This is a genomic window from Novosphingobium olei (genome assembly GCF_037076535.1).
Classification (GTDB): domain Bacteria; phylum Pseudomonadota; class Alphaproteobacteria; order Sphingomonadales; family Sphingomonadaceae; genus Novosphingobium; species Novosphingobium olei.
Genome location: NZ_AP029021.1, coordinates 3,222,576 through 3,280,000 on the forward strand (window position 1 = coordinate 3,222,576; position 57,425 = coordinate 3,280,000).

42 protein-coding genes, 1 tRNA gene and 2 rRNA genes (2 of these 45 cut by a window edge) are annotated in these 57,425 nt (G+C 66.9%); 21 read left to right on the forward strand and 24 right to left on the reverse strand.

The genetic code is table 11. From position 1 onward, the window contains the following. The 7 genes from AACH40_RS15215 to AACH40_RS15245 all read right to left on the reverse strand — a co-directional run. On the reverse strand, positions 1 to 550 hold the beginning of the coding sequence (locus AACH40_RS15215; protein WP_338643124.1) for a tryptophan halogenase family protein. It extends 953 nt beyond the left edge of the window; 550 of the gene's 1,503 nt are visible here — the first part of the coding sequence; it begins with the start codon at positions 548 to 550; its stop codon lies off the left edge, out of view. Next, positions 547 to 1,566 carry a cupin-like domain-containing protein gene (locus AACH40_RS15220; protein ID WP_422394911.1) on the reverse strand — a complete coding sequence of 340 codons (1,020 nt, stop codon included), beginning with the start codon at positions 1,564 to 1,566 and terminating at the stop codon, positions 547 to 549. Before AACH40_RS15220 ends, AACH40_RS15215 begins: the two co-directional genes overlap by 4 nt. A gap of 10 nt (positions 1,567 to 1,576) precedes the next feature. Continuing rightward, on the reverse strand, positions 1,577 to 2,296 hold the full coding sequence (locus AACH40_RS15225; protein ID WP_338643126.1) for a SapC family protein: 720 nt from the start codon (positions 2,294 to 2,296) through the stop codon (positions 1,577 to 1,579). Then, positions 2,293 to 3,855, reverse strand: coding sequence for a tryptophan halogenase family protein (locus tag AACH40_RS15230; RefSeq protein ID WP_338643127.1), 1,563 nt, complete (start codon positions 3,853 to 3,855; stop codon positions 2,293 to 2,295). The genes AACH40_RS15225 and AACH40_RS15230 overlap by 4 nt, the downstream gene beginning before the upstream one ends. A gap of 124 nt (positions 3,856 to 3,979) precedes the next feature. Then, positions 3,980 to 6,943, reverse strand: a complete 2,964-nt coding sequence (locus tag AACH40_RS15235; protein ID WP_338643128.1) for a TonB-dependent receptor — start codon at positions 6,941 to 6,943, stop codon at positions 3,980 to 3,982. Between the two features lie 1,224 nt (positions 6,944 to 8,167). Continuing rightward, entirely contained in the window at positions 8,168 to 9,448 is a 1,281-nt protein-coding gene (locus AACH40_RS15240) for a HAMP domain-containing sensor histidine kinase (protein WP_338643129.1), read from the reverse strand. After that, positions 9,445 to 10,176, reverse strand: a complete 732-nt coding sequence (locus AACH40_RS15245; RefSeq protein ID WP_338643130.1) for a response regulator transcription factor — start codon at positions 10,174 to 10,176, stop codon at positions 9,445 to 9,447. Before AACH40_RS15245 ends, AACH40_RS15240 begins: the two co-directional genes overlap by 4 nt. Positions 10,177 to 10,271: 95 nt before the next feature. On the opposite strand from AACH40_RS15245, the gene AACH40_RS15250 reads away from it, so the two are divergent. The 7 genes from AACH40_RS15250 to AACH40_RS15280 all read left to right on the forward strand — a co-directional run bounded on the left by AACH40_RS15250 (position 10,272) and on the right by AACH40_RS15280 (position 18,793). Beyond that, positions 10,272 to 11,468, forward strand: a complete 1,197-nt coding sequence (locus AACH40_RS15250; RefSeq protein WP_338643131.1) for an efflux RND transporter periplasmic adaptor subunit — start codon at positions 10,272 to 10,274, stop codon at positions 11,466 to 11,468. A gap of 8 nt (positions 11,469 to 11,476) precedes the next feature. After that, positions 11,477 to 13,426 carry a MacB family efflux pump subunit gene (locus tag AACH40_RS15255; protein WP_338643132.1) on the forward strand — a complete coding sequence of 650 codons (1,950 nt, stop codon included), beginning with the start codon at positions 11,477 to 11,479 and terminating at the stop codon, positions 13,424 to 13,426. 2 nt (positions 13,427 to 13,428) lie between these two features. Continuing rightward, positions 13,429 to 14,826, forward strand: a complete 1,398-nt coding sequence (locus AACH40_RS15260) for an efflux transporter outer membrane subunit (RefSeq protein WP_338643133.1) — start codon at positions 13,429 to 13,431, stop codon at positions 14,824 to 14,826. Positions 14,827 to 14,968: 142 nt separating this feature from the next. Continuing rightward, a complete protein-coding gene (locus AACH40_RS15265) occupies positions 14,969 to 16,057 on the forward strand; it encodes a VOC family protein (RefSeq protein ID WP_338643134.1) in 1,089 nt (362 codons plus the stop codon). A gap of 104 nt (positions 16,058 to 16,161) precedes the next feature. Next, the gene (locus AACH40_RS15270) at positions 16,162 to 16,974 is read left to right on the forward strand and encodes an SDR family oxidoreductase (RefSeq protein ID WP_338643135.1); all 813 of its coding nucleotides are present in this window, start codon (positions 16,162 to 16,164) and stop codon (positions 16,972 to 16,974) included. Continuing rightward, entirely contained in the window at positions 16,971 to 18,557 is a 1,587-nt protein-coding gene (locus AACH40_RS15275) for an NAD(P)/FAD-dependent oxidoreductase (protein ID WP_338643136.1), read from the forward strand. The genes AACH40_RS15270 and AACH40_RS15275 overlap by 4 nt, the downstream gene beginning before the upstream one ends. Further along, positions 18,557 to 18,793: a hypothetical protein gene (locus AACH40_RS15280; RefSeq protein WP_338643137.1), complete on the forward strand. Its 237-nt coding sequence runs from the start codon at positions 18,557 to 18,559 to the stop codon at positions 18,791 to 18,793. Before AACH40_RS15275 ends, AACH40_RS15280 begins: the two co-directional genes overlap by 1 nt. A 50-nt stretch (positions 18,794 to 18,843) precedes the next feature. Here AACH40_RS15280 and AACH40_RS15285 read toward each other — a convergent pair whose 3' ends face one another. Together AACH40_RS15285 and AACH40_RS15290 are read right to left on the reverse strand one after the other, a co-directional pair. Continuing rightward, positions 18,844 to 19,302 carry a helix-turn-helix domain-containing protein gene (locus AACH40_RS15285; protein WP_338643138.1) on the reverse strand — a complete coding sequence of 153 codons (459 nt, stop codon included), beginning with the start codon at positions 19,300 to 19,302 and terminating at the stop codon, positions 18,844 to 18,846. A gap of 79 nt (positions 19,303 to 19,381) precedes the next feature. Next, positions 19,382 to 20,521, reverse strand: coding sequence for an FAD-dependent monooxygenase (locus AACH40_RS15290; RefSeq protein WP_338643139.1), 1,140 nt, complete (start codon positions 20,519 to 20,521; stop codon positions 19,382 to 19,384). A gap of 218 nt (positions 20,522 to 20,739) precedes the next feature. Between AACH40_RS15290 and AACH40_RS15295 the strand changes: the two genes are divergently transcribed. After that, the gene (locus AACH40_RS15295; protein WP_338643140.1) at positions 20,740 to 21,657 is read left to right on the forward strand and encodes an NAD-dependent epimerase/dehydratase family protein; all 918 of its coding nucleotides are present in this window, start codon (positions 20,740 to 20,742) and stop codon (positions 21,655 to 21,657) included. A 28-nt stretch (positions 21,658 to 21,685) separates the two neighbouring features. Further along, a complete protein-coding gene (locus AACH40_RS15300; protein WP_169491478.1) occupies positions 21,686 to 22,672 on the forward strand; it encodes a LysR family transcriptional regulator in 987 nt (328 codons plus the stop codon). A gap of 38 nt (positions 22,673 to 22,710) precedes the next feature. Here AACH40_RS15300 and AACH40_RS15305 read toward each other — a convergent pair whose 3' ends face one another. Genes AACH40_RS15305 through hisD form a run of 5 tightly spaced genes read right to left on the reverse strand, consistent with a single transcriptional unit; the run spans position 22,711 to position 26,659 of the window. Further along, complete coding sequence (locus AACH40_RS15305; RefSeq protein WP_169491477.1) at positions 22,711 to 23,001, reverse strand: antibiotic biosynthesis monooxygenase; 291 nt, start codon at positions 22,999 to 23,001, stop codon at positions 22,711 to 22,713. Continuing rightward, positions 22,998 to 23,405, reverse strand: coding sequence for a VOC family protein (locus AACH40_RS15310; protein ID WP_338643142.1), 408 nt, complete (start codon positions 23,403 to 23,405; stop codon positions 22,998 to 23,000). The genes AACH40_RS15305 and AACH40_RS15310 overlap by 4 nt, the downstream gene beginning before the upstream one ends. A gap of 3 nt (positions 23,406 to 23,408) precedes the next feature. Then, positions 23,409 to 24,560 (reverse strand): alpha/beta hydrolase, encoded by a 1,152-nt coding sequence (locus AACH40_RS15315; protein ID WP_338643144.1) that lies wholly within the window; start codon positions 24,558 to 24,560, stop codon positions 23,409 to 23,411. A 12-nt stretch (positions 24,561 to 24,572) separates the two neighbouring features. Continuing rightward, entirely contained in the window at positions 24,573 to 25,328 is a 756-nt protein-coding gene (locus tag AACH40_RS15320) for an SDR family NAD(P)-dependent oxidoreductase (protein ID WP_338643146.1), read from the reverse strand. Continuing rightward, on the reverse strand, positions 25,328 to 26,659 hold the full coding sequence (hisD, locus tag AACH40_RS15325) for a histidinol dehydrogenase (RefSeq protein ID WP_338643148.1): 1,332 nt from the start codon (positions 26,657 to 26,659) through the stop codon (positions 25,328 to 25,330). Before hisD ends, AACH40_RS15320 begins: the two co-directional genes overlap by 1 nt. A gap of 167 nt (positions 26,660 to 26,826) precedes the next feature. Between hisD and AACH40_RS15330 the strand changes: the two genes are divergently transcribed. From AACH40_RS15330 to AACH40_RS15340, 3 genes are read left to right on the forward strand one after another with little or no spacing between them, the layout of a single operon-like run. Next, positions 26,827 to 27,771 carry a fumarylacetoacetate hydrolase family protein gene (locus tag AACH40_RS15330; protein ID WP_338643149.1) on the forward strand — a complete coding sequence of 315 codons (945 nt, stop codon included), beginning with the start codon at positions 26,827 to 26,829 and terminating at the stop codon, positions 27,769 to 27,771. Next, positions 27,768 to 28,307, forward strand: a complete 540-nt coding sequence (locus AACH40_RS15335) for a cupin domain-containing protein (RefSeq protein ID WP_338643151.1) — start codon at positions 27,768 to 27,770, stop codon at positions 28,305 to 28,307. Before AACH40_RS15330 ends, AACH40_RS15335 begins: the two co-directional genes overlap by 4 nt. A gap of 2 nt (positions 28,308 to 28,309) precedes the next feature. Continuing rightward, positions 28,310 to 29,059: an SDR family oxidoreductase gene (locus AACH40_RS15340; protein ID WP_338643152.1), complete on the forward strand. Its 750-nt coding sequence runs from the start codon at positions 28,310 to 28,312 to the stop codon at positions 29,057 to 29,059. 41 nt (positions 29,060 to 29,100) lie between these two features. Here the strand turns inward: AACH40_RS15340 and AACH40_RS15345 are convergent, their stop codons facing one another. Both AACH40_RS15345 and AACH40_RS15350 read right to left on the reverse strand, forming a co-directional pair. Continuing rightward, positions 29,101 to 29,682, reverse strand: coding sequence for a gamma carbonic anhydrase family protein (locus AACH40_RS15345; protein ID WP_338643153.1), 582 nt, complete (start codon positions 29,680 to 29,682; stop codon positions 29,101 to 29,103). A 14-nt stretch (positions 29,683 to 29,696) separates the two neighbouring features. Then, positions 29,697 to 31,223, reverse strand: a complete 1,527-nt coding sequence (locus tag AACH40_RS15350) for an acetyl-CoA acetyltransferase (protein ID WP_338643154.1) — start codon at positions 31,221 to 31,223, stop codon at positions 29,697 to 29,699. A 149-nt stretch (positions 31,224 to 31,372) separates the two neighbouring features. Here AACH40_RS15350 and AACH40_RS15355 point away from each other — a divergent pair, with 149 nt between their 5' ends. The 4 genes from AACH40_RS15355 (at position 31,373) to AACH40_RS15370 (ending at position 37,444) form a co-directional block, all read left to right on the forward strand. Further along, complete coding sequence (locus AACH40_RS15355; protein ID WP_338643155.1) at positions 31,373 to 33,016, forward strand: GMC family oxidoreductase; 1,644 nt, start codon at positions 31,373 to 31,375, stop codon at positions 33,014 to 33,016. Further along, on the forward strand, positions 33,013 to 33,990 hold the full coding sequence (locus AACH40_RS15360) for an MDR family oxidoreductase (protein ID WP_338643156.1): 978 nt from the start codon (positions 33,013 to 33,015) through the stop codon (positions 33,988 to 33,990). Before AACH40_RS15355 ends, AACH40_RS15360 begins: the two co-directional genes overlap by 4 nt. Positions 33,991 to 34,381: 391 nt before the next feature. Next, positions 34,382 to 34,816 carry a hypothetical protein gene (locus AACH40_RS15365; protein WP_169491466.1) on the forward strand — a complete coding sequence of 145 codons (435 nt, stop codon included), beginning with the start codon at positions 34,382 to 34,384 and terminating at the stop codon, positions 34,814 to 34,816. A gap of 111 nt (positions 34,817 to 34,927) precedes the next feature. Then, positions 34,928 to 37,444 (forward strand): TonB-dependent receptor domain-containing protein, encoded by a 2,517-nt coding sequence (locus AACH40_RS15370; RefSeq protein ID WP_338643157.1) that lies wholly within the window; start codon positions 34,928 to 34,930, stop codon positions 37,442 to 37,444. Positions 37,445 to 37,494: 50 nt separating this feature from the next. On the opposite strand, the gene AACH40_RS15375 is transcribed toward AACH40_RS15370, so the two are convergent. The 3 genes from AACH40_RS15375 to AACH40_RS15385 all read right to left on the reverse strand — a co-directional run bounded on the left by AACH40_RS15375 (position 37,495) and on the right by AACH40_RS15385 (position 42,699). Then, positions 37,495 to 39,381 (reverse strand): AMP-binding protein, encoded by a 1,887-nt coding sequence (locus AACH40_RS15375; protein ID WP_338643158.1) that lies wholly within the window; start codon positions 39,379 to 39,381, stop codon positions 37,495 to 37,497. Positions 39,382 to 39,455: 74 nt separating this feature from the next. Next, a complete protein-coding gene (locus tag AACH40_RS15380; protein WP_338643160.1) occupies positions 39,456 to 41,219 on the reverse strand; it encodes an MFS transporter in 1,764 nt (587 codons plus the stop codon). 34 nt (positions 41,220 to 41,253) lie between these two features. Next, the gene (locus AACH40_RS15385; RefSeq protein WP_338643161.1) at positions 41,254 to 42,699 is read right to left on the reverse strand and encodes a DcaP family trimeric outer membrane transporter; all 1,446 of its coding nucleotides are present in this window, start codon (positions 42,697 to 42,699) and stop codon (positions 41,254 to 41,256) included. Positions 42,700 to 42,885: 186 nt separating this feature from the next. On the opposite strand from AACH40_RS15385, the gene acs reads away from it, so the two are divergent. The 4 genes from acs to AACH40_RS15405 all read left to right on the forward strand — a co-directional run bounded on the left by acs (position 42,886) and on the right by AACH40_RS15405 (position 47,403). Then, the gene (gene acs / locus AACH40_RS15390; RefSeq protein ID WP_338646119.1) at positions 42,886 to 44,835 is read left to right on the forward strand and encodes an acetate--CoA ligase; all 1,950 of its coding nucleotides are present in this window, start codon (positions 42,886 to 42,888) and stop codon (positions 44,833 to 44,835) included. Between the two features lie 142 nt (positions 44,836 to 44,977). Continuing rightward, complete coding sequence (locus AACH40_RS15395) at positions 44,978 to 45,928, forward strand: MerR family transcriptional regulator (RefSeq protein ID WP_338643162.1); 951 nt, start codon at positions 44,978 to 44,980, stop codon at positions 45,926 to 45,928. Positions 45,929 to 46,009: 81 nt separating this feature from the next. Further along, complete coding sequence (locus AACH40_RS15400; protein ID WP_338643163.1) at positions 46,010 to 46,633, forward strand: response regulator transcription factor; 624 nt, start codon at positions 46,010 to 46,012, stop codon at positions 46,631 to 46,633. 8 nt (positions 46,634 to 46,641) lie between these two features. Next, positions 46,642 to 47,403: an alpha/beta hydrolase gene (locus tag AACH40_RS15405; protein WP_338643164.1), complete on the forward strand. Its 762-nt coding sequence runs from the start codon at positions 46,642 to 46,644 to the stop codon at positions 47,401 to 47,403. Here the strand turns inward: AACH40_RS15405 and AACH40_RS15410 are convergent. Both AACH40_RS15410 and AACH40_RS15415 read right to left on the reverse strand, forming a co-directional pair. Beyond that, the gene (locus AACH40_RS15410; protein WP_338643165.1) at positions 47,400 to 50,741 is read right to left on the reverse strand and encodes a hybrid sensor histidine kinase/response regulator; all 3,342 of its coding nucleotides are present in this window, start codon (positions 50,739 to 50,741) and stop codon (positions 47,400 to 47,402) included. The genes AACH40_RS15405 and AACH40_RS15410 overlap by 4 nt on opposite strands. Before the next feature lie 420 nt (positions 50,742 to 51,161). Beyond that, positions 51,162 to 52,415, reverse strand: a complete 1,254-nt coding sequence (locus tag AACH40_RS15415; protein ID WP_338643166.1) for a DUF4010 domain-containing protein — start codon at positions 52,413 to 52,415, stop codon at positions 51,162 to 51,164. Positions 52,416 to 52,561: 146 nt separating this feature from the next. On the opposite strand from AACH40_RS15415, the gene AACH40_RS15420 reads away from it, so the two are divergent. Further along, entirely contained in the window at positions 52,562 to 55,906 is a 3,345-nt protein-coding gene (locus AACH40_RS15420) for an acetyl-CoA carboxylase family protein (RefSeq protein WP_338643167.1), read from the forward strand. Positions 55,907 to 55,916: 10 nt separating this feature from the next. Here the strand turns inward: AACH40_RS15420 and AACH40_RS15425 are convergent. The 3 genes from AACH40_RS15425 to AACH40_RS15435 form a co-directional block, all read right to left on the reverse strand. Further along, a tRNA-Met gene (locus AACH40_RS15425) sits at positions 55,917 to 55,993 on the reverse strand. Between the two features lie 201 nt (positions 55,994 to 56,194). Next, a 5S ribosomal RNA gene (rrf, locus tag AACH40_RS15430) occupies positions 56,195 to 56,309 on the reverse strand. A gap of 105 nt (positions 56,310 to 56,414) precedes the next feature. After that, positions 56,415 to 57,425: ribosomal RNA gene (locus tag AACH40_RS15435) — 23S ribosomal RNA — on the reverse strand (it continues 1,782 nt past the right edge of the window).

Below are 57,425 nucleotides of genomic sequence, written 5' to 3' on the forward strand. Positions count from 1 at the left end.
CGTGCGCGATCTTGCCTTCGATCCGCGTGGTGCCATCGCTTTCGGCCATGGCGCGCAGGAACCTGGCATAGAGCGCGGAATCGAGCTGGTAGGCATAATTCATCCGCTCGTCGGGAAGGTGCGCGAACTTGCCCGCTTCGGCGGCCTTCAGCTCAAGGCAGTATTCGCCATAGGGTTCGCTGTGCCCGCGCGTCTGGCCATGCAGCCAGAAGTGCTGGAACCCGGCCGACCAGTGGTCCTTGCCGGTGCCGCCGAACGAATGGAAGTAGTTCTCCCCCGGCACGCGCCAGTTCTCGAAATTGATGCCCAGCTTGAACGTCGCCTGCGTCGCCCGCATGAACTCGGCCTCGTTGATGCCGAGCAGGCGGTTGTACATGACCAGCGGCGGGATCGTGCTTTCGCCCACGCCGATCGTGCCGATCTGTTCGCTTTCGACCAGTGTCACCTGCGCGACGGACCCGAGCGTGCGGGCGAGCGCGGCCGCTGTCATCCATCCGGCGGTGCCGCCCCCGGCGATGACGATGCGGCGGGGCAGGGACGAGGCGGTCATTGGCTGAGGCTCCTCAGGATAAACTGGTGGATGCGGGCAGCGCCCTGCGCGTCAATCGGGCCAAGCGCGCCCCGCCCTGCTTCGGGAATGTGCGCGCGCGCTTCATCGCCGCCCGAGAACACATAGTAATCGAACAGATCCCGCCACATCGCGCGGTCCGCTTCGGGCAGGTCGCGGATGGCAAGCAGCGCGTGGGTCAGCGCGGTCTGCGGCTGGCCGAGGTAGCGCGGCGTATCGCGCCACCAGTAGTTGAGCAGGATGTTGAAGCGATCGAGCGCTTCGACATGGTGCCACCACATCGAGGGCACGAACAGCGCATCGCCGGGCTCCAGCTCCGCCACTTGGCCATGCGCCAGCGCTTCGGCGAAGCGGGGATGGGCATCGGGATCGGGCGCGGCGAAATCGACCATGCTGACCGCGCGTCCGGCCGGCGAGTTGTCGATGGGGCCAAGGTAGAGGTTGCGGTACTGGTCGGGCGGGAACAGCGTGAAGCGGCGGCGCCCGGCGACGCAGCAGGCAAGGTTGTCGGGGAAATCGTTGTGCGCGGCGATGCGCGTGGGCGATCCGATCCACAGGCTGGTGATCGGCGTGCGGTTGCCGAGATCGACGCGGTTTTCCGCATCCACCCCTTCGAAGTGCGCCGGCACGTCGATCGAGCCGAGGTAGATCACGGGATGATCGGCGCGGTCTTCGTTGGCGTCGAACCCGGCGAAGATATCGGCCAGCTTGCCCCGCGCGGTGCGGAAGTTCATCTGCATCGCCGCGTCGTAGAACAGGCGCCCGCCGCTGCCCGGATCGGCCAGCGTGACGGTGAAGGGCATGGGCCGGGCGCGCTCGACCAGATAGGCCCGCGCGGCGCGGGGCGATTCGAGCCCTGCCCGGACCAGCGGCCAATCGCGCACCAGCCCACGCAGCACGAACGGCTCGCGCGCGCCCTGCAGCATCGCGTCGAGATCGGCCGGATGGCGCAGCGTCCGTTCGGCGACGGCGGGCAGCACCAAGCCGGGAATGGCCATGGCCGCGGTTTCAGCCACCGCGAACCTTGGCATTCTTGCGCGCCACCAGATCGCCGAAGTGCGAAAGCGAGGCGATGATCATGTAGATCCGGGCAAGGTGCCCGCCCGCCATCAGATCCGCCAGCGCCGCGCCATCGAGCGCGGAGAGCTTCTCTTCGTTGATGGTGTGATAGCCGACGAGCGAGTTCTTCGCGCCATCGTCGAGCGTGACTTCGAGCGTGAAGGATTCGGCAAGGTCATGGCGATCCACCGCGGCGAAGAAATCGCCGGATTCGCGGTAGGCATGATCAAGGTCGCCCAGCTTGGCGGCGATATCTTCTAGATACGGCGTGGGCTGGCCGCTCGCATCGAACACGCGCACGCCCTCGCCGCTCGTGCTGATGCGCGGGTGGTCTAGATCGACGTGAACCTGCGGCGCCGCGTCAGGCGCGGCGGCGCGTCCGACCAGGAACGGGCGGATCGCCATCGACAGCGGGCGATAGGGTGCATCCCACGCGCCATCGCGCAGGAACAGGTTCTCGCCCGTTTCGAAGCCCAGCAGCGCGAGCGCTTCCAGCTTGCCGGTGGCAAGATCGCGGCGCAGCACGATCGGGTAATGCGCCTGGACCGAGCGGAATTCGGCCGGAACGGTGATGCAGGCCATGACATCATCGCCCAGCGCGGCGCTGGCGCCGGTATCGATGCGCAAGTCGCCATGATCGGCAGGGTTGAGGACCGCGTGGTTGCTCATGAAAGGGCCGCTCCGTGGATGGCGATGGGGTCTGCCGTCGCCACCGGGCGCAGGGCATCGAGGTAGGTGCGGTTGGACGGCAACGCCGCTGCAAGCGCGCGCGAACGCTGGTGCACCTCGGCCAGGCGCTGCGCGGCGGCGGCGATGTCAGCGGGGGCTGCCGATCCTCCGGTCGGGGGCGCGAAGCCCATGCCATAGAGCACGTATTGCTGGCTCGCCGCGCAGAACAGTTCGTCCATGCGGGGGAAATCCCACGCCGAGGGCGGCTGGTCGCGCCAGAGTTCAAGGCATTCGGCAAGGCGTGACGGTATCGTCGCCGGATCGCACTGCGCCTGCCAGTAGGGTTCGGTCCGGCGGCTCAGGACGTAGTGCAGCTTGAGAAATTCGACGATGCGGTCCCAGCGATAGTGGAACAGTTCGTTGAACCGCCCGGCGAGCAGGCCCATCGTTTCGCCGCGCCGGGGAAAGTTTTCCGCCAGCGCCTTGATCGACAGTTCGATGGTGACGATCGCCGAGGCTTCGAGCGGTTCGATGAAGCCCGCCGACAGGCCGACCGCCAGGCAGTTCCCCTGCCAGAAGCGTTCGCGATGCCCGGTGGGAAAGCGCAGCTTGCGCGCATGCAGGCCCGCAAGATCGGCGCCCGGCACCCTGGCCGCGACATAGCCGCGCAGGATGTCCTTGGCCCGCGCATCATCCATGAAGCGCGAGGAGAACACGCAGCCGATGCCGCGCCGCGTGGGCAGCGCGATGTCCCAGATCCACCCCGCTTCGTGCGCGGTGCCGATGGTCTGCGAGGCGATCGGGCTGCCCGGCGCGACCGGCACCTGCATGGCAAGCGCGCTGTCGTTGAACGAAACGTCGGAGCGATCCACCCACGGCACGGCGCAATGCCCGCCGATCAGGATCGCGGCGAGGCCCGAACAGTCGATGAAGAAATCGCCCGGAAGGTCGCGCCCATCGTGCAGGTGCAGGCCGGCGATGGTGCCGCCTTCCCCCGGAACCACGGCCGTGACCTGCGCGGAAACGTGCGTCACGCCAAGCCGGGTGGTGGCATGGCGCTGCAACAGCGCGGCGAACTTGCCCGCATCGAGGTGATAGCCATAGTTCAGCGCCCCGGCATAATCGGGCATCGCGCGCTGGCGAGGCGCAAGGTGGTCGGCACAGGCTGCGGCCTGCGGCGTCATCGCCGCGGCGAACGGCAGCGGGCCCGCCCCGGCCCGCCACGCGCCAAGCAGCGCGGCCATGTCGCCCGGCGGCGGCGGGGTGAAGGGGTGGAGGTAGCTGTCATGCGCCGAACCATCGACCCAGCCGTCGAAGCGCGAACCCTGCTTGAACGAGGCATCGCAGGCGACAAGGAATTCGGCTTCGGAAATGCCGATCGTCGCCAGCGTTTCGCGCATCGTCGGCCAGGTGCCTTCGCCCACGCCGATCGTGGCGATGTCGGGCGCTTCGACCAGCGTGATCGCAAGCTCGGGCCGCCGCGCCGCAAGCAGGCAGGCCGAAAGCCAGCCGGCCGTGCCGCCGCCGACGATGACAACCCGATCGACCGAACCGATCATCTCTCACCCGCTCCGCCCGCCGGTTGATCCGGCGCGCCTGTCTGTCCCGGAAATTCCTGCAGCCCGCACTGCCGGAACAGTGCGGGCCGCCGTTGTTCAGATCCCGTAGGTCACCCTTGCAGGATCAGAACGTAAACCGCGCGCCGGCAGCATAGCGTGCATAACCCGGAGCCGCAAAGAACACGGTCTGGTCGTTGCGCATGTGGCCCTTGCGATCGGCATTCGTGATGTTGATGCCTTCGATGAACACCGTCACGCCCTTGCGGATTTCGTACGAAGCGCTGGCATCGAACTGGCCATAGGCGTTCACGTAGTACGGATCGAAGCCGTAGCCCGAAAGGAAGCCGGCGCGCCAGTTGTAGGCAACGCGCGCCTGCAAGCCGTTCTTGTCATAGAACAGCACGGCGTTGGCGCTGTCGCTGACCCCGGTCACCGCGAACTGCGGCACGGTGTAGCGGATCGCGTTGTCGAACTTCGTGTCGCTCTTCACCACGGTGTAGTTCAGGATCGCACCGAAGCCGGTGTCCCAGAAGCTGTGCTGGACCGCGAATTCCCATCCCCACAGATTGGCCTTCTGGTCGCTGTTGGTCGGCTGCGTGGTGATGAAGTTGACCAGCGGATCCGACGCCTGGCCGACAACGCCGGTAACCACACCGTTGTTGTCGCGGATGACGGTCGCCGGGTACTTCGCGCCGATGTAGTCGAGCAGCTGCTGGGCCGTGGCGTTGGGGCCCAGCGCGGCGCGGGCTTCGGCGGCGTTGGCACCGGCGGCGGCGTTGGTCAGGCCGAACGCGGGCTGGTTGACCTGCGTCTGGCTGATGAAGTTCTTCACCACCTTGTGGAAGAAGCCCACCGAAACGTAGCTGGTCGGCGCATAGTACCATTCCGCCGACAGGTCGACGTTGCTGGACTTGTACGGCAGCAGGCCGGGGTTGCCGCTCGATGCCGTGCTGCCGCCGATGCGGATCGGCGATGCCAGCGTGGTGCCGCCCTGCAGCGAGTTATAGTCGGGGCGGGTGATCGTCTGGCTGTAGGACGCGCGCAGGCGCACGTTCTTGATCGGCTCCATGTCGAAGTCGATGGCGGGCAGCCAGTTCGAGTATTCGCCCTTGAGCGAGGCAGCTGCGACCTGCTGCGGATTGCCGTAATCGATCGCGGTTTCGTTGCCGCCGGTCCACACGGTGCGGACCGGGATCGGCACCTGCGCGGTCGAATCCACCTTGGTCTTTTCATAGCGCAGGCCAAGGCGCAGGTGCCCGGTGCCCGCGCCCAGATCGAACGAGTGCGTCGTCTGCACATACGGCGCCCAGGTCCGTTCGCGCACGGTGCGGTCGGTGGTGAACTTGGCGATGCAGGTGCCGGGGGTGACCGCGGTGCTGCAGATGCCGAGCTTGCTGTCGAGCAGGCTGATCAGGCCATCGGTATCGATCTTGAAGTAGTTCGGGATGATCGAGGCGTCGTTCGACCCAGACATGCCCGCCAGATCCTTGGGCAGGTTGCGGATCTGGAACAGGCTGTCGGGGGTATCGGCGGCCGAGAGCGTGCCGCCCCAGGTGTCGTTCTGGATGACGCCGAAGGCCGAGCGCACCTTGTTCTCGGTATAGGTCGCGCCGAAGTCGAGGCTGTCGATGAACGAAGCGTCGAAGTCGTAGCCGCCGCGCAGCGAAATCTCGTTGATCTCGTCGCGCATGTAGGCGGTGCGGAAGGCGTTGCCGGCGGGGCGGATGTTGGCCGCGTTGATCTCGGCGCCCGGATACATCTCGACGCTGATGACCGGCATGTCCTGCGTGTAGTCGACCTTCTGCGACTTCACGCCGTAGATGGCGCTGCCCACCGCAATGCCAGAGCCATAGGGCTTGGTCGGCTTGCTTTCCGCGGTCGAGTGGTGGCCATCGAGTTCGAGGCGCAGGCCGCCGGGGCCGTCCCACTTCAGGTTGCCGCCGATCGAGCGGTTGATCGAACGGTTCGCCGCCACCGCGCCGGTGATGGCAAGGTCCTTACCCGGACCGAAGTTTTCGGCGTAGAAGTTCGGGCCGGCCGCCGGGCCATCCGTCCAGCTGCTCGAGGTATCGCCGTGGTTGAACCACACGCCGATCGAGTTGGTGCGCGAATCGATCGTGTTCTGCGAGAAGGTGTAGTCGACCGTGGCAACCAGCGTGTCGGTCGGCTTCACCTGCACCACGGCCTGGCCGTTGATGCGCTTGCGGCGGAACGTGGTGAAATCGTACCCGGCGTTCTGCGTCACCTGATAGACGTCGTTCGGGCCGGGGCGGTTCTGGATGTTGGCGGCACCCGGCGTGCCGGGCTGCGCCAGCGAACCCCAGTTGTTTTCCGAACCCAGGTAGCCTTCGCGCCAGCCCGCGTTGAACTGCGCCTGGCTGGCCTTGCGATCCTGGTACGAACCGGTCAGCAGAATGCCGATGCGGTTATCGGCGAAAGTATCGCTGATGATGCCCGACACTTCCGGGGTCAGGCTGGTGCCTTCGAACAGCGAGGTGTCGTACACGCCCTTGGCGCCGATGCTGCCGTGGAAACCGGGGCGATCGAGCGGACGGGCGGTCTTGATGTTGATGACCGAGCCGATGCCGCCGGTGGCGAGCGAGGCACGGCCCGACTTGTAGACTTCGACCCCGGCGATGCCTTCGGAGGCGAGGTTGGCGAAATCGAAGCTGCGCGAAGCGGGCGCGCCGCTGCTGCCGCCAAGGCTCGAGGCCGGCATCTGGCGACCGTTGAGCAGCACGAGGTTGAAGTCCGGGCCGAAGCCGCGAACCGTCACGGTCGAACCTTCGCCGTTGTTGCGATCGATCGACACGCCGGTGATGCGCTGCAGCGATTCGGCCAGGTTGGTGTCGGGGAACTTGCCGATGTCTTCGGCCGAGATCGCGTCGACCACGCCCTGGCCGGTGCGCTTGATGTCCATCGCCTTGGACAGCGAGGCGCGAATGCCGGTGACGACGATGACGTCTTCGTCTGCCTTGCCGTCGGCCGCCACTTCCTGCGCGAACGCCGTCTGGCTGGCGAGCGCCAGGGCCAGGACAGCCACGCTCGAAGCGCGCACGGCAGCAGAACGGGTTGTGGAAACGCTCATGATCCTCCCCTTCTCCGGCGCCCACGTTTATGTCGCGTCGCTCGGACAAATACAGCAAAGCCGGCATCCAGCTACCGGGTTTGTGAACGTTCACCTAAATGAGAACGTTCACGTGGTCAAGCGGACTTCGATGCTGCGGAGCGAGAAACATCCGGCGGGGCGTCACACCAAGGGGCAAGTCCAAGGGCCCGCACCCACGCCCCCATATCCGGCGGCGAGCCCGGACGATAACGCCGTTGGGATGCGGTACGGACCTGCGCGACCGGCGCGGGCGCCATGCGTGGCGCTGCGCGTGGAGGGCATGAGGAACGCTGTGGCGAGTGGCCGGCGGGGCGTTGGCTATCCCGGATCGGCTCAGCCTGAATTCAGACGGGGGCTCGAAACCCGGGCGGCGGCTCGCAAGGCGGCCCGGTCCGTAGCGATAAGTCCCGCGAGGATAAGTTCCGGGATTGGTCGCGGCCGCATGAAGGGGCCGGACCGGACTGGAACCGGACTCGCAAGGGAGCGCTGCCACGCGGTTGAACCACCGCACCACATCCGCCCGTCCGTTGCAGTGGCGTTGGGTTGCCCTGAGGGACTTGGGGCTTAACGCCCTCTCTGCCGTATCCCCCGGAAGGGATGCGGCTCCCGCAGCGCCGACCCGCGCCGGTCGCGTCGGGCCTTTCCCAGCGTGGAGATTGGCCCGAAGGAGCGAAGAGCAAGCCGGCCATGCCGCTCCCGGTCCGTGGGGTGGCATATAACCTATATGGTACGTTTTGTCAAGGTTGGGGAAGAAGGCCAGGGAGCGGGATAGATGCGAGGGGGTCACCCCCTCGCGCTCCCGGGACGTCTTCCGGGGCTGGCCAAGCGCTGTGGGGAGGTGCTGCGTTCGATCTCGCTGTTGCGCTGGAAAGACAAGGGCAGCCCTTCGACAGGCTCAGGGCAGGCGGTTTGGGCGAGGGTGGCTTTGGCCGGGCTCGTCATGCCAGCGTAGGCTGGCATCGCTCACGGTTTGCGGAACGGTGAGGAGGCGCCCTGTCGCCAGCGATCCCGGCCTTCGCTGGGATGACGTTGGGGGGCATCCTCACCCCGTCCATCGTGAGCTTGTCGAAGGACTGTTCTTGCCTTCTGCCCCCGCTCCATCGCGGGGTTCAGGTATGGGGTCCAAGCCGAAGTCGCCCGGCCCTAGGCGCTACACGCCCAGCGAACGCACCGTGCTCGCTGTTCTCCATACGGCCGGCGGCTTCAGTCCCGGGCCGGAAGCACCATCGTCACCTCGAAGCCGTGCGGTTCGCGATTGCGGCCGGCCACCGTGCCGCCATGCGCCGCGATCGCGCGCGATGCGATGGCAAGGCCAAGGCCCAGCCCCCCACCCACGCCGTGGACGAACGGTTCGAAGATCGTGTCGATCGCATCGTCCGCCACGCCGGGGCCGCTGTCGCGCACCACGATCGTGAAGGCGCCGTTGCGGCTGCTCCAGCGCGCTTCGACCTCGATCACGTCGCCCCCGGCCGAAAAGCGCAGTGCATTGCGCAGGATGTTCTCGACCGCGCGGCGCACAAGTTCAGAGCTGCCCCGGATCGGCGGCAGATCCTCGTCCGCGCCGTTCGATACGCGCAGGGCCACGGTCACATCGGCGGGCGCGGCTTCGTAGCGCACATCCTCGACCACGCTTTCGACGATGCCGAACAGGTCGAAGTATTCATCGACGCCGACGGTCCCGCCCTCGACGCGCGACAGGGTGAGCAGTTCGCCGATCAGCTCGTTCATGCGTTCGACTTCGCGCTCCATGCGATCCATCGAGGCCTGCTGCCGATCGCCGCCCTGCCGTGCGAGGGCGAGCGCCACCTGCAGCCGCGCGAGCGGCGAGCGCAATTCGTGCGACACGTCGTGGAGCAACTGCGTGCGCCGGCTGACCAGCTGCTTGAGCCGGGCTGCCATCTGGTCGAAATCGAGGGCGAGATCGGCGATCTCGTCGCGCCGCCGCCCCATGGCGGACCCGACGCGCACGTCCAGTTCCCCGCGCGCCAGGCGGGCAAATCCGTTGCGCAGATGGCCGATCGGCCGCAGCAGGTACGTCGCCAGAAGTGCGCTGAACACCATCCCCGCGACAAACCCGATCACCAGCAGTTCGGGCGGAATGTTGAGCCGCCAGCCTTTGTCCAGGCTGCGGTCGAAATGCACGTTGTAGGCCTTGCCGCCCGGTGCCTTCACCGGCCGCACCAGCTGGGTCTGCGTCGACACCGGCGGCACGGGCCCTTCCTGCGAGGCCGGCACCAGCCGCAGGCGATGGCGCTGTTCGGGCGAGAGATTCTTTTCCAGCGCCGCGAAACCCGCCGCCCCGTTCGTTTCGACCGCGCGGCCGGCCATATTGACCAGCGTTGGTCCGATCATGACGGCCACCGCCGATTCGGGCGGCGACTTGCGGTCGCGCAGCGAGAACAGCGCCCAGACGCCCTGGGTGATGAGCAGGAACGTGCACAGGAACCCCAGCAGGATCTTGGCGAACAGCCGCCGCCCGGTCATGCCGGCAGCAGCCTGTACCCGACCCCGCGCACCGTCTCGATCGAAAGTCGCCGGGCCGACGCGGCCTCCAGCTTGATCCGCAGGTTGCTGATGTGGACATCGACGCTGCGATCGTAGCTCTGGCGCGCGCGGCCGAGCCCGCGCAGCGAGAGGTCCTCCTTGGTCGAGACCGTTTCGCCCGCCCGCGCGAGGATGGCGAGGAAGTTGAACTCGGTCGCGGTCAGTTCCAGCGCGCTGCCGTTCCAGAAGGCGCGGCGCGGCCCCGGCTCGACCACGAGATCGCCGAGCGCGACCGCGTTGTGGCGGGCCGGTCGCTCCTGCGGGCCGGTGCGGCGGCGCAAGTGGGCGCGCAGCCGGGCGACCAGTTCGCGCGGGTAGCAGGGCTTGGCGACGTAGTCGTCTGCGCCCAGTTCCAGCCCGACGACCTTGTCGATTTCGTCCCCGCGCGCCGACAGCATGATCACCGGCACGTCGCTCGTTTCGCGCAGCTGGCGCAGGACCTCGAGCCCGCTGAACCCCGGCAGCATCAGATCGAGCACCACCGCATCGTGATCGCCCGACAGCGCGCGGGCAAGACCGTCCTGCCCGGTTTCCGCCACCTCCACCTCGAAGCCATCGCCTTCGAGATATTCGGCCAGCATCACGCCGAGTTCGCGATCGTCGTCCACCAGGAGGATGCGCTTGAGCTCCATCTGCACGCGACGGTGATGGCGCAACGGCGACGCCATGTCAGCAGCCGCAGGGCGGTCTTGGCGGAATCTTTACGCTGCACTTGCGAAGACTTGACCGCCGCACCGCGCGATCAGGGCGCATAACGGCGGGCATGTTCACCTCTCGTCGACTCGTGATCGCCGGTGTCGTTACCGGCATCGTTCTTGCCATCCTTGCCGCCTGGCTCGCCTTCGGGCGCGGCGAATCGCAGGCCCAGTACGCCACGGCCAAGGTGACCCGCGGATCGGTGGAAAAGACCGTCGAGGCGAGCGGCACGCTCGAACCGCGCGAGCTGGTGGGCGTGGGCGCGCAGGTATCGGGCCGGGTCGAAACGCTGCACGTCGCCATCGGCGATACCGTGCGCAAGGGCGACCTGATCGCGCAGATCGATTCGCAGACCCAGAACAACAGTCTCGACACCGCCCGCGCGCAGCTCGCCAATGTCCAGGCGCAGCTGGCCGGCGCCGAAGCGAGCCTGATCAAGGCGCGGCTCGCCTTCCAGCGCCAGCAGGCCCTGGGTTCGGGCCAGGCGACCTCGCGCGCGGACTACGAAGCGGCGCAGGCCGAGCTGCGCTCGGCGCAGGCTTCGCGCGATGCGATCGTCGCCCAGATCCGCTCGGCGAAGGTCAGCGTCAACAGCGCGCAGGTCCAGCTGGGCTTCACCCGCATCACCGCGCCGATGGACGGCGTCGTCGTCGCGATCGTGACCAAGCAGGGCCAGACCGTTAACGCGAACCAGTCCGCGCCCACGATCGTGGTTCTCGCCAAGCTCGACGAGATGACGATCAAGGCCGAAGTATCGGAAGCCGACGTGATCAACGTGCGCGCCGGGATGCCCGCGCACTTCACCATCCTGGGAGACCCGGACAAGCGCTACAGCGCCACGTTGCGCCTGGTCGAGCCCGCACCCGAATCGATCGTCAACGAGGTCAATTCATCGACCAGTTCGTCGAGCACATCGAGCACGTCGAGCAGCGCGATCTACTACAACGCGCTGTTCGAGGTGCCGAATGCCGACGGGCGGCTGCGCGCGTTGATGACCGCCAAGGTCACCATCGACCTCGACCGCAGGAGCAACGTGCTGACGATCCCGGCCACCGCGCTCGGCACGCGCGCCGCCGATGGCAGCTATGCCGTCCGCGTGGTCGACGAGGACAACAAGGTTTCTACCCGTCGCGTCAGGATCGGGCTCAACAACAACGTCATCGTCGAGGTCGTGTCCGGCCTCAAGCAAGGCGAAAGCGTCATCGTCGGAACGGCCTCTGCGAAAAGCGACAGCAAATCGCGGATGGGCCCGCCGATGATGTGAGCGCAGACATGACCAGCACCCCCCTGCTCAAGCTGTCCGCCGTCCGCCGCGAATATTCCGCCGGCGACACCGTGTTCGCCGCGCTGAAGAGCATCGACCTGACCATCGAGGCCGGCGAGATGGTCGCCATCGTCGGGCAATCGGGTTCGGGCAAATCGACCCTGATGAACATCCTGGGCTGCCTGGACCAGGCGACGTCGGGATCGTACCAGATCAACGGCCGCGACGTGAAGGATCTCGCCCCCGACGATCTTGCCGCGCTGCGCCGCGAACACTTCGGCTTCATCTTCCAGCGCTACCACCTGCTGGGCGATCTTTCCGCGCTCGGCAATGTCGAGGTGCCGGCCGTCTATGCCGGGGCGACCCGGGCCGAGCGCGATGCGCGGGCCCGCGGCCTGCTCGAACGGCTGGGCCTTGGCGATCGCACGCGCAACCGCCCCGGCCAGCTTTCGGGCGGCCAGCAGCAGCGCGTCTCGATCGCGCGGGCGTTGATGAACGGGGGCGAGGTGATCTTCGCCGACGAACCGACCGGCGCGCTCGATTCGGCGAGCGGCAAGGAAGTCATGGCGATCCTGGGCGAACTCCACGCCGAAGGCCACACCGTCATCCTTGTCACCCACGATCATGCCGTGGCCGAGCACGCCGACCGCGTCATCGAGATCCGCGACGGCGAGATCGTCTCCGACCGCCGGGTGCGCGAATACAACGCAAGGCCCATGGCCGATCGCCCGGCGCGCACGCAGAGCAGGTTCGCGGCCGTGGTCGATCGCGCGCGCGAGGCGTTCCGCATGGCGGTGCTGGCCATGGCCGCGCACAAGCTGCGCACGTTCCTGACGATGCTAGGCATCATCATCGGCATCGCCTCGGTGGTGTCGGTCGTGGCGCTGGGCAAGGGTTCGCAGCAGAAGATCCTGTCCGACATATCCAGCCTTGGCACCAACACGCTGACCGTGTTTCCCGGCAAGAGCTTCGGCGACATGCGCTCGGCCAAGATCGAGACGCTCAAGGCCTCCGATGCCGAGGCGCTGGCCCAGCTGCCCTATGTCGACAGCGCCACGCCCAGCGTTTCGACCAGCAACACCGCGCGGTACCGCAACGTTTCCGCCACGGCGCAGGTCAGCGGCGTTGGCGGCAGCTATTTCCGCGTGCGCGGGCTGGAGGTGACGTCGGGCGGGGTGTTCGGCGAAACCGAGGTCCGCGACATCGAACAGGTCGCCGTGATCGACGAGAACACGGCCAAGACGCTGTTCGTCAACGGCGAGGATCCGATCGGGCAGGTGGTGGTGGTCGGCAAGGTGCCGCTGCGGATCATCGGCGTGGTGGGCACGCAGCAGCAAGGTTTCGGCGGCAGCGATTCGCTGACCGTCTATGCGCCCTACACCACGGTGATGAGCCGCATGCTGGGGCAGGCGTTCGTCAGCAACATCTCGGTGCGGATCAGCGACGGAGTGCCCACCGATGCGGCCCAGTCCGCCGTTTCCGACCTGCTCGCGCGGCGCCACGGGACGACCGACTTCTTCATCAACAACTCCGACGACTTCCTCAAGACGATCACCAGTGCGACCCAGACGATGACGCTGCTTGTCGCCGCGATCGCGGTGATCTCGCTGATCGTCGGCGGCATCGGGGTGATGAACATCATGCTGGTGTCGGTGACCGAGCGGACCAGCGAGATAGGCGTGCGCATGGCGGTGGGGGCGCGGCAATCGGACATCCTGCAGCAGTTCCTGATCGAAGCGGTGCTCGTCTGCCTGATCGGCGGCGTGCTGGGCATCGCGCTGTCATTCTCGGTCGGGCTGCTGATCTCGCTGCTCGGGTCGACCTTCTCGATGGTCTATTCCACCACCTCGATCGGCGCGGCCTTCGGCTGTTCCACCCTGATCGGCATCGCCTTCGGCTTCCTTCCGGCGCGCCGCGCCGCCGCGCTGGCGCCGGTTGACGCCCTGTCGAGAGATTGACGATGAACCTTCCCACCACGCTCCGCCGCAAGGCGACCGTTGCCGGAATGCTGGCCCTGCTGCTGGCCACGAGCGGCTGCGCCTCGGTCACCCGCAGCACCTACAAGGCGCCGGCGACGCCCGTCGCGCAGGCTTTCGACCTGACCCTGTCGGGCAGCGCCGCCACCGGCACGGCGCCGTGGTGGAACAACTTCGACGACCGCCAGCTCTCGGCCGTGGTCGACGAAGTCCTCGCCGCCAACCCGAACCTCGCCGCCGCCGGGCTCACGCTGCGGCAGGCGCGCCTGTCGAGCCAGCTGTCGCGGCAGAACCTGTTCCCCAGCGGGTCGGCCAGCGCATCGGCGGCTGCCAGCAAGCCGCTCGACGGCAATGGCGCCGGGTGGAACAGGTCGTCGTCGGCCGCGCTCGATACCTCGTGGGAGATCGACCTGTTCGGCCGGCTCGACGCCGCGGCCGACGCCGCGCGCTGGGAAGCCGAGGCGACGCAGAGCGACCTTGCCTCGACCCGCCTTTCGCTGATCGGCACCACGGTGACGACGTGGTGGCAGCTGGCCTATGCCAACCAGACCATCGCGCTGGGCGAAACCGGCATCGAACGGTCGCGCAAGTCGCTGCAGCTGGTGCGGCGCTCGTACGATGCAGGCGCGGTTTCGGCGCTTTCCCTGCGGGAGGCGGAGCAGGATCTCGCCTCGCTCGAAGCGCAGCAGACCCAGCTTGTCCAGGCCCGCGTCCAGGCGCTCAAGACGCTCGCCGCGCTGATGGGCCGGCAGGGCTACGACGGGCCGCAGCCCACCGCGCTGCCCGATGGCGAACTGCCGACGATCCCGGCCGGCGTTCCCGCGCAGCTGCTTGCCCGCCGGCCCGACCTTGCCGCCGCCGAACAGCGCCTGCGCGGCGCGCTGGCGACCAGCGATGCGAACGTCGCCAGCTACTATCCGCGCTTCAGCCTGACCGGCTCGCTGGGGGGCAGCAGCACTTCGCTGACCGGGTTCCTGTCCAACCCGATCGCCTCGATCGGCGCGCTGTTCTCGCTGCCCGAGCTGAACCCCGAGAAGATCCGACTGGGCACGGCTGTCGCCCGCACCACATACCGCATCGCCGCCGAGCAGTTCCGCACGACGTTCTACAACGCGCTGCGCGATACCCAGATCGCGCTGTCCGCGCGCGAACAATACGTGCAGCAAGCAGGCGCGCTGCAGGCGGCGCTCGTTGCCGCCGAAGCGGCAGAGCAGCTCTACCAGCGGCAGTACGATGTCGGGCTGATACCGCTGCGCACGCTGATCGATGCGCGCGAACGCACCCGCACCGCGCGCACCAGCGTGATCCAGAACCGCTTCAACGCCATCGACGCGCAGATCCAGGTCTACCAGTCGCTGGGCGGGGATGCGCTCGCCGGCTGATGCCGCCCCATCCCGTTGCATCGATAGGCAGCGCTCTGACCGACCCATCTGCGAAATGGATAGTGTGGGTCCGGAAACTTGCGTTTCCGGACCCAACGCCGGTTGGGCATGACAGCGCCCTGATCAGATCCTGGGAGTTGTCATGCCTCTTTCGTCTTCCACCGCGGTTCTTGGCGTCGAAAGCGTCGTGTTCGGCGTTGCCGACCTTGCCGAACACACGCGCTTCTGGACCGATTTCGGCCTTCCGCTGGAAAGCACGACGGAAACCGAAAGCGTCTTTCGCCTGCAGTCGGGCAGCCGGGTCATCATCCTGGCCCATGGCGATGCCCGCCTGCCTTCGCCCGATCCGTTCGATGGCGATGGGCTGAAGGAAACCGTGTGGGGCATCGACACGGCCGAAAACCTTGAACGGATCGCCGCCAGCCTGGCCGGCGAAGTTGCCATCACGCGCGATGCCGATGGCACCGTCCATTGCGTCTGCCCCGATGGCCAGCCGATCGCCCTGCGCGTCTGGAACAAGCGCCAGGTCGTCTCGCACACCAGCCCGGTCAACACCCCGGCGCACTGGCCGCGCTTCAACGAGCACCGCATCTGGCGCAAGCGCGCCATTCCCAAGACGATCAACCACGTGGTGTTCTTCAGCCCCGACTATGTCGGCAGCTTCGAATTCTACGAGCGCCACCTCGGCTTCCGCTACATCGATCACTCGAAGGGCACCGGCATCTTCGCGCGGGCCGGCGGCACGTTCGAACACCATTCGATCTTCTGGGTGAACTGCGACCTGCCGATCGCGCCCGATCACTTCAAGTTCATGCACATCGCCTTTGGCTGCGACGACATCGACGAAGTCATGCTCGGCGCCAACATCATGGATAACAAGGGGTGGAAGAACACCACGATGAACACGAGCGGCGGCATCTCGCGCCACCGCATCTCGTCGGCGATCTACTACTATTGCGAGATCCCCGGCCACGCCGGTGAGGCCGAATACCACGCCGATACCGACTACCTCGACGATGGCTGGGTGCCGCGGGCGTGGGACTTCAAGTTCGGCTCGCTGCTGTGGTCGCACAACGCACCCGCGATTTTCCGCGGCGATGACATCCCTTGGGACATGGCGTTCGATTCGGACCGCAAGAGCTTTGATCCCTACCGCCGTGCCAAGCCTGGCAAGCAGGCCATCACGGGCGACCTCGCGAACCTTACCGCAGACGACGAACACGCGATCTGAACGAGCCCGCAAAGCGGGCCGCAGGAACAAAAAAGTGCCTTCTTCCCCGGCATCCACCGCCGGTTCAAGGGTCCGGGGAAGAGGATTACAGGGAGAGGTATCGCATGAGCGCAGACGCGATCAGGCTTGATGGCAAGGTGGCGATCGTCACCGGCGGGGCTGGCGGCATCGGAGCCGCGACGGCCCGTCTGATGACGGCGCGCGGCGCGCATGTCGCCATTGCCGACATCAATGGCGAAGCTGCCAACGCACTGGCCGGCGAACTTCCCGGCGCCATCGCCATCGAGATGAACCTGGAAGACGAAAGCGCCGTCGTCGACATGATCGCGCGCACCGTCAGCCATTATGGGCGGCTCGACGTGCTGCACAACAATGCCGCGCTGCTGGGGCCCGACGTGGCGCGCGCCGATGGCGATGTCGAAACCATGGACACCGCGCTGTGGGACCGCACTTATGCCGTCAACTTGCGCGGCACGATGATCGCCTGCCGCGCCGCCCTGCCGCACCTTCGCGCCACGCGTGGCAATATCGTCAACACCGTCAGCAACCTCGCGTTGCAGGGCCACATCATCCAGGCCGCCTATTCCTCGTCGAAGGCGGCGGTCATCCAGCTGACCCGCGCCATCGCGGCAAGCCACGGCAAGGCCGGCGTGCGCTGCAACGCCGTCGCCCCCGGCATGACGCTGACCCCGGCGCTCAAGGAAGCGTTCCCGCCGCTGCTGCGCCAGACCGTGGAAGGCGAAACGCTGCGCGACCAGCTGGGCGAACCCGACGACATCGCCCAGGCGGTCGCCTTCCTGGCTTCGGATGCCGCGCGCAACGTGACCGGCCACGTGCTGGTCGCCGACGGCGGCGGTGCCAGCCACGTGCCCGGCCTTCCCGGATTCCGCGCATTCCTTTCGGGAGACCACGCATGAGCCAGTATGACATCGTCGTGATGGGCGCCGGCCACAACGGCCTGGTCGCCGCCGCCTACATGGCCAAGGCCGGCAAGAAGGTGCTCGTGCTCGAACGCAAGCCTCACTACGGCGGGGGCGTTTCCACGCGCGAGCTGCTTAAGCCCGGGTTCTGGCATGACGAGCACTCGAACGTGCACATCATGATCCAGGGCAACCCGATGCTGCGCGAGGACGAGCTGGGCCTGCTCTCCAAGTTCGGCCTCGAATACATCTATCCCGACCTGATCCACGTCTCGATCTGGGAAGACGGCACGGTCATCCGGTCTTACAAGGATCTCGACCGCACCTGCGAGGAGCTCACCCGCGTCGCCGGCGCGCGCGATGCCGAAGCCTATCGCAAGTTCGTGAAGATGAGCCAGACGGCGCTGCCCATGCTGATGAGCGGCATGTATGCGCCGCCCTTCCCGCTCGGCGCCTTCGTGGCGATGATGGACCAGTCGGACGAAGGCCGCTTCCTGCTCGACCTGATGCAGCGCAGCGCGCTCGACATCGTCGATGCCTATTTCGAAAGCGACCTGCTCAAGCTGCACATCGTGCGCATGGTCACCGAAAACCTGCAGATGCCCGACGAGCTGGGCACCGGCATGGGCGCCTTCGTCATGCCCGGCATCGTCCACACCTTCGGCTGCTCGATGCCCAAGGGCGGATCGGGCCAGCTGAGCCACGCCCTGGTCCGCGCCATCGAACATTTCGGGGGCGAGGTGCGCTGCAATGCCGAAGTGAAGCGGGTGATCGTCTCGGGCGGCCGCGCCACCGGGCTCGAACTGGTCGATGGCGAAACCTTCATGGCGCGCGACGGCGTGATCGGCGCCATCCACCCGCACGTGCTGCGCAAGTTCGTTGCCGAAACGCCCGAGCCGGTGCTCGAGCGGGCCGAGCGCGTCTCGCAGTCGACCTTCTCGATCAACCTTACCCACCTGACGCTGAAGGAGCGTCTGCGGCTCAAGGTCGGCAACGACTGCAACGCCATGATGACCGAGCTGATGGACTTCTACACCGTGCGCGACATGTGCATCGAGTATGACAAGCTCAAGCACGGCGAGGTCAGCCCCCGCCTGATCGCGGGCGGCGACAACACCATCTTCGATCCATCGCGCGCGCCCGAAGGGGCCGGCGTGTTCTATGGCGTGAACTTCGCGCCCTACAACCTCTACCCGCATGGCCCGGGTTCGTGGGACGAGCGCAAGGAGGAAGTCGCGGACAACGCGCTCGCCCAGTACCGCAAGTTCTACGAAAACCTGGGCGACGACAACATCACCGGCCGCCTGGTCCGCTCGCCGATCGATCACGAACGCGACAGCCCGGCGAGCTTCGTGCGCGGCGACATCCACGGCTGCGGTCCGTTCTTCTACCAGTCGGCAGGGCACCGCCCAACGCCGGATCTCGGCTCTCTACGGGTGCCGGGGATGGAAAACCTCTACCTCGTCGGCCCCTTCATGCACCCGGGCGGCGGCGTGTTCGGCGCGGGCCGCGCCACCGCGATCCAGATGATGGACGACATGGGGCTGGATTACGACAAGGTCTGCGGAGGGCCGGTGTGATGAGCAATGAGCGCAAGATTGTCCCCGTCGCCAAGATCCTCGACGCCAACGACAAGGAACTGATGGCGATCCGCAAGCTGGAGCAGGACGGCAGCACGCTAGTGATCCGCGGCAAGATCTTCGGCGCCATGCCGATGGTCGCGAAGCTGACCCCAAGCCAGGCCCGCGCCGCACTCAAGCTGCTCGACTTCAAGACCATCCTGTTCCTGCTGACGCTTCTCTTCCGCAAGGACTGAGCCCTTCGCGGGTCGCACCATCACGCCAACGAGCGTGCAACGTTGAACGATCAGTCGGCGTCCGCCTCGGCCAGGTCGAAGCGGACGCGGGCCTTGCGTATTTCCTGCTGGTGGGCATTGACCCAGCCGATCAGCCCCGTCGCATGGTCGCGCAGTTCGGCGCCAAGGTCGGTCAGCGCATAGCTCACCCTTGGCGGCACCGTCGGCACCACGTGGCGCACGACATAGCCGTCGCGCTCCATCGCCCGCAGCTTGAGCGTCAGCACGCGCTGCGAGATCTTTTCCTCGGCGCCCAGCCGCCCCAGCACGCGGCGCAGCTCTGCGTGGCGCCACGTGCCGAAGCCCAGCACCAGCAGGATCAGCGTGGACCACCGGTCTCCCAGCATGGCGAACGTCGTGCGCACCGGCTCGTCGCGGCGCACGCCATGCGCGCTCTTGTCGCGCGCGAGCAGGTCGACCTGCTGGTGAAAGGCAGGATCGATGCCCGACAGGTCGATAGCGCCTTTCATCCCGGTCTCCGTCTTCCCGGAGGCCGATTCTAGATCAATGCCCCCCGCGATCAAGTGACCGAGCGGGACACGGGCGGTGTCAGAACGGCGCGTTCAGGCAATCCAGCGCGGATTCGAGCACCTTGGTCACTTCTTCGGGCGCAGCATGGTCGAGCTGCAGCTGCCCCATCCGCACGCTGCTTTCGATCACGTAGCGGCAGCGCTCGAAGCGGCGATCCTGGTAGCCCCGGAGCCCTGAGGTCACGTCGTCCGCCCTGGCCAGTTCCTCGGCCAGCACGATGCCGCTTTCCACCGCCATCCCCGCGCCCGAGGCCAGGTGCGGGGTCGTGGCGTGGACGGCATCGCCCAGCAGCACGATCCGGCCGTTGAACCACGGCCCGGGCTGCATCGCGGCCACCAGCGGGCGATAGTTGATCCAGTCATCGCGCGTCATGTTGTCGCGGATCCAGCCGGGGCTGCCGCCGAAATCCTTGAGCAGGTCCTTCAGGGTGACGAACAGTTCCTCCTCGTCCATGAAGGTTTCGCGCTCTTCGTGCCGCGTCAGCATCCACATGTAGATGCTGTCGGGCGAACAGGCGGTGATCCCGGCGGGGTTGTCGTGGCCGAAATAGAATTCGCCGCCCTTCAGCTCGGGCGGCTTGCGCATCGATATGCGCCAGCAGCCCTGCCCGGTCGGCTGCGCGGGCGCCATGTGCGGGAAGGCAATCTCGCGCACGCGTGAAAACACGCTGTCCGCGCCGACCACCAGATCGTAGCGACCCGTCGTGCCGTCTGAAAACACCACGTCGACCCCGCCGTCGCGGTTTTCCAGCGCCGTCACGGTCACCCCCAGGCGCACCGGGATGTCGAGCGAGCGCACCTTGCCCTGCATGATCCGGTGCAGCACCGGGCGCATGATCCCGCCGGTGGCCGGCAGGCCTTCCTCGATGATCGGCTCTTCCAGGTCGTGGACGAGCGTGCCGTCATAGCGGAACACCCGGCTGCAGTTGGTGATCGCCCCTTCCGCCTTGATCTGGTCGAGCAGGCCGAGCCGGCGATAGGCGCGCAGCGTCGGCCCGGTGATCGTGATCCCCGCCCCATAGACGCGCCATTGCGGGTCGAGATCGATGAGCTCGACGCTCACGCCCCGTTCGGCGAGGCTTGCCGCCGCCGCCATTCCGCCAATGCCCCCGCCGACGACAAGCGCCGTTTCGATGCTCGTGATCCTGTCCATGCTCATGGCCTTCTTCCTGCTGGCGCAGCGCGTCCAAGACAAACCCGAAGCATGGATGACCAGCTATCGATCGGGTGAAGGTGAGGCCCGGAAAAGTGCGGTTTTCAGGCCTGCGGAGGGCACAAAAAAGTACCTTCTTGGAGCCGGTCGGCTATAGGCCTAGCGGGATCGGATTTACGCGCACACGCACGATCGTGGCGCGCACAAGACAGTGGGAGAACGGGATGAAGATCGTGGTCACCGGTGCAGCCGGCTTTGTCGGCCGTGCGATCGTCGAGCGCCTGGTGGCGCAGGGCGACAGCGTTACCGCGATCGACATTGCCACCCACGGCCTGCCCGATGGCGTGCGCACGCTGGCCGGCGATCTTGGCGATGCGCAAGTGCGGGCAGACGCCCTGGCCGAAGGCTGCGATGCGGTCATCCACCTCGCCACCGTTCCCGGCGGTGCCGCCGAGCAGGACCCGGTCGCCTCGCGCCGGATCAACATCGATGCTGGCTACGACCTGATCCTCGAAGCTGCCGCCGGCGGCCGGCGCCCGCGCTTCGTCTACGCAAGCTCGATCGCGGTGTTCGGCGATCCGCTGCCCGAAAGCGTCGACGATGCCACGCCGCTTTCGCCCAAGCTGATCTACGGCGGGCACAAGGCCATGCTCGAACATGCCGTCGCGATGTTCTCCAACCGCGGCACGATCGATGGCGTCACCGTCCGCCTGCCGGGCATCCTGGCCCGGCCCAAGGGTCCGTCGGGCATGAAGTCCGCATTCATGAGCGACCTGTTCCACGCGCTGAAAGCGGGCGAGGCATTCACGTGCCCGGTTTCCGCCGATGGCATGATCTGGGCGCAATCGGTGGCCCGCTGCGCGGACAACTTCCTCCATGCCCTGTCGCTCGACACCGCGCTGCTGCCGCCGACGCGCGCGGTGACGCTGCCGGCGCTGCGCATCCGCATGGGCGACCTCGCCGCAGAGATCGCGCGCCAGTGCGGCGTTTCGGACAGCCTCGTCACCTATCAGCCCGATGCCGCGCTGGAACAGGGCTTTGCCGCGCAGCCGCCGCTGGCGACGCCGGCCGCGGAACGCGCCGGTTTCCGTCACGATGGCGATCTTGGCGAACTTGTCAGATCGGCGCTGACGCTGATCTGAGAAAACCAAAAAATCGGGAGAGAAGACGATGCGGTTCGGAAAGCTGGATCTCAACCTGCTCGTGGCGCTCGATGCGCTGCTGACCGAAAAGAGCGTGAGCCTTGCGGCCTACCGGCTGTGCCTGTCGCAATCGGCCACGTCGTCCGCGCTCGGCCGATTGCGCGAATACTTCGGCGACGACCTGCTGGTGGTGAAGGGTCGGCAGATGACCCTCACCACGCGCGCCGAGGAACTGATCGAACCCGTCCGCAGCGTGCTCGAACAGATCCGCACCACGGTTGCGGTGGCGCCGCCGTTCGAGCCGGCCACCGCCGACCGCCAGATCCGGATCATGGCTTCGGACTATTCCACCGAGGTGCTGCTCACGCGCGCCATCGCCGCGATCGCGCTGGAAGCCCCGAACATCCGCTTCGAGATCCAGCCGATGCACGACGCCCCGATCGAGGCGCTGGAACGCGGCTACATCGACCTGCTGCTGACGATCCACTTCGCCACTTCGACCGACCATCCCAGCCGGGACATCTTCGAGGACACCTACGTGGTGGTCGGCTGGGACGGCAATCCGGCGATGGCGCAGCCGATGACGCGCGATGCCTACTTCGCGCTCGGCCACGTCACCGCGCGCTTCGGCAAGCTGCGCGTGCCCGCGTTCGAGGACTGGTTCATGCGCCGCCAGAAGCAGCAGCGCCGCGTCGAGGTGGTCGCGCCATCGTTCCTTTCGCTGCCGGGCCTGCTGATCAACACCAACCGCATCGCCACCATGCACCGGCGCATGGCGGAGATCGTCACGCAGAACGGCCCGCTGGTCATGCATGACCTGCCGTTCGACATCCCGCCGATCCGCGAAACGCTGCAGTGGCACATTTCCAACAACAACGATGCGCTGCTGCGCTGGGTGGTGGAAAAGCTGGCGCAGGCGGCCGACAGCAAGGGCGCCGGCCCGGCCGACGGGCGCGGCGAAGCGATCGACCCGCTCGAAATCGAATACCGGATGAACCGGCCCCGATCAGCCTGAGCCGGCCAGGCGGGGCGGCCGCAATCGCTGCCGACCGGTCAGACCACCGTTTCGACGTGGACCACCGACGGCGGCGCCACGAAGAACGGGCCGGCCAGCCCGCGCCAGTGCTGGAAGCCTTCGGATTCGCGGAAGTCGACCATGTGCGCTTCGACCGTTTCCCAGCCGACGAGCAGGCGATAGGCGCCCGGTTCCTCGATCACGCGCTGCAGCGCGAACGAGACGAAGCCGCGGGCGGCCTCGAAATGGGGCTTGGCCTGCGCCACGGCCGCTTCGAATTCCGCCGCGCGCGCAGGATCGATGACAAGGCTGGCAACTTCGAAGATCACGACACCGGCTCCTCGACGAATTCGATCAGGTTTCCGGCACAGTCGCGCAGGAAGCAACCCCGGCCGAACTTTTCGCGCACGACGAACGCCACGTCCGCCCCCTTCTCTTCCATCTCGGCGAGGAAATCGTCGAGGCTGTCGACGCGGAACGCCACGTGCTTGTTGCCATGCGTCTTCACGTCGGTGGGCGGCATGCGCCGTTCCTCGGGCAACGGCGCGGCGCCCTCCACCTCGAAGATCTCGAAGCGCAGCGGCCCCTTGCGGACCATCGCGGTGTGGCTGCGCGCGGCTTCGATGTAGAAGCGCTTCTCCAGCTCGAAGCCGAGCACGCGCCCGTACCAGTCGATCGCCTCGTCAAGGCTGGGGACCGAAACGCCGCCGTGGTGAAAGGTGAACTCGGCCATCGTTCAACCCAGCTCGGCGAAGGTCTGCGCACACCAGTCGGCGATGTAGTCGCGCATGCCGGTGCCGTTGTCCGCGCCGCAATGTTCCACCTCGAAGTCCTTCCTGGTGAAGATGCGCAGCGCGCGCTTGGGGCTGTTGACCGCCTGGTCATAGCTCATCTGTGCGTTGTACGCCGGGATCTGGCGGTCGTTTTCGCCATGGGTGATCAGGAACGGTACGCGGATCTTCTCGACCTGGCCGTCCAGCGTGATCTGGTCGGCATAGGTCAGGAAGTCTTCGCGGTTGTCGATGCCGAAGACCCACATCACGTGGTCCCAGTAATGCGGCACCGGGTTTTCGCCTTCGTTGGCGACGCGTTCGCGCTGGCGCTGGCCCCAGACGTGGTTGGCGCCCATCACCGCGCAAAGCGCATAGCGCGGATCGTTCGCGGCGATGCGCGGGGCGTGATAGCCGCCGAACGAAAGGCCGAAGATGCCGATCTTCGAATGGATCACGTCCGATCGCGTCAGCAGATAGTCGAAGGCCGGGCTGCCCCAGCGCTCGGCGTCGTAGACCGCAGGCAGGTTGCGCTTGCGGATCGCCTCGCCCGTGCCGGGCTGGTCAAGGAACAGGGTGTTCATGCCCCGCGCCAGGTTGACCGCGCCGTGGCCCGCCATGTTGACCTGTTCCTTCATCGAATCCAGGCCGTTGACGGAAACCAGCGTCGGCCGCGGCGTGCCGCTGCCATCGTGGACGAAGATCGCGGGATAGCTCGACCCTTCGTAGGGGATGTCGACCTTGTCGACGTGGAGGCCGCTCAGCGCGCTGCCCTTGTGGTAAAGCTCCAGCCCCTTGTCATAGGCAATCCAGCGCGGGGCGTAGTCGCGGCTCTGCAGGCGCTCGGCCCCCAGGTAGTAGCCCGAAGCGCGCAGGTACTTCGCGCCGGCGGACAGCAGGAAGCCCTCGCTCTCGTCGCGCTCTGCATTGCGGGCGACCTGGTCGGCCACGGCGATCCAGCTGTCGAACAGCTGCGCCGAACCGGCGTCGGCGCCCGCCTTGGCCGCCTCGCGCACGGGGCGGCAGGCCTCGTCCAGCTCGCCGTGGTTGCCGCCGGCGATCAGCGCCAGGTTGATGCCGAGATTCCACACGTAGTTTCCGGGAAACGGTTCGAACATTTCAGGGACTTTCTATTCTGCGGTCCAGCCGCCATCGACGACAAGGCTGGTTCCGGTCATCAGCGCCGAGGCTTCGGAGGCGAGGAACACGACGGCGCCCATCAGGTCTTCGGGCTGGCCGATGCGGCCGAGCTTGATCTTGGCAAGGACGCTCGCCTTGAACTCGGCATCCTCGAAGAACGGGCGCGTCAGCGGCGTTTCGATGAACGTGGGCGCGATCGTGTTCGAACGGATGCCGTGCCGGGCAAGGTCGAGCGCGAAGCTCTTGTTCATGCCCTCGAGCGCCCACTTGCTCGCGCAATAGAGGCTGCGATTGGGTCCGCCGACATGGCCCATCTGCGAGCCCATGTGGATCAGCGATCCCGCCGTACCGGTCTCGATCATCCGCCGCGCGCAGCCCTGCGCGACGAAGTAGGCCGCCTTGACGTTGAGCCCCAGAACGGCGTCGAAGTCGTCCTCGGTCACGTCCCACATCGGCTTGGGCCGATTGGTGCCGGCATTGTTGACGAGAACGTGGAACGGCTCGCGCTCGGCAAAGAACGCGGCCACCGCGCCCATGTTCGAGACATCGAGCGTGGCGGCCTGGGCGCCGCTGCCGATCTCGGCCGCACCCGCCTCGATCTCGCCCGCCGAACGGGCGACGAGGGTGACCGCGGCGCCGGCCTCGGCCAGCGCCGCGGCGGCGGCGAGGCCGATCCCGCGACCCGCCCCCGTCACGATCGCGCGCTTGCCGTCAAGCCTGAACGCAGGCGTGCGCGGCAAGCCCATCAGGCGACCGTCAGCTCGCTCGGCGTCGCCTGGCCCGCATAGGGCACGTCGCGGTGACCAAAGCGACGGACGCGGATGTTGGCCTGTTCGCCATGGCCGGCAAAGCCTTCCAGCGCGCACAGGCGGCTGCAATATTCGCCGACCAGCGCCGAAGCCTCGTCGGTCAGCACCTTCTGGTAGGTGCAGGTCTTGAGGAACTTGCCGACCCACAGACCGCCGGTGTAGCGCGCCGCCTTCTTCGTCGGCAGGGTGTGGTTGGTGCCGATCACCTTGTCGCCGAAGCTGACGTTGGTGCGCTGGCCCAAGAACAGGGCGCCATAGTTGGTCATGTTCTTCAGGAAGTAGTCCGGGTCGGCGGTCATCACCTGGACGTGCTCGCTGGCGATGTCGTCGGCAACCTTGACCATTTCCTCGTAGCTATCGGCCACGATGACTTCGCCGAAGGTTTCCCACGCCTTGCGCGCGTGATCGGCGGTCGGCAGGATCTGCAGCAGGCGCTCGATCTCGGCGATCGTCTCGCGCGCGAACTTCTCGCTGTTGGTCAGCAGCACGCCCGGGCTGTCAGGGCCATGCTCGACCTGGCCGAGGATGTCGGTCGCGGCCATTTCCGGATCGCAGCCGATCTCGTCGGCGATGATCAGGGTTTCGGTCGGGCCTGCGAACAGGTCGATGCCGACGCGGCCGAACAGCTGGCGCTTGGCTTCGGCGACGAAGGCGTTGCCCGGGCCGACAAGGATGTCGACCGGCGAGATGCTTTGTGTGCCGATCGCCATCGCGCCGATCGCCTGGATGCCGCCGAGCGCATAGATCGCATCGGCGCCGGCCATCGCCTGGGCGGCGACGATCGCGCGGGCGGGCTTGCCCTGGAACGGCGGAGCGCAAGTGATGACGCGCGGCACGCCGGCCACCTTGGCGGTGATCACCGACATGTGCGCCGAAGCCAGCAGCGGATACTTGCCGCCGGGGACATAGCAGCCGGCGTTCTGGATCGGCAGGTTCTTGTGGCCAAGGACGACGCCGGGCATCGTCTCGACTTCCACGTCCTTCATGGAATCGCGCTGGATCTGGGCGAAATTGCGCACCTGGGCCTGCGCGAACTCGATGTCCTTGCGCTCCTGCGGGCTCAGGCTGTCGACCGCCGCATCGATCTCGGCCTGGCTCAGCCGGTAATCTTCCCGGTCCCAGCCGTCGAACTTGATCGACATGTCGCGCACTGCGGCATCGCCGCGCTGTTCGATGTCGGCCAGGGCCGCCTCGACGATGTCGCGGACCTTCCGGTCCGTTTCTGCCTTAACCTCTGCAGCCGCGCCGCGCTTGAGCCACTGGGCCATAATACTCCCCGCAAGGTCTGGATGATAGTCGGCAGCCCCCTTGCATCACCGTGGCAGAGCCCACCATCGCATAGAATCAATGCCATTCTATCGACCAAATTCCTTTGAAGGCCGGCTTGGGCTGGGGCTACGCGGCACTTACGGATAATCATGGGAGAACTGCCGGCATGCGCCTGGCCACGCTTCAAGATGGAACGAAGGACGGCCGCCTCGTGGTGGTCTCCCCCGACGGGACGCGCTACGCACCGGCCCCTGTCGCCACCCTGCTCGATCTGCTCGACAACTGGACCGCGCAAGCCGGCGCGCTTGCCGCGATCGACCGCTTCGAACACGATCTCGATCCCGCCGCGCTGCTGGCCCCCTTGCCGCGCGCGTGGCAGTGGCTCGATGGCTCGGTCTATCCCAGCCATGGCGAACTGATGGACAAGGCCCTGGCGATCGAGCCGTTCAAGCCCGACTGGCCACCGATGTACCAGGGCGTTTCCGACACCTTCTATGGCCCCAATGCCGACGTGCCGATGGCATCGGAAGATCTCGGCATCGATTTCGAAGGTGAATTCGGCATCATCGTCGATGAAGTGCCGATGGGCACGAGCGCGGACGAAGCGCACGCCTACATCCGCCTTGTCGTGCAGATCAACGACTGGTCGCTGCGCAAGCTGGCGGGCCCTGAAATGCGCTCGGGCTTCGGCTGGCTCCAGGCCAAGCCCCCCTGCGGGATGGCGCCCTTTGCCGTCACGCCCGACGAACTGGGCGATGCCTGGCGCAACGGCCGCCCGGCGATGCACCTGCGGGTGGACTGGAACGGCCGGCAATTCGGCAACGCCTATGGCGAACCGATGGCCTATGGCTTCCACGAACTGATCGCCCACGCCGCGCGCACCCGTCGCCTTGCCGCCGGCACGGTGATCGGCTCGGGCACGGTGTCGAACCCCGACTATCGCGAAGTCGGCTCCTCGTGCATCGCCGAGCGGCGCGGGATCGAGATCGTCGATACCGGCGCGCCGATCACCGATTTCATGAAGTATGGCGATACCGTGCGGATGGAGGCGCGGACCGCAGATGGCCGCTCGCCGTTCGGCGTGCTCAAGCAGAAGGTGGTGCAACCGTGAGTGAGATTCTTTCCGATTCCGGCCTGCCGGCCGTCCAGCGCGTCGTCACCGGCCATGACGAGAACGGCCGCGCCGTGTTCAAGTCCGAGGACTTCAGCCCCACGCGGATGATTCCCACCGGCGACGCCTCGTTCCTCACGATCTGGAGCACCGCCACCGTCCCGGCCGACAACAACGACGAAACCGACGGGCGCGACCGCAAGACCGGCCTGACGCTCGAAGGCGGGTCGGTCATCCGCATCACCGACATGCTGCCGGGCAAGGAAAGCCCGATGCACCGGACCAACTCGATCGACTACGGCATCGTGCTGGAAGGCGAGATCGAGCTGGAACTGGAAGACGGGCGCAAGAAGACGATCCGCCAGGGCGGCATCATCATCCAGCGCGGCACCAACCACCTGTGGCGCAACACCACCGACAAGGTCTGCCGCATCGCCTTCATCCTGATCGAAGCGCCGGCCTACCTGCACAACGGCGTTCCGCTCGATGAAGCCAAGCCGGAACAGGTGACGGGCCACGAGGTGGGCTCGCACTGATCGTGTTCGACCTTTCGGGCAAGGGCGCGATCGTCACCGGCTCCACGCGGGGAATCGGCCGCGCCATCGCCGAAGGATTGATCGCGGCGGGCGGGCGGGTCGTCATCTCCAGCGAAGATGCCGATGACACCGCGCGCGTCGCCGCCGAACTCGGCATGCCGGGCCTGGCGTGCGACGTCAGCAGCGATGATGATCTGGCCGCACTGGTCGAATTCGCGCTTGCCGCCCTCGGCCGGCTCGACGTGCTCGTCTGCAATGCCGGGATCACCGGCCGCGCCGGTCCCTTCGCAACGATCGACATGGACGATTATGCGCGGGTGATGGCGATCAACCTGCGCAGCCAGGTCGTCCTGTGCAACCTTGCCCTGCCGCACATCGCGACCGCGGGCGGTGGCGCGGCGATCCTGATTGCCAGCCTTTCGGCGCTGCGCGGCAACGGGCGCATCAATGCCTATGCCCTGGCAAAGGCAGGGGTCGCCCAGCTTGCCCGCAACCTCGCGGTCGAATGGGGGCCGCAGGCGGTGCGGGTCAATGCCATCTCGCCCGGCTTCATCGCCACCGAACTGTCGCAACCGCTGCTCGACGATGCGGCGTTCATGGCTCGCCGCATGGCGATGACGCCGCTGCGCCGCCCCGGCACCCCGGCCGAGATCGGTGGCACGGCGGTCTACCTCGCTTCGGCCGCAGGCGCCTTCGTCACCGGCCACAACCTTGTCGTCGATGGCGGAACGCTGATCACCGACGGCAGCTGAACCGCGCCCGCAACGCGCGGTGGCAAGCTCGACCCAAGGTATCAGCCGGCGGCGTCCGCCAGCAGCGCCGCCTCCACCGCCGCCTTATGCGCGCGGCCGTTCTCCACATAGTGCGCCACGCCCGCGCGCATCCCCGCGATCGCCTCGTCGGTCAGATCGCGCATGTAGGCCGCCGGCCGGCCACCCCACAGCTGGCGCGCGCCGATCCGCTTGTTGGGCGTCAGCAGCGCACCCGCCGCCAGCATGCCGTCGCTTTCGATCACGCAGCCGTTCATCACCGTGGTCGACAGCCCGACGAAGCCGCGATCCTCGATCGTGCAGCCGTGGATCATCGCGATGTGGCCCACCAGCACGTCTTCGCCGATGATCGTCGGAAAGCCGTTCGGGTGGCGAGGCTCGGGGCTGTCGCAGTGGATCACCGTGCCGTCCTGGATATTGCTGCGCGCGCCGATCACCACGCGGTTGACGTCGGCGCGGATCACGCAGTTGTACCAGATGGACACGTCCGGCCCGATCTCCACATCACCTATGATCCGGCAGCCCGGCGCGATGAACGCGCTGTCGTGGATGCGCGGGGCTTTGCCGTGGATGGCGATGATGGTGGTGTGGGGCCGGTTGATCATTTCTTCTCGTCTCCTCAGCCCAGCACGAAGCCGTTGCGCTTCTCGTCCGGCGTGACCGTCACCTTCTTGCCCAGCGGATCGCTTTCGATCATCGCGGCGATGGTCGCGGCATCACGGCTTTCTGCAATGAACCGCCCCCCGCTGTCGAGGTCGCCGATCACGATCGCCTGCACCGGATCGGCCTTGGCATAGACGATCGTATAAGTGCCCACCGTGCCCGCGCCCGCTGGCTTTTCTGCCAGCACCGCCTTGGGTACGGCGTCGAGCTTGTCCTGCACCGTCTTCGTTTCGCAGCCCGGCCATTCGCGCGGGGTGGTCGACAGGATCGCCGCGCCGTACTTCGACTGGAAGCCGCCGTTCAGCCCGACGAAGCCGAAGCTGCCGGGCTTTTCGCGCAAGGTTTCGGTCATGCTGGCAAAGGCATGCATCGAATAGTTGTTGCCCGCCCCGCCGAAGTAGGGAAGCCCGCCGGTGACGGTGAGGCCCCGCGGGTCCTGCGGCGAAAGGCCCAGATAGCGCACCGCGGCGTTGAACACCGGGATCGGGAAGCAGGAATAGAAATCGAACGCGGCCATGTCGTCGGCGCTCTTGCCCGCTGTCGCAAAGGCGGCGTCGATCGCGGCCTTGGCCGCCGGATAGGCGTCGATCTCGGGCCGGTCGAGGATCTCGCGCTCGGTGCCGAGCGCCGCGCCGTGGAGGTAGACCCACTTGTCTTCGGGCACGCCCGCTTCGCGCGCGGCCTTGACCGACATCAGCACCACGGCGGCCGCCTGGTTCACCTGGTCGCGCGATACCATCTTGAGCGGGTATGGATCGGCGATCATGCGGTTGCGCTCGCCCACGGTGGCGATCTCTTCCGCGCTCATCGGCTTGACCGCGGCCGAGCTGTAGGGGTTGGTCGCGGCGACTTCGGTGAAGGGGGCGAACAGCTTGCCCATCTCCAGCGCATAGTCGGCGCGCGACAGGCCCAGCTTGGCCCGGCGCGCGTTCTCGCACAGCGCATAGGCGACGACCGGGGCACGGATGCCGTGGGCGATGCTGGTGGCCGAAAGCGTGCCTTCGAAGCCCATCCCCATGTCGATCATCTCGCCATCGTCATGTTCGGCCCAGTCGCGCGTCTCGCCCTTGGTGGTCAGGTGGCGCACGGTGGAGATCGCCTCGCTGCCGAAGGCGAGCGCAGCCTCGACTTCGCCGCGCGCGATCTTGTCGCCCAGGTCCGCGATCAGCGCGAGCGGCGACTGGCCGCCGACCTTGTGCAGGATGGCAACGTCCGGCTTCAGGCCCAGCCGGCGCGCCACGGCCAGCGGCATCTTTTCCGCGCGACCGAAGGGCACCTGCATCGCGCCCGATTCCTCGAACGTGCGCACCGACCCCACCGCCTTGATGCGCCCGGAAATGTCAGCGCCCGCATCGGCGATGGCTGCTGCCGCAGCGCGCTCGGACAAGTCGGCAAACGAAAGACCTGCGTAATCGGGCGCGTCGATCCGTTCAACGAACTGGCCGACGCCGACGATGACGGGGGTGGTATCGCTGACTGTCACGTTCGGGCACCTCTTGCATGGCGGCGGTGCGGGTGGCGCTTGCTTGCCAACGCGCACTTGTGCCGGTTGATTCGTTGCGCCATCAGTGTTCTTAACTGCGCGATTAATCAACCGCCCTCGCACGAGGCGATTGTCGGGAAGAGGCGGAATTGGGCGAAGACGGCGTTAGGCTGGAAGGCGATTGGGACTACATCGTGGTCGGCGCAGGCTCGGCCGGATGCGTCGTCGCCAACCGCCTCTCCGCCGATCCAGGCACGCGCGTCCTGCTGCTCGAAGCGGGCGGGCGGGACAACTGGATCTGGTTCCACATTCCCGTCGGCTACCTGTTCGCCATCGGCAATCCGCGTGCCGATTGGATGTTCGAAACCGAAGCCGAACCCGGCCTCAACGGCCGCGCGCTCAAGTATCCGCGCGGCAAGGTGATCGGCGGCTGCTCGGCGATCAACGCGATGATCTCGATGCGCGGGCAGGCGGCCGACTACGACCACTGGCGGCAGCTGGGCCTCGAAGGCTGGAGCTGGGCCGATGTGGCGCCGGTGTTCCGCCGCCTTGACGATCACTTCCTGGGCGATGGAGAACACCATGCAACCGGCGGCGAATGGCGGGTCGAACCGCCGCGCGTGCGCTGGCCCGTGCTCGATGCCGTGGCCCGCGCCGCGAACGAAATGGGCGTCGCCTCGGTGCCCGATTTCAACACCGGCGACAACGAAGGCGTCGGCTATTTCCATGTGAACCAGAAGCGCGGGGTGCGCTGGTCGGCGGCGACGGCGTTCCTCAAGCCGGTGCTGGGGCGCCCCAACCTGCGGCTCGAAACCGGGGTGCTGGTAGACCGCGTGGTGATCGAACAGGGCCACGCGTCCGGCATCCGCTTCCGCCGCGGCGGCGAGGTGGTGGAGGCGCGGTGCCGGGGCGAAGTGATCCTGTGTGCAGGTGCGGTGGCAAGCCCGCTGATCCTGCAGCGCTCCGGCATCGGCCCGGCGGCTGAGCTGGCGCGCCATGGGATCGCCCGCCTGGTCGACCGGCCGGGTGTCGGCGGCAACCTGCAGGACCATCTGCAGCAGCGCGCGATCTACACCGTGGCGGGGGTGCGCACGCTCAACGAAACGTACTGGAACCTGGCGCGCCGGGCGTGGATGGGGGTGGAATACGCGCTGTTCCGCAACGGACCGCTGACGATGGCGCCTTCGCAGCTCGGCCTGTTCACCCGCTCCTCGCCCGAGCACGAGCGCGCCAACATCCAGTTCCACGTCCAGCCGCTGTCGCTCGACAGGTTCGGCGATCCGCTGCACCGCTTCCCGGCGATCACCGTGTCGGCCTGCAACCTCAGGCCCACATCGCGCGGGGCCGTGCGGCTGCGCTCGGCCGATCCGGCGGACAAGCCGGTCATTGCGCCGGGTTACCTCGCGACCGACGAGGACCGCCGCGTCGCCGCCGATGCCATCCGGGTTACCCGCCGGCTGATGGGGCAAGGCGCGCTCGCCCCCTACCAGCCCGCCGAATGGCTGCCCGGCCCCGGCGTGGGCGACGACGAGGCCGCGCTGGCGAAGGCGGCGGGCGACATCGGCACGACGATCTTCCACCCCGTCGGCACGGCGAGGATGGGCCGAACCGACGACCCGGCCGCCGTGGTCGATGCCCGGCTGCGCGTGATTGGCATCGAAGGCTTGCGCGTGATCGATGCCTCGGTGATGCCGACGATCACATCGGGGAACACCAACACGCCAACCGTGATGATCGGGGCAAAGGGCGCCGCGATGGTGCTTGCCGACAACCAGAAAGGACTGCGACGATGAAGGCGATCGTGATCGAAAAGGGCGAAGGCGGGCAGACCGTCGCGCTGAAGGACTTTCCCGAGGCCGACCTGATGGACGGCGACGTGACCGTCCGGATCAGCCATTCGACGGTCAACTACAAGGACGGCCTGGCGCTGACCGGCGCGGCACCGATCGTCCGCCGCTTTCCGATGATCCCCGGCATCGACTTTGCCGGCGTGGTCGAAACTTCGAGCAGCCCCGACTACAAGCCTGGCGACAAGGTTCTCCTGAATGGCTGGGGGACGAGCGAGACCCACCTTGGCGGATATGCGCAGAAGAGCCGGGTGCCCGCGAGCATGCTGGTGCCGCTGCCCGAAGGGCTGACGGCGCGGCAGGCGATGGCGATCGGCACGGCGGGGTACACCGCGATGCTCTCGGTCATGGCGATCGATGCCGTGGGCGTGACGCCCGACCATGGCCCGGCGATCGTGACGGGGGCGGCCGGCGGGGTCGGCTCGGTGGCGACGACGCTGCTCGCCCGCGCCGGCTGGCATGTCATCGCCTCGACCGGGCGGACCGAGGAGGCTGAATACCTGAAGGGGCTGGGCGCCGCCGAAGTGATCCACCGCGACGAGCTGTCCGGCACGCCCAAGCCGATTGCCGGCGAGCGCTGGGCGGCGGGCGTGGATTCGGTCGGCTCCAACACGCTCGCCAATGTCCTTGCCCAGACCAAGTACGACGGCGCGGTGACGTCGTGCGGGCTGGCGCAGGGCATGGACCTGCCGGCATCGGTGGCGCCGTTCATCCTGCGCGGGATCAAGCTGCTGGGCATCGATTCCGTCCATTGCCCCCGCCCGCGCCGGTTCGAGGCGTGGCAGCGGCTGGCCAGCGAACTGGATCTCGACAGGCTGGAAGCGATGATCACCACCGTACCGCTGGAGGACGTGATCGCACTCGGCCCGCAGATCCTGGCTGGCAAGGTGCGCGGGCGGATCGTGGTGGAGATCGGCTGATCGGCCGTTTGGACGAGGCCGATCCGCGCCGGATCGGCCCACCTTAAATCGGCCAAGTTGACAAAGTTGACAGACTTCAGGGGATAAACTTCCGGCAACCCCCGGCCGTCGGTCCAAGGCCGCCGACGGCGGAGCCGTTGGCAGCGGAAATGGCAGGATTGCGGGGTGTTCGGGCGGTGCATGGCGCCCGGTATACAGGCGATCAGGGGTGTAGGACATCGCCGCCGCGATGTTGGACACCTGTTGTGGTTACACCATGCATATGCAATTCATTGTCTGACACGCCGATGGCCATCTGGCTCGGCGCGCCGCGATTGCCCTTTGGTGCATATCGGAGTGCGCTGTGGACCACAGGGTTGCGAGGCCGGGGCCTGTCGCCGAGGGAAGAGGCATGGACCGGGCCGCACAGGAACTTCGCGATGCACTGGCCCTGCCGATCGCGGCGGGGACGATCGGGCTGTACCGATCGAGCGAGGACATCGGCCGGCGGCTGGAGCAGTCCTTTCCCTTTGCCGGGGCGAAGATCGACTGGAGCTTGACCAGAGGCCACCTTGCCGTCAGCGCCGGCGCGCGCAGCCTGGTCGGCTTTTCGGCCTTTTTCGAGGACCGGCGAACCGCGCTGGGCAACGACCAGCCCGCATTCTACCTGAGCGAAGGGCCGATCGACTTTGCCCTGCGCGCATCGCTGATCACGTTCCAGCGCCACCTGCGATCGATCGTCTCGGTCCCCGCGCACCACTACTTCGTGGCCGAGGATTTCAGCTGGTGCATCGTCTATTCGATGGAAGGCGACATCGATTTCGGCTGGTCGCCCGTCCATCGCTGACGCGCGAGACCGGGGACCCGCAGATAAAATACTTATGGCGATCACTGCCATCGCTGAACACATCATCCGTAAGCGGCCCGAGTTCATTTCAATCTCGGGAACTCGTATCCAATGCGTCCATGGAACCTCCTGCTGTCGACCGCCCTTTTTGTCGGGACGGCTTCGACCGCCTTCGCCGAAAGTGATGCGGCGGCGGAAAAGGCCGACAAGGCGAAGACTTCAGCGCAGGCGGCCCCGGCCAAGACATTCAGCACCGGCGTCGCCAAGGGGCGCGACCTGCTCGACACCGCGATTTCGGCGAGCACGCTCGACGAGACCGACCTGCCCAAGCTGGGCGTGCCGTCGGTTGCCGGCATCGTCGCCAACCTTCCCGGCATTCGCGCCGAAACTTCGGGCGTCGATGGCTTTTCCGCGCTGACCGTGCGCGGACTGCCGCTGTCGGCCGATGGCACGCGCTATGTCCAGATCCAGGAGGACGGCCTGCCTGTCCTGGAATTCGGGGACATTCACCTGGCCGGCGTGGACACTTTCGTGCGCGCTGATATCGGCCTGTCGCAGATCCAGTCGATCCGAGGCGGTTCGGCATCGACCTTCGCCTCCAATTCGCCGGGTGGCGTTATCAACCTGATCTCCAAGACGGGCGAGACCGAGGGCGGCACGCTGCTGGTATCATCGGGCCTTGGCTATGACCTGCATCGCGCCGATTTCGAATACGGCGCGCCGCTTGGCGAAGGCTGGCGCTTTCACATCGGCGGCTTCTTCCATGAAGGCGAAGGCCCGCGTGAAGTGGGCTACACCGGTACGCGCGGGGGCCAGATCAAGGTCAACCTGACCCACACCTTTGCCGGCGGCTATATCCGCTTCTACGGCAAGTACCTCGACGATCGCCAGGCGCTCTATTCGCTGTTCCCGCTGCAGATCAGCGGCACCAATGACTCGCCCAAGTTCAGCAACCTGCCGGGCACGGACATCAAGCGCGACACGCTCAATTCGAAGTATGTGTCGAGCCTTACCGGCGTGGATGACCAGAACAATCCGACCCGTGTCGACCTGCACGACGGCATCCGCGGCGTGAGCAAGGCGGTCGGACTGGAAGCGCAGTTCGAGATCGGCGACTGGACCGTTACCGACAAGTTCCGCTTCGCTTCGAACAGCGGCGCGTACAACGAGAACATTTCGCTGCTGACGCTTCCCGCCGCGGCAATGGTCGCCACGTTCGGAGGACCTGGCGCGGTGCTCAGCTATGTCGGCGGCCCGAACAACGGCAAGCCGGTGACCGACCTGGCCGGGCTGAACGGCAACGGCCTGCTTTCGGTGCCGATCTACGTTCATGCCGATCTCAACAACCTCGACAACGTGACCAACGACCTGCGGGCCAGCCGCACGTTCGCGATGGGCGAGGGCAAGCTGACGACCACGGCGGGCGTCTATTATTCTTCGCAGAACGTGGACATGTACTGGTCGCTGACCAACGGGCTGGAAGGATATGCCGCGCATGGCAAAGGCACGCGTTTCGATCTGACCGCAGCGGACGGCACGCACATTACCGATGCCGGCATCCTTGCTTATGGCTTCATCAGCGGCGCCCCGTTGTTCACCTACCATCGCCGGTATGACGTGAACTACCGCGTGCTGGCCCCTTATGCTTCGGCCAACTACCAGATCGGCAAGCTGTCGATCGGCGGCAGCTTGCGGCTGGACACCGGCAAGGTGAGCGGCAGCCTGTACGGCGCCGATCTGGGCGGCGGGCGCAATGGCGCCAGCGCGATCGACGTCAATGGCGATGGCGTGATCTCGCTGCCCGAAACGCAGGTTTCGGTCCTGCCGCTCTCGCGTCCGGGCAATGTCGGCTACAACTATCACTATGTGTCGTATTCGGCCGGCGTGAACTATCGCGTGGCCGAGCCGCTTTCGGTGTTCGCGCGCTACAGCCGGGGCGGCCGAGCGGGTGCCGAGCGCCTGCTGTTCACGCCGCAGCAGGATCCGGACACCGGCAAACTGACCGACAGTTCGGCGGCCTATGGCATCGTCAAGCAAGCCGAAGCCGGCGTGAAGCTGCGCAAGGACGGCGTGAGCCTGTTCCTGACCGGCTTCTGGGCTTCGACCGGCGAATCCGGGTTCCAGATCGGCGCCGATGCCGACGGCAATGCCAAGGTGATCTCGTACAGCCGATCCTACAGCGCCAAGGGTTTGGAGCTTGAAGGCGAAGTGCAGCGCGGACCTTTCAGCCTTGCGCTGGGCGCCACCTACGCCAAGTCGAAGATCGATCGCGACACGACCAACCCCGCGATCGAGGGCAACCGGCCGCGCCACCAGCCTTCGTTGTTCTTCTCTGCCCGGCCGCAGTTCCAGCAGGGAATGGTGACCTTTGGCGCAACGGTGAACGGTACGACCAGCAGCTATGCACAGGATACCAACGTGCTGAAGCAGCCGGGCTACGTGATCGTCAGCCCCTACCTGTTCGTCCGCCCGGTCGAGCGGCTGGAACTGGGGCTGACCGCGTTCAACGCCTTCGACAAGCTGGCCTTCGTCAACGTGTCGGCGGCGGCCATTCCGGCGCTGGGCGTGGTCAATGCGCAGACGCTGAACGGCAGGACGGTGACCGGATCGGTGCGCCTGTCGTTCTGATCCGCACGGGACGTGGCGGGGGACAGCACCCTCGCCACGCCCGCGGGGCGTCAGACTTCCTCGTGCGCCCGGACGCGCGCCAGCAGCATGGCGGGAACGGCGGGATCGTCGATCGTGGGGGGTGTTGGCGCGTCCTCGCCATTGACGATCTTGCGCAGCAGGTTGCGCAGCGTCTTACCTGAACGGGTCTTGGGCAGCGCGGGGACGATGTAGGCGGTCTTGAGCGCGGCGACGGCGCCGAGTTCGCTGCGGACGGCCTTGATCACCGCGTCATGCAGCGCCTGTTCGCTTCCCGCCCCGGCGCGGGGCACGACGAAGGCGACCGGGATCATGCCCTTGATCGCATCGTCGGCGCCGATCACCGCGCATTCGGCAACGCCATCGACGGCTGCGACGATCTGCTCCATCTGCCCGGTCGACAGGCGGTGCCCGGCGACGTTGATGATGTCGTCGGTGCGGCCCATGATGTGGACGAAGCCGTCCTCGTCGATGAAGCCGGCATCGCCGGTTTCGTACCAGCCGGGGAAGGTGGCGAAGTTCTTCGCGTAGCCTGCATGGTTGTTCCACAGCGTGCGGAAGACGCCGGGCGGCAGGGGACTGCGCAAGGCCACCGCGCCGCTCTGCCCGGCGGGCACTTCGTGGCCGCTTTCATCGAGAATCGCGAATTCGTAGCCCGGCACGGGGAAGCCGGCGCTGCCGCGCTTGCGGCGCAGATCGCCAAGCGCCGCGCAACTGGCGAGCGCGGGCCAGCCGAGTTCGGTCTGCCACCAGTGGTCGATGACCGGCAGGCCCGACTTGTCCTCCAGCCAGCCGATGGTGTCCGGATCGGCGCGCTCGCCGGCAAGGAAGATCGCCTGGCATTGGCCGGTGCCGATCTCATTGAGGAAGGTGGCGTCCGGGTCCTCCTTGCGCACCGCGCGGATCGCGGTCGGCGCGGTGAAGAAGGTCTTCACGCCGTGGCGCGCGATGGTGCGCCAGAAGGTGCCGGGATCGGGCGTGCCGACCGGCTTGCCTTCGAACAGGACGGTGGCCGCGCCGACCAGCAGCGGCGCGTAGACGATGTAGCTGTGGCCGACGACCCAGCCGACGTCGCTCGCGGCCCAGAACACGTCGCCCGCGCCGATGCCGTAGATGTTGGCCATCGACCAGGCGAGCGCGACGGCATGGCCGCCGTTGTCGCGCACCACGCCCTTGGGCGTGCCGGTGGTGCCCGAGGTGTAGAGCACGTAGAGCGGATCGGCGGAGGCGACCTCGACCGGGGCCGGCGCGGGATCGCCGGCAGTGGCGGCGCGCAGGGTGTCCCAATCGAGATCGCGGGGGGAGGAAAGTTCGGCCACGGGGCCGGTATCGCGCTGATGGAGCACGACGTGGTCGACCGCGTGGTTGGCGAGGCGCAGGGCTTCGTCGACCAGCGGCTTGTAGGCGATCGTCCGCGCGCCCTCGATCCCGCAGCTGGCGGTAAGGACGAGGCGGGGCGCGGCATCGTCGATGCGCTTGGCGAGTTCCAGGGGCGCGAAGCCGCCGAACACCACCGAATGGATCGCGCCCAACCGCGCGCAGGCGAGCATGGCGAAGACCGTCTGCGGGATCATCGGCATGTAGAGCACGACGCGATCGCCCTTGGCCAGCCCAAGCGAAGCCAGCATCGCGGCGACGCGGCCGACTTCGTCGAGCAGGTCGGCATAGCTGTAGGCGCGGACGGTGCCGGTGACGGGGCTGTCGTAGATCAGCGCGGTTGCGTCGCCCCGCCCCGCCGCCACGTGGCGGTCGACGCAGTTGGCGCAGGTGTTGAGCGAGGCGCCGGGATACCAGCCCTGCGCTTCATCGAAAGAGCGCGCAGGCGGAGAGATCCACTCTACGCTGCGCGCCGCCTGCGACCAGAAGTGCTCCGGGTGGTTGATGCTGTCGCGCCAGGCCTGTTCGTAGGCTTCGCTCATGTCCTGTCCCTGCATTATGTGCTGGCGCCCGGTGTGCCGCTTATGCGGGCCGGGCGCCAGTTCGACTTTGGTCGTCAGTTGTCGATGCTGCGCTTGTAGGTTTCGGGCAGCACGATCAGGCCGATCACCACGGTCGCCGCCGCGACGACCACGGGGTACCAGAAGCCGTGGTAGATATCGCCGTTGGCCGCGACCATGGCAAAGCCGATGGCGGGCAGCAGGCCGCCGAGCCAGCCGTTGCCGATGTGGTAGGGCAGCGACATCGACGAATAGCGGATGCGGCTAGGGAACAGTTCGACCAGCATCGCCGCGATCGGGCCGTAGACCATGGTCACCAGCAGCACGAGATAGAAAAGCAGCGCGACGACCAGCGGCTTGTTCATCTGCGCCGGGTCGGCCTTGGCGGGATAGCCGACCTTGGCGAGTTCACCGACCACGGCGGACTTGGCTTCGACCGCGGGCTTGCCCGCGCTGGCAGGCGCGGCCTTCACTTCGGGCGCGCCGACCACGTGCGCGGTGAAGGCAGAGATGGCCTTCTTACGATCGTCGCCGGAAACCTTGGCCGGATCGGGAGCGACGATGGTGGTGCCGCCGATGGTGACCGACGCGATGGTGCCGGCGGGCGCGGCGACGTTTTCGTAGTTCACCGCCGCCTTGGCGAGGGCGTTCTTGACGATATCGCAGCTGGTGCTGTCGAACTTGTTGGCACCGACGGGATCGAACTGCGAGGAGCATTCGCCTGCGTAGGCGGTGACCTTAACCGGGGCATTGGCCTGCGCATGGGCGAGCGCGGGATTGGCCGCTTCGGTCAGCGCGTGGAACACCGGGAACATCGTTGCCGCCGCAAGCGCCGCGCCGCCGAGGATGATCGGCTTGCGCCCGACCTTGTCCGACAGCCAGCCGAAGAACAGGAAGAACGGCGTGGCCATGACGAGCGCGATGATGGTCAAGGTGTTGGCCTGGATGCCATCGACCTTGAGCATCTTTTCAAGGAAATACATCGCGTAGAGCTGGCCGGTGTACCACACCACGGCCTGGCCCATGATCGCGCCGAAGAAGGCGATCAGCACGATCTTCAGGTTCTTCCACTCACCGAAGGCTTCGGTCAGCGGCGCCTTCGAGGCGGTGCCTTCGGTCTTCATCTTCTGGAAGACGGGGCTTTCGTGGAGCTTGAGGCGCAGCCACAGGCCGACGCACAGGAACACGCCCGACAGCAGGTAGGGCACGCGCCAGCCCCAGGCCTTGAACGCATCTTCGCCCACGCCCGTCACCGGCGAGCGCACGGTGATGACGATCAGCAGCGCCATGGCAAGGCCGGCGGTGGCGGTGATCTGGATCCAGCTGGTGTAGAGCCCGCGCTTGTTGTCGGGCGCGTGTTCGGCGACGTAAGTCGCCGCGCCGCCGTATTCACCGCCCAGCGCCAGTCCCTGGAACATGCGCAGCACGACGAGCATGATGGGGGCGGCCACCCCGACCGTTTCGTAAGTGGGCAGGCAGCCGACGAGGAACGTCGAGAGGCCCATGACCAGCAGGGTGATGATGAAGGTGTAGCGGCGGCCAAAGGTGTCGCCGATCTTGCCGAACACCAGCGCGCCGAAGGGGCGGACGATGAAGCCCGCCGCGAACACCAGCAGCGCCATGATGAACGAGGTGGTGGGGTTGAGCCCGGTAAGGAACTTGGCCGCGATGATCGAGGTCAGCAGGCCGTAGAGGTAGAAATCGTACCATTCGAACACCGTGCCGAGCGAGGACGCGGTGATGATCAGCTTTTCGCTGTGGGTGGCCTGATGATGCCTTGGCAGGGCGCTGAAATCGTCAGCTATGTCGATTTGCGACATGGGTTGGTCCTCTCCGTCGTTTGTCTTGTCTTTATCAGAAGCCGTACTTGGCGGCGAATTCGACCCGGTCGAGCTTGCCGCTGCCGCCGTTCACCAGCTTGCGCTGACCGTGGCGCAGTTCGATGCCGAGGTCGATGTTCCTGACCGGCGACCAGAACAGGTTGCCGGCAACGCTCCATGCCTCGCGATTGTAGGTGGCGATGCTGGCGGCCGCGATGTCGTCGGCGTATCGGACATGCTGGTAGCTGCCCATCAGGTTGGCGCGCAGGCCGGACGCGATGCCGAGCCGCAGCGCCGCCATCGCGGCGAACGTCGAAACGCCATGCAATTGTCCGCTGGCGGGATCGAGCACGGCATCGGGCGCAAAGTTGACGCCGATGTAGCGGCCGGCACCGTTGCCGTAAGTCGCCATGAAGCGCAGGTCGCTCACCCTATCGGTGCTCAGGTAGAGCTTGCCTGCGGCGCTGAGGCCCCAGCCGAAACGGGTGTCCGAAAGCGCGCCGTTCTGGACGCGCAGCTGGCGGGCAAGGCCGGCCAGCGACAGTTCGCCGATCTTGCCCGCATAGGCGAGGCGCGCGGTCGCATCGGGCAGGTGATCGTCGCCGTTTTCTGTCAGCGCCGGCGCGCCGAGGCTGGCCGAAGCGGTTTCCGGATTTTCCGCCGCGACGTGCAGCGTCAGTTCCTTCGACAGGGCTTGCGAGTAGCGCACCAGCGGCTGGCGGACGAAGACGGTGCCTTCGGTGGTGCCGACGTAATCGGTGCTTTCGGGCAAGGCGCCGGTGTACTGGAACGTGGTCCAGTCCTGGCCGAAGGTCCACTTGTCCACCTGCATCCACGCGCGGCGCAGCGCGAGGGTGTAGCCGTTGGTGGTGCGCTGGTTGCCCCCGCCGGTGACGCTGGCCGAGGTGTTGGGCGTGGTTTCGAAGTCGGTTTCGACGTAGCCCTTCACCGCGTGCCCTGCGATGTCCGAAGCGAAGTTCAGCCACAGCCGGGTCTGGCGCGCGCTGAAATCCTGATCGCGCGATGCGGGCCCCTTCCCCACCGGGATCGACTGCGGCAGCCAGAAGTCGCGGCCTTGCGTGTTGTTGGCCATCTCGCCGCCTGAAAAGCGGCTGTTGGTGGCAACGAGCTTGAGATAGCCGCCGAGCCGGACGGTGGTGTTGCCATCGCGGAACCCTTCGGCAGGCGGCGTGGGCCGGGCTTCGAGCGAGGCGACGCGCTTCTCCACGGCCTCGGCCTTTGCCGCGGCGGCGGCGATGCCGGTTGCCTGCGCCTGTGCCAGGCTGGCAGCCTGCGCTGTTTCGGCCTGCTGCTGGCGCGCGGCCTGGAGATCGGCCTTGAGCGCAATCATTTCACCTTCGAGCTTTTCGAGCCGGGCTTCGAGCTCGGCTTCGTGGGCGGTGCGCGCTTGTGCCAGCGAAGGCAGTGCGAGCGCACCGGTCAGCAGCAGCGCCCGCAGCGCTTGTCTGGTATGGTTCATTGACCCTCTCCTCAGGTGTCCATCTTTCGGGACACTTCCGTTCGATCCGTGGCGAGTTTCGGACCGACGGGCCTTGGCAACCAGAGCGAGGATGGTCTTATATCTACGACCAAGGTCTATGCGCGCAGCGACGCGAGCCTGCGGTATCTGCAGCGCAAACACGAGAACGAGAGGAGTCCGGTGAAAATGGGCGAAGCCGTCTACCCCGTGCCCGAGAACTGGGCCGCCAACGCACTGGTCGACGAAGCGCGGTATTTCGAGATGTACCGCCAGTCGATCGAGGATCCGGACGCCTTCTGGGCCGAGCACGGCAAGCGAATCGACTGGATCAAGCCGTTCACCACGGTGAAGAACACATCGTACCACGAAGCCGATTTCGGCATCCGCTGGTTCGAGGACGGTTCACTCAACCTTTCGGCCAACTGCCTTGACCGCCACCTCGCGACGCGCGGCGACGACATCGCCATCCTGTGGGAGCCGGACAGCCCGAGCGAACCCGAACGCCGCATCACCTATCGCCAGCTGCACGAACAGGTCTGCCGCTTTGCCAACCTGCTCAAGAGCCGGGGCGTGAAGAAGGGCGAGCGGGTGACGATCTATCTGCCGATGGTGCCCGAAGCCGCCGTTGCGATGCTGGCCTGCGCGCGGATCGGCGCAATCCATTCGATCGTGTTTGCAGGGTTCAGCCCCGATGCGCTGGCCGGCCGCATCATCGATTGCGACAGCCGCATCGTGCTGACCGCCGACGAAGGCCTGCGCGGCGGCAAGAAGGTTCCGCTGAAGGCCAACGTCGACGAGGCGCTCAAGCAGTGCCCCGATGTCGATACCGTGGTGCTGCTGCGCCGCACCGGGGCCGACGTCGCCTTCGTCGAAGGCCGCGACGTGGACTGGGCGAGCGCGGTGGCCGGGCAGAGCGCCGAGTGCGCGCCCGAGGAAATGAGCGCGGAGGACCCGCTGTTCATCCTCTATACCTCTGGCTCCACCGGCAAGCCCAAGGGCGTGCTGCACACCACCGGCGGCTATGCCGTGTGGGCATCGATGACGCACGAGTACGTGTTCGACTATCGTCCGGGGCAGATCTACTGGTGCGCCGCCGATATCGGCTGGGTCACGGGCCATTCCTACGTCGTCTACGGCCCGCTGATGAACGGCGCGACCACGGTGATGTTCGAAGGCGTGCCCAACTTCCCCGATCCCAGCCGGTTCTGGCAGGTGGTCGACAAGTTCGGCGTCGAGATCTTCTACGGCGCCCCGACCGCGCTGCGCGCGCTGATGCGCGAGGGCGACGAATGGGTGAAGAAGACCAGCCGCCAGTCGCTGCGGCTGCTGGGTTCGGTGGGCGAGCCGATCAATCCCGAAGCGTGGGAATGGTATCACAAGGTGGTGGGCGATGCCCGCTGCCCGATCGTCGATACCTGGTGGCAGACCGAAACCGGCGGCGCGATGATCACCCCGCTGCCCGGCGCCACGCCGCTGAAGCCGGGTTCGGCCAGCCGCCCGTTCTTCGGGGTGAAGCCCGCGCTGGTCGACAACGACGGCAACTTCCTTGACGGGGCGACCGACGGCTGCCTGGTCATCACCGACAGCTGGCCCGGGCAGATGCGCACCGTGTGGGGTGACCACGAGCGCTTCTTCCAGACCTATTTCAGCACGTTCAAGGGCCTGTACTTCACCGGCGACGGCTGCCGTCGCGACGAGGACGGGTACTACTGGATCACCGGCCGCATCGACGACGTGATCAACGTGTCTGGCCACCGCATGGGCACCGCCGAGATCGAAAGCGCGCTGGTGGCGCATCCCAAGGTGGCCGAGGCCGCGGTGGTGGGCATGCCGCACGACATCAAGGGCCAGGGCATCTATGCCTTCGTCACCTGCAATGCCGAGATCGAGCCCGACGAGGCGCTGCGCAAGGAGCTGGTCGCGTGGGTCCGCCACGAGATTGGTCCGATTGCGACGCCGGACGTGATCCAGTTCGCACCGGGCCTGCCCAAGACCCGTTCGGGCAAGATCATGCGCCGCATCCTGCGCAAGATCGGAGAAAACGACGTTTCAAATCTGGGTGATACGTCGACGCTTGCCGATCCGTCGGTGGTTGACAACCTGCTCGCCAACCGGCCGCAACTGGCCAATGCCTGATGTTTTGAAGGAGCCGCCGCCCCGCCCGGCAGCGGCTCTTTCGAGCACTCGATCCGATTTCGAATGATCTTGGATATATTTCGTCCGGCTTGCGCATAAAATCACATTCCAATCGAGGGGTCGCGATTGGGAGCGGGGCCAAATGAAGTTGCAGAGCGGCCCGGGCGACCTGTTCGACCTTGCCGGAGAGACCGGCTTGTCCCCCGAACTCCTGCGCCTATGGCAGGTGCACGCGGGGTTTCCGGCCGCCGAACACACCGAACATGGCCGCATGTTCTACCCCGAGTGGCAGGTGCGCCGGCTCAAGCTCATCCGCCGGCTGATCGCGCTGGGCGAACCGCCCTCGCGGCTTTACGAGCTGGAGGAGGAAGAGCTTGCGGTGCTGCTCGACTACCGCACGCGGATCCACGAACAACCGCCGGCCGGGCTGCCCACGACGCGGATCGAAGACTATATCCGCATGCTGTCGCTCAACGCCTTCGCCGATGCGGAATCGGCGATGCAGAGCCATGTGATCGAACAGGGGCTTGAGGATTTCGTGCTGAGCATCGCGGCGCCGCTCTGCAGCGCAGTGGGCATCGCCTGGGAAAAGGGCACGATCTCGATCGCGCAGGAGCATATCTTTTCCGACATGATGGTGCGCACCCTGCGCGCGTGTTCGAGCACGCTGTTCCAGCCGCAGGGCCACGTCAACACCGCCCGCCCGCTGGTGCTGCTGGGCACGCCGCCGGGCGAAGTCCACGTGCTGGGGCTCGCCATGGTGGAAACGCTGCTGCTGTTGCAGGACTGCCGCCCGTTGCACATCGGTTGCGGGTTACCCGAAATGGAGATCGTGCGCATCGCCAGTGAAGTGGGTGCGGACATCGTCGCCATGTCGTTTTCCGCCGCGCACCATCCGATGCGCACGGTGGACGTGCTGGAGCAGATCGACCGGCACTTGCCGCCGCAGATCCATATCTGGGCCGGCGGGGCCAATAGCGGACTGTACCAATCCCTGCCGGCGCGCGTCCGCGTGTTCCGATCGCTCGGCTCGGTGGCCAGCGCGGTCGATGGCTGGCGACGTTCGGTCGAAGGGCTCGCACGCAGCCATTAGGCCTTTGCGGCACCCCCTGCCGGCGATAAGCTGGCGCGCGCGGACCGAACGCCGGCCGCGCATGGGGGAGAGAACGGCGCCTTGAGCGGGACCATCCTGATTGCCGACGATCATCCGCTGTTCCGGCAGGCGCTGGCGCTCGCCGTGACGGCGGTCGCGCCCGGTGCGCGCGTGGTCGAGGCGGGAACGCTTGCCGCCGCGGCGAAGGCGGTGTCGGAAGCCGATGACCTGCGGCTGGTGACGCTCGACCTCAAGATGCCGGGCGCCATCGGCTATTCGGGGATCGCGCTGCTGCACGCCGAAAGACCGCATGTGCCGATCCTGGTGGTTTCGGGCGCGGAGGGCGCCAACGCGGCCGAGGAAGCGCGCGCGTTCGGCGCGGTGGGCTTCCTGCGCAAGGATGCGGACCTGTCCCGGATCGAACAGGCGATTGCCGCCGCGCTGGGCGGCACGCCGGTCGCGCCCAGGAAGGCCGACGCGGTGGAACAGGTGCGCAACGAGGTTGCCGGCCTTACCCCGACGCAGCTCAAGGTGCTGCTGGCCGTGCTCGACGGCAAGCTCAACAAGCAGATCGCGCACGAGCTGGGGATGAGCGAGGCGACGGTGAAGGCGCATATGACCGCGATCATGCGCAAGCTGGACGTGCGCAACCGCACGCAGGCCGCGCTGGTGGCGCGATCGCTGGGACTGGACCTGAGCCGGTAGGCGCCGACGTGGCGGAGCGCACCGTCTATTTCCACGGCATTCCCGGCAGCGGCGGGGAACTGGCCCTGTTCGGCGCCGAGATTGCCGCAAAGGCCGCCGGGTTCATCGTGCCTGACCGGACGCAGGCGGGACCTGCGGAAGCGACGGCGCGGTTCTGCACACTGGCCTCCGCGATCCGCACGCAGGCGGAAGGAGCGCCGCTGCGACTGGTGGGGTTCTCGCTGGGTGCGGCGGCAGCGCTGCGCGTGGCGCCGCATCTTGGCACACAAGTCGTCGGCATCGACCTCGTGTCCGCAGCCGCGCCGCTATCGACGGGAGACTATCTGGGCGCCATGGCCGGCGCTCCGGTGTTCAGGGCTGCGCGGACCAGCCCGCTGCTGCTGGCCGCGATGGTGGGCGCGCAAGGCCTTTTCGCCCGGCTGGCACCGGAGAAGCTCTACGCCGCGCTGTTCGCTTCGGCGCAAGGAGCGGACCTGGCGCTGCGCGACGACTTGCAATTCCGCGCAGGCATGGTGCGGGTGCTGTCCCGCGCTTTGGGACGCGGTGCGCCCGGCTATCGCCGCGAAATCCTCCACTATGTCGGCGACTGGGCGGCCGAGCTGGCGCACGTGTCTCAGCCGGTGCGGCTGTGGCACGGGCGCGCAGACAACTGGTCGCCAGTCAGCATGGCCGAAGCGCTGGCAACGCACCTGCCCCGATGCGAGCCGCCGCGAATGTTCGACGGGCTTTCGCATTACTCTACCCTGCGGCGCTATCTCTCCGAGCGCTAAACCGAGGCGAGAAAGCCTTCGAGCGCCGCCGGATCGACCGGCTTGGCAAAGAACGCGATGCTGCGCCGCTCGGCCTTGCGCCGCAGCGCGGGGTCGCTTTCGGCGGTGACCAGCGCCACCGGCAGTTTTGGATAGCGGCGGCGCAACCGGGTGATCAGTGCCAGGCCGTCCTCCCCATGATCGAGGCTGTAGTCGATCAGCGCGGCGTCGACCTCGCCCGCCAGTGCGAGCGCTTCGGCGATGTTCGAGGCGGCCACCACGCAATGGCCGCTGCTTGAGAGCAGTGCGGTGGTCGCCTCGACGATGGCGGGATCGTTGTCGACGACGAGCACCCGGAGCGGGGCGGCGTGATCGGCCGGAAGGGCGGGTCCATCCCCGGGCGGGAGCGCTGCCATTTCCGGGGTAGGCGCAAGCGCTGGCAGGCTGACGCTGAAGCGGCTGCCGCGGCCGGGGTGCGAGGCTAGATCGAGATCGAGCCCGAGCAGGCGCGCGATCCGTTCGACGATGGCAAGGCCCAGGCCCAGTCCCTCGGCCTCGACCGCGCCGAGCCGGGTGAATTCGGAGAAGATCGCCTGCTGTTGTTCGGTCGGGATGCCGACGCCGCTGTCGACGACATCGATCCGCCAGCGCACGCCGCGCCGACGCACCCCGACGACGATGCCGCCCGATGTGGTGTAGCGCACCGCATTCGACAGCAGGTTCTGCAGCACCGAGCGGAGCAGGCCCGGATCGGTCATCGCCCAGCCCTGCGCGCTGGCGAGGGTGAGCGAGAGGCCCTTCTCCTCTGCCAGCGGGCGCATCCCTTCGGCAATGTCGCGCAGCAGCGGGCCGAGCGCGACCGGTTCGGGGCTGGGCGTGATGCCGCCGGCATCGAGCTTGGATATGTCGAGCAGGGCGCGCAGCAGATCCTCTGCCGCAACGATCGACCGGTCTACGCGGGCCACCAGGGGGCGCTGCGCTTCGCCCACCTGCCGTTGCAGGGCAGTTGCAAAGAGGCGGGCGGCATGAAGCGGCTGGAGCAGGTCGTGGCTGGCGGCAGCGAGGAAGCGGGTCTTTTCGCGCGTGGCTTCGGCAAGGCGGCGGTTTGCCTGTGACAAGGCCTCGGTACGTTCGGCGACGCGCCCTTCCATGTCATCCAGGGTGCGGCGCAGTTCGGCGCGGGTGGCGGCTTCCTCGGTCACGTCGGTGAACGAGGTGAGATAGCCGCCGCCGGGCATCGGGCCGCCGACCGACTTGATCACCCGCCCATCCTGTCGGATCCGTTCCGAGACATAGGGTTGGCGTGCGCGCAGGCGTTCGAGCCGGCGTTCGACCTGCGCTTCGACATCGCCGGGAAAGCCGCCACGCCGCACGTTGTGGCGGATGAGATCGGCCACTGGCACGCCGACGCGGACGAGGCCGGGCGGGTAGCCGAACATCGCCACGTAGCGTTCGTTCCACGCGACCAGCGCAAGATCGGCGTCGATCACGCTGATCCCGGACGGCAGGTTCTCGAAGCTGGCGGCCAGCAGCTGGCGCGAGAAACGCAGCGACTGGCCGCCTTCGTCGAGCAGGCGGGTAACGTCTTCGATGCCGAGTTGGCCGCCCACCAGCGCCGAGGCGACGAGTGCGCGCGCGGACGAGGCACCGACCACGGCCGCGATGAGGTCCTGCGCATGGCGGGCGGCCGAGCGATCGACCGGATCGGCACCAACCGCCGGCGGGAAAGCGGCCACGGCAGCCTCCTCGCCGATGAAGCGGGCGGCGAGCGCGCGCAGTTCACCGACGTTGCGCACCGGGCGCTGCCCCCGCGCCAGGCGGGGCGCGACGAAGCTGCCCCGGCGGCGGGCCGACAGCGCGGACAGCAGCGCGAGATTGGCGGCAAGGCTCCAGACCACGCCGTGAACCAGCGGTGTCGCATGGCCTATCCCGAACAGCCGCAGCGGATCGAGCACGGTGCCTTCCAGCGCGGCGAGCCAGGCGGGCGGAAGGATCGGCGGCAGCGCCAGCGTCCACAGCCAGAGCGCGAAACCGGCGGCCAGGCTGACCCGGCCCGCGACCGGATCGCGTCCGTTGCGCAGGGTGCCGAGCACGAGGTGCGGGGTGAACTGCGCCATCGCGGCAAATGCGACGAGCCCGATCGAGGCGAGCGAATTGCGCGCCGGCAGCAGCAGCGCCCAGGCGAGCGACAGGCCGACGATGCCGAGGATCGCGAGGCGGCGGACCACCAGCATGCGCCGTCCGAGCGCCCCTGCCCGGCCGGCGTCTTCGCCATCGCCTTCGCTGCGCAGCACGGCGGGGAAGATGAGGTCGTTCGACACCATCGTCGCCAGCGCGGTCGCATCGACGATCACCATCGCGGCGGCCGAGCTGAGGCCGCCGAGCAGGGCGGCAACGGTGATCCAGTGGGCACCGACGGCTTCGGGCAGTTCGAGCACGAAAAGATCGGGCGACGCGCTGTTGGGCAGCGCGACGAGCCCGGCGGCGGCAATCGGCACGATCAGCGCGGCCATGATCGCGACATAGGCGGCAAGGCCGAAGCGCGCGCGGGGCAGGTCGGATGGCTGCTGCGCCTCGGCCAGCGCCATGAAGAACTGGCGCGGCAGGACCAGCACCGCCAGCGCCGAGATCAGGCCGATGACCGCAAATTCAAGACTGAGGTGTTCGGGCGCGAAGCGGGTGGCAAGCACGTCGAACGCGGCCGCCCGCTGCAGCGGGCCCGCATCGCGCAGTACGGCGAAGGCGGCGATGCCGACCAGCACCAGCGCGACGAGCTTGATCGCCGATTCGATCGCGATCGAGAACAGCAGCCCTTCGTTGCGGCCGGCGACTTCATAGCGGCGCGTGCCGAACAGGATGGCGAAGAGGGCGAGCACCAGCGAGGCTGCGACCATCACCGGCAGGGCGGCGTCCTGCCCGGTGACCACGACGAAGGCGCTGCCGATCGAGCGCAGCTGCAGCGCGCCATAGGGGACGATGCCGCACAGCGCGATGACGGTGACCAGCCGGGCGATGCCGGGATCGTGGCCGAAGCGGGCAGCGATGAAATCGGAAATGGTCGTCGCGCGCTCTGCATGGACGGCATCGGCAAGCCGGCGCAGGAAAGCGGGCGCAAGAAGCATGACGAGGCAGGGCGCGATGTAGATCGGCAGGTAGTTCCAGCCTTCCCGCACCGCGCTGCCGACCGCGCCATAGAAGGTCCAGCTGGAGCAGTAGACGCCAAGGCCCAGCGTGTAGGCCGCGTGGCGCAGGCGGGGGCGCGCACGCATCTGCGGCGCAAAGGTTTCGACGCCCGCCGCCACGGCGAACAGCACCGCGATGAGCAACAGCGCAAGCAGTGCGGCAAGCGTTGCGCTCATCCCGCCATGCGCCCGTCGGCACGATCATGCAGCGCTGGTTTCGGTGGCCCCATGCTGCGCATCCTTGCGGCGCACGCGCGGGCTTTCAAGCCGGATCGATGCGACCGTGCCTGCAGCGTGCGATTCGGATTGGGGAAGAAGACGTAACACCCGGCGCGGTGCGATTTTTTCGCATCCTCTCCCAAGACCGCGCCGGGCGAACGTCTTTGACGGTGGCGCAACACTATCGCGATTTGGCGTATTGACCAGCAAAAATGTCAGGTGCGTAAAATTCCGCAGCGGTTGGTGCGTTGCCGCCACACCGCCTTTCCAAGATTTTGACACTCCAAGAAACTTTCGCCCTGTTGCGCATGCGTTTGGCGTCGTGCGCCGCTGCGGTTGTTGCGCATTCGCGAACCGGCCCGGCGAATCGCGCCAGCGTCATCCCCGAAGCATGAGGTAGATGACGCCCGCCCCCGAGGCGGCGAGCGTGGCAAGGAGCGGGGTTGCAGCACGCACGCCAGCTCGACCGGGGGCGATTCCCATGGCCATGACCGCCTTGACCAGCGTATTCGCCAGCACCGGCCCTGCCAGCAACAGCCCGGCGCGGTCGTCTCCAAGCGTTCCGGGGGCAAGTCCTGCCAGCGTCATCACCGCAGCATCGACGTCCATCATGCCGGTGAGCGCGAGCACCGCGCCCATTCCCGTGCTGCCGTATCGGGCGAGCGCCCAGCGCGCGATCAGCGAAAACAGCGCGACCATTGCGGCAAGAACCAGCGCCGGCCGGAAATCGAGCGGGTTGCCGAGCTTGACCTCGCCCCCGGCCGTGGCCGCCTGGTGGCGCCAAGCGGAAAGAGCGAACCCTGCCGCGACGAGCGTGGCGGGCGCAAGTGCGAGCGCAAGCGCCGGCAGCACGCGCGGCACCAGCACCAGTGTCAGCACCTGCACGCGCAGGAACATGACGATCGAGGCGATGGCGATGCCCGCGACCAGCGCGCCCTGCGCTTCGGGTTCCGCCCGCAGGCGGCGGGCATAATCGGCGGTGACCGCGGTCGAGGACACGATCGCGCCGGTGGCCGCAACCAGCAGCAGTCCCCGCCGCGTGCCCCAGCGCCGCGCCGCGGCATAGCCGGCGAACGAAAGCCCGGCGACGATCACCACGACCAGCCAGATCCGGTGCGGGTTCCACGCATCGAACGGACCATAGGCGCGGTCCGGCAGAAGCGGCAGCGCCAGCAGCGCGATCAGGAGGAAGCGCGCCGCGGCCTCGATCTCGATGGCTGACAGGCCGACAAGCGCGCGATGCAGCATCGGGCGCGAAGCCAGCAATGCGAAGACGGCGGCCGCTCCGCCCAGCGCCAGCGTGGGCCCCACACGCACCGCCACCATGCCGAGCGCGAGCGTAAGAACCCCGGCGACCGCCGTCGTGGCCGACCGGCCCGGCGCATCGGCTTCACTGCGATAACCGACGACGAGGAGCAAGCCCGCCCCCAGCACGAGCGCCGCAGCGACGCCATCGGGCAGGCAACCGGCAAGCCCGCCGACGAAGCCGAGCAGGCCGAAAGTGCGTACGCCCGCGACGCGCGTACCGGCGGGGCGCAACCGCTGGCTCCACCCGCGCTCCACGCCCACGATCAATCCCGCCAGCGTTGCCGCGGCGAGCGCCGGCCATAGCTGAGCCTCTGTTCCGGTCACGCCATTGCCCCTCCTGCGCCCCCTTATCACCGTCGCGCAATTTCGACGCGTTGAAAGCGCGAGAAGCTGCCTTGCGATGCCATCGCGCCGGGTAAGACTGCACCAAACGGCGCAGCGACGCCCTGATGAGCGGGAAGAGGACAGACGTGGCCAGCAAGGTTCTGATCGCCAATCGCGGCGAGATCGCCATCCGCATCGCGCGGACCGCCGCCGAACGCGGGATCGCAACGGTAATGGTCCACCCGGCGGACGATGCCGCTTCCGCTCACGTCACGGCGGGAGATTTGGCGCGCGAGCTGCCGGGCCAGGGCGTTGCCGCCTATCTCGACCAGGCTGCGCTGATTGCGATTGCGGTGAGCGAAGGCTGCGACCTTGTCCATCCCGGCTATGGCTTCCTCAGCGAAAACGCAGCGTTTGCGCGGGCCTGCGCCGAGGCCGGACTCGTGTTCGTGGGCCCGTCCCCTGAAACGCTCGACCTGTTCGGAGACAAGGCGGCGGCCCGTGCGCTGGCCGCACGCTGCGGCTTGCCGACGCTACCGGGTTCTCAAGAAGCGGTTACGCTGGACGAGGCTCGGGCGTTTCTCGCCACGCATGGCGCGGTGATGCTCAAGGCGCTGGCCGGCGGCGGCGGACGCGGGATGCGCGCGGTCGAGCGCGCGGAGGACCTAGACGAAGCCTTCGCCCGTGCGAGCTCCGAGGCACAAGCGGCGTTTGGTGACGGTCGGCTCTATGCCGAAGTGCTGATGGCGCGGGCGCGGCATGTCGAAGTGCAGGTGGTGGGCGATGGCAGCGGCGCCGTGCACCACTTGTGGGACCGCGAATGCAGCCTGCAGCGCCAGCGCCAGAAGCTGGTCGAAATCGCGCCGGCGATCGGCATTGGCGCGGACGTCCGTGCCGCGATCCTCGACGCGGCGCTCGCGCTGGCACGCGCGGCCCGATACCGCGGCATCGGCACATTCGAATTTCTCGTCGACGCGGATGGTGGGACGGCCCTGCCCTTCGTGTTCATCGAGGCCAATCCGCGCATCCAGGTGGAACACACGGTAACCGAGGAGGTGACAGGCCTCGACCTCGTCGCCACCCAGTTCGCGCTGGCGCGAGGCGCAAACCTCGACGCGCTTGGGCTTCAGGCCGTGGCGGACCGGGCGCCCGACGGGGTGGCGATCCAGCTGCGGATCAACATGGAGACGATCGACGCGCAAGGCCAGGCCCGGCCCACCGGCGGAACGATCGCACGCTATGAAATGCCGACGGGGCGCGGCGTACGCGTCGACGATTATGGTCGCAGTGGCTACGCGCCGAGCCCGCGCTACGATTCGCTGCTGGCCAAGCTGATCGTGCGCGCGCCCGACTTCGCCGCCGCGGTCGCCAAGGCGGGGCGAGCGCTGGACGGCTGCAGGATCGAAGGGCTCGGCACCAATCTCGAACTGCTGAAGGCACTGATCGCGCGCCCGGAGGTGGCGGGCGGCGCCTTCGACACGCGGTTTGTCGAACGCCATGTCGCGGAATTGATGGCCGCTGCAGGGCAATTTGCACCGGCGGCAGGCAGCGCTTCGGATCCGCTTGCCGTGCTTTCGGCGCGCGCCGCCCAGGCGAGGCCGGTTACGACCAAGGCTTCGCCGGTGCCTGAAGGCCATGCCGCGGTGCGGGCGCCGATGGTCGGCACGCTGGTCTCGGTCCTCGTCGAAGTGGGCGATGTCGTGCGCAAGGGCCAGACGCTGGTGGTGATCGAGGCGCTGAAGATGGAGCACGCGATCACGGCTCCGGTCGCCGGGACGGTGGAAGCGGTGTTGCACGCCGGCGGCGATGTCGTGACGGAAGACGCGCTGCTGGCAACGCTGCTGCCGGACGAAGACGCGCAGGAGGAGGATGACGTTCCGGTCGACATCGACACGCACGCGCCCCGCGCCGATCTTGATCGGGTTCGGGCGATGCATGCGCATGTCTCGGACGCCGGGCGAGCGGAGATCGTTGCCAAACGCCATGCCAAGGGCAAGCGCACCGCGCGTGAGAACATCGCGGACTTGTGCGATCCCGGATCGTTCATGGAGTATGGGCCGCTGGTGACGGCGGGACGACGCTACGAGGACACCCCCGATGACGTCGACCGTCGGCTGATCAAGACAGCGTCGGACGGACTGGTGATGGGCATAGGGCGGGTAAATGGCGATGCCTTCGGGCCCGAGCGTTCGCGCTGCGTGGCGATGAGCTACGACTACACCGTGCTCGCCGGAACGCAGGGGCACAAGAACCACGTCAAGACCGACCGAATGCTTGAAGTCGCGCACAACGCCCGATTGCCGGTGGTGTTCTACACCGAAGGCGGAGGTGGCCGCAGCGGCGGTGCGTCACCCGGCGATCCCACCCCGCCCCCGACCACGGTGGGGGGGCTCAAGTACCGAACCTGGGCGCACATGGGCAAGCTTTCGGGTCTCGTGCCGCTGGTCGGGATCGCCAGCGGCTTCTGCTTTGCCGGCAATGCCGTGTTGCTGGCGATGTGCGACGTGATCATCGCGACGCGCGATTCCAGTCTCGGCATCGGCGGCCCCGCGATGATCGAAGGGGGTGGCCTGGGCGTGTTCGCGCCGGAGGAGGTCGGCCCCGTGTCGGTCCAGGCCCCCAACGGTGTCATCGACATCGTGGTGGAGGATGAAGCCGAGGCGACGGCCATGGCACGCAAGTATCTGTCGTACTTCCAGGGCCGGATCGAAAGCTGGCAGGACGCCGACCAGAGCCCGCTGCGCCACGCCATCCCCGAAAACCGCCGCGCCGCCTATGACGTGCGCCGCATCATCGAAACACTGGCCGATGTTGGCTCGGTGCTGGAACTCCGCCGCGATTTCGCACGATCGATGGTCACCGCGCTGGCGCGCATCGAAGGGCGCCCGGTGGGGGTGATCGCCAACAATTGCGCGTCACCCACCGGCGGCGCCGTCGACAGCGATGGCGCGGACAAGGCTGCACGCTTCATGCAATTGTGCAATGCTTTCGATATCCCCGTGATCACCTTGATCGACGTGCCCGGGAATATGGTCGGGCCCGAAGCCGAACGCACGGCGACGATCCGCCATTGCGGCAGGCTCTATGTGATCGGGGCAAACCTGCAGGTGCCGATGTTCTCGGTGGTGCTGCGCAAGGCCTATGGCCTGGGCGCAATGGCGATGAGCGCAGGGTCGCTGGACAGTCCGCTGTTCACGGTGGCCTGGCCAACGGGCGAATTCGCGGGGATGGGGATCGAGGGGGAGATCAAGCTCGGTCGGCGTGCCGAACTGGCGGCCATTGCCGATCTCGAACAGCGCCGGGCACGTTACGAGGAACTGCTCGCCGGAGCCTATGCGTGGTCGAGCGCCGCCAATGGCGCGACGGTATTCGAATTCGACGACGTGATCGATCCGGCGGATACGCGCCAGTGGCTGGCGATGGGACTTGAAGCGGTCGCCGGACGACCGGCGCGCACGGGCAAAGTGCAACCGTGGATCGATACGTGGTGATTTGTGAATCTGGTTGCGGGGGCAGGATTTGAACCTGCGACCTTCAGGTTATGAGCCTGACGAGCTACCGGGCTGCTCCACCCCGCGACACCATGTTTGGGCTGGGTGTGCCAGCCCTTTGGCAGTTTTGTTTTCTGGATCGGCGAGCGATCCAGCGGCGGGCTGCTTTTCCCCGCGCCACTGATGTGTGCGTCGATTGTGACGCAAAAAGGGGCCTTGGAGGGCCCCTTTTGGAGGGCACGAAGGCCCTTGAGATTGTGAATGGGTTTTCTTTGCGTCGGCTTTAATGCCTGGCGACGCCCTACTCTTCCAACGCTTGAGCGTTAGTACCATTGGCGCAGACTGGTTTCACGGCCGAGTTCGAGATGGGATCGGGTGGGTCACAGACGCTATGGTCACCAAGCAATAGAGCCGGCGCAAAGATTTTAATCGATGATACAGATGAGGTTTTGTCCTGGCTGGATACCGCCCATCTGGCAGCCGCAAGGCTGTCATTGATGGTGGGATTCTCAAGCATGAACAGAGTTATTAGGACCGGTTAGCTTCATGCGTTACCGCACTTCCACACCCGGCCTATCAACGTGGTGGTCTACCACGACTCGATGATACCTTATCTTGAGGGAGGCTTCCCGCTTAGATGCTTTCAGCGGTTATCCCGTCCATGCATAGCTACCCTGCTGCACTCCTGGCGGAATGACAGGTACACCAGAGGCATGTTCACCCCGGTCCTCTCGTACTAGGGGCAACTCCTCTCAAGTATCGACGCCCACGGCAGATAGGGACCAAACTGTCTCGCGACGTTCTGAACCCAGCTCACGTACCACTTTAATTGGCGAACAGCCAAACCCTTGGGACCTGCTCCAGCCCCAGGATGTGATGAGCCGACATCGAGGTGCCAAACGATTCCGTCGATATGAGCTCTTGGGAATCATCAGCCTGTTATCCCCGGCGTACCTTTTATCCGTTGAGCGATGGCCCTTCCACGAGGGACCACCGGATCACTATGACCGACTTTCGTCTCTGCTCGATTCGTCAATCTCGCAGTCAGGCAGGCTTATGCCATTGCACTCTAACAGCCGGTTTCCAACCGGCCTGAGCCTACCATCGCGCGCCTCCGTTACTCTTTAGGAGGCGACCGCCCCAGTCAAACTACCCGCCACAGAGGGTCCCCGAACCGGCTAACGGTCCTGGGTTAGACATCAGAAAACAACAGGGTGGTATTTCACCTATGGCTCCACACCAGCTGGCGCCGGTGCTTCAAAGCCTCCCACCTATGCTACACAATTCTTTCCTAATGCCACTCTGAAGCTGCAGTAAAGGTGCACGGGGTCTTTCCGTCTAACCGCGGGTACTCCGCATCTTCACGGAGAATTCAATTTCGCTGAGCATATCCTGGAGACAGTGGGGAAGTCGTTACGCCATTCGTGCAGGTCGGAACTTACCCGACAAGGAATTTCGCTACCTTAGGACCGTTATAGTTACGGCCGCCGTTTACTCGGGCTTCAATTCGGAGCTTGCA

What these genes read in the sequence shown, in the direction of transcription:
- AACH40_RS15220 (WP_422394911.1), bottom strand. Translation starts at nt 1,566, where the DNA reads ATGGCCATTCCCGGCTTGGTGCTGCCCGCCGTCGCCGAACGGACGCTG.
- AACH40_RS15225 (WP_338643126.1), bottom strand. Translation starts at nt 2,296, where the DNA reads ATGAGCAACCACGCGGTCCTCAACCCTGCCGATCATGGCGACTTGCGC.
- AACH40_RS15230 (WP_338643127.1), bottom strand. Translation starts at nt 3,855, where the DNA reads ATGATCGGTTCGGTCGATCGGGTTGTCATCGTCGGCGGCGGCACGGCC.
- AACH40_RS15235 (WP_338643128.1), bottom strand. Translation starts at nt 6,943, where the DNA reads ATGAGCGTTTCCACAACCCGTTCTGCTGCCGTGCGCGCTTCGAGCGTG.
- AACH40_RS15240 (WP_338643129.1), bottom strand. Translation starts at nt 9,448, where the DNA reads ATGACCGGGCGGCGGCTGTTCGCCAAGATCCTGCTGGGGTTCCTGTGC.
- AACH40_RS15245 (WP_338643130.1), bottom strand. Translation starts at nt 10,176, where the DNA reads ATGGCGTCGCCGTTGCGCCATCACCGTCGCGTGCAGATGGAGCTCAAG.
- AACH40_RS15250 (WP_338643131.1), top strand. Translation starts at nt 10,272, where the DNA reads ATGTTCACCTCTCGTCGACTCGTGATCGCCGGTGTCGTTACCGGCATC.
- AACH40_RS15255 (WP_338643132.1), top strand. Translation starts at nt 11,477, where the DNA reads ATGACCAGCACCCCCCTGCTCAAGCTGTCCGCCGTCCGCCGCGAATAT.
- AACH40_RS15260 (WP_338643133.1), top strand. Translation starts at nt 13,429, where the DNA reads ATGAACCTTCCCACCACGCTCCGCCGCAAGGCGACCGTTGCCGGAATG.
- AACH40_RS15265 (WP_338643134.1), top strand. Translation starts at nt 14,969, where the DNA reads ATGCCTCTTTCGTCTTCCACCGCGGTTCTTGGCGTCGAAAGCGTCGTG.
- AACH40_RS15270 (WP_338643135.1), top strand. Translation starts at nt 16,162, where the DNA reads ATGAGCGCAGACGCGATCAGGCTTGATGGCAAGGTGGCGATCGTCACC.
- AACH40_RS15275 (WP_338643136.1), top strand. Translation starts at nt 16,971, where the DNA reads ATGAGCCAGTATGACATCGTCGTGATGGGCGCCGGCCACAACGGCCTG.
- AACH40_RS15280 (WP_338643137.1), top strand. Translation starts at nt 18,557, where the DNA reads ATGAGCAATGAGCGCAAGATTGTCCCCGTCGCCAAGATCCTCGACGCC.
- AACH40_RS15285 (WP_338643138.1), bottom strand. Translation starts at nt 19,302, where the DNA reads ATGAAAGGCGCTATCGACCTGTCGGGCATCGATCCTGCCTTTCACCAG.
- AACH40_RS15290 (WP_338643139.1), bottom strand. Translation starts at nt 20,521, where the DNA reads ATGAGCATGGACAGGATCACGAGCATCGAAACGGCGCTTGTCGTCGGC.
- AACH40_RS15295 (WP_338643140.1), top strand. Translation starts at nt 20,740, where the DNA reads ATGAAGATCGTGGTCACCGGTGCAGCCGGCTTTGTCGGCCGTGCGATC.
- AACH40_RS15300 (WP_169491478.1), top strand. Translation starts at nt 21,686, where the DNA reads ATGCGGTTCGGAAAGCTGGATCTCAACCTGCTCGTGGCGCTCGATGCG.
- AACH40_RS15310 (WP_338643142.1), bottom strand. Translation starts at nt 23,405, where the DNA reads ATGGCCGAGTTCACCTTTCACCACGGCGGCGTTTCGGTCCCCAGCCTT.
- AACH40_RS15315 (WP_338643144.1), bottom strand. Translation starts at nt 24,560, where the DNA reads ATGTTCGAACCGTTTCCCGGAAACTACGTGTGGAATCTCGGCATCAAC.
- AACH40_RS15320 (WP_338643146.1), bottom strand. Translation starts at nt 25,328, where the DNA reads ATGGGCTTGCCGCGCACGCCTGCGTTCAGGCTTGACGGCAAGCGCGCG.
- hisD (WP_338643148.1), bottom strand. Translation starts at nt 26,659, where the DNA reads ATGGCCCAGTGGCTCAAGCGCGGCGCGGCTGCAGAGGTTAAGGCAGAA.
- AACH40_RS15330 (WP_338643149.1), top strand. Translation starts at nt 26,827, where the DNA reads ATGCGCCTGGCCACGCTTCAAGATGGAACGAAGGACGGCCGCCTCGTG.
- AACH40_RS15345 (WP_338643153.1), bottom strand. Translation starts at nt 29,682, where the DNA reads ATGATCAACCGGCCCCACACCACCATCATCGCCATCCACGGCAAAGCC.
- AACH40_RS15360 (WP_338643156.1), top strand. Translation starts at nt 33,013, where the DNA reads ATGAAGGCGATCGTGATCGAAAAGGGCGAAGGCGGGCAGACCGTCGCG.
- AACH40_RS15365 (WP_169491466.1), top strand. Translation starts at nt 34,382, where the DNA reads ATGGACCGGGCCGCACAGGAACTTCGCGATGCACTGGCCCTGCCGATC.
- AACH40_RS15370 (WP_338643157.1), top strand. Translation starts at nt 34,928, where the DNA reads ATGCGTCCATGGAACCTCCTGCTGTCGACCGCCCTTTTTGTCGGGACG.
- AACH40_RS15375 (WP_338643158.1), bottom strand. Translation starts at nt 39,381, where the DNA reads ATGAGCGAAGCCTACGAACAGGCCTGGCGCGACAGCATCAACCACCCG.
- AACH40_RS15380 (WP_338643160.1), bottom strand. Translation starts at nt 41,219, where the DNA reads ATGTCGCAAATCGACATAGCTGACGATTTCAGCGCCCTGCCAAGGCAT.
- AACH40_RS15385 (WP_338643161.1), bottom strand. Translation starts at nt 42,699, where the DNA reads ATGAACCATACCAGACAAGCGCTGCGGGCGCTGCTGCTGACCGGTGCG.
- acs (WP_338646119.1), top strand. Translation starts at nt 42,886, where the DNA reads ATGGGCGAAGCCGTCTACCCCGTGCCCGAGAACTGGGCCGCCAACGCA.
- AACH40_RS15395 (WP_338643162.1), top strand. Translation starts at nt 44,978, where the DNA reads ATGAAGTTGCAGAGCGGCCCGGGCGACCTGTTCGACCTTGCCGGAGAG.
- AACH40_RS15410 (WP_338643165.1), bottom strand. Translation starts at nt 50,741, where the DNA reads ATGAGCGCAACGCTTGCCGCACTGCTTGCGCTGTTGCTCATCGCGGTG.